Source organism: Shewanella glacialimarina (assembly GCF_020511155.1).
In the GTDB taxonomy this organism is placed as follows: Bacteria; Pseudomonadota; Gammaproteobacteria; order Enterobacterales; family Shewanellaceae; genus Shewanella; species Shewanella glacialimarina.
Window position 1 is genome coordinate 3171929 of record NZ_CP041216.1, and the last position, 57671, is coordinate 3229599.

The following is a 57671-nucleotide window of genomic DNA, read 5'->3' on the forward strand; positions in this document are numbered from 1 at the left end:
ACCCTTATTTCGCTGCTGGGTAACGTAGTTAATCAGTTCTGTCTGATTAGTCATACCAAGGTTAAAGTCGCCATCGGTTGCCAGTAACACCTGATTAATACCTTGATCAATAAAATGCTGAGCTGCTAAGTCGTAGGCGAGTGCCAAGCCTTTTCCTCCGTTAGTGCCGCCACCAGCTTGAAGGTTATTTAACGCCTGTTTTATCTGCTGGGTATTATTGCCTTTTGCGCCACTAACTACTTGGTGTACGCCATTGGCATATACCACAATAGAGACTCTATCTTGCGCGGTTAATGATTGGGTTAACATTAATAAGGCTTGTTGTAATAATGGTAATTTATCCACTGCAGACATTGAGCCTGAAACATCAATTAAAAAGACTAAATTTTTAGCTTTTATTTGATCCGCTGCTAGCTTAAATCCTTGAATGCCTATGCGCAGAAGCTTTGCATCTTGGTTATACGGCGAGGGAGCTAATTCGGTATTAATGCTAAAAGGCGCTTCATTTATAGTTGGTATGGGATAGTCATAATCAAAGTAGTTCAGCAGTTCTTCCACACGAACACTGTTCTTTAGCGGTAATATTGCACGGTTTATTTGCTGTCTCATGGTGGTATAACTTGCAGTATCAACATCAATTGAAAAGGTCGATATGGGCGTTTCTGCGGTGACCATATTGCCATTTTGCACATAGGCGGCAAAATTTCCGATGGCACCGATGCGATTTTCATTCGACACTAGATGATATTTGTCATTCGCGTTTTGATGAGTAAGTACAGATGATTTAACCCAATCTGATTTAGCCTGACGTTCAGCAATATCTGTGCTGGTTTGCGCTAACGAATAAGTAATCCCTTTACTGTCGTTGGGCATTTTTTGTTGCTCGTTTATTCGCTTATCAATCTGCCCTGCTTCAAGTGGCATAGATTCTGATGAAATACCTTCAGGCCCAACAGATTCGGATTCAAGTTTTTGCTGACAGCCCACTAATCCTAAAGCACCGATGAGCAATAAGCCCATTGGCCATTTTGCTGCAGAATAACAGTAATGCTGCGAAAGTAGATGCTGTGACTGGTTATATCTTGAGAGTCGTAATGAAGTAAAAATAGTCATGGTAAAACCCTTATTTGAATACGCTTGTGTTTTATAACGTAATCAAAACTAAAAAGGGTTTTTCTAGATAACCTAAACACATTATGGCTGAAGTAACTTGTCCAATTCTGGCTTGAGTAAAGCTTTCTCATCATCATCAAAATTTTGAAGATGTTCTTCAATAAAAGCCTGTTTAAAAGCCGGCGTCGCCATAATTAAATCTATATTTGCGATCAACTTTTCACCCGCAGCTGTTTTTGAACAAGCCATATAGCCAAAGTTTGGTCGCATCACACCTTTAATCGGAATAGCTTGAAAATCAAAGTTCAGCCCCTGTAAATCCTGAATTAAACTGGCCTCTTTTGAGTACTCAATAACACCAACTACCCGCTCTTTTGTGAGCATTTCTAAAAGTTTAAGCGTCGAGCCCATGCCACTGCGAAAATAAAATGACTCAGGGTGGGCCAATAATATTGGGTTAATCGCTTCACCATATGAGCGTGATGTCACTACACCTATTTGACCTTTTAAACTTGGGGGTAAATTGGCTAAATCGATTTGTTGTGGAAATTGTGCCGCATACTTTTTTAACACAATTAATCTTAGCGGTGGAAATATACTGATCGGTTTTTGGCTAAAATAAGCCACTTGCTCACGTTCGGTTGATTTAAACTTGTTATACATACATGCATTGCCAAGCTTATTTAAATCACTCCAAGAGCGAGTATAACTCGCCTGCTGTTGATCGAAATGAAATAGATTTTGGTTATGTTGCAATAAAATAGCAAACATTCCCATCGGTTGCTCTTGGGCTAAATCGTTTTGATTACTATCAATTTCAGCTAATAAAATTCCCTGCAACGGGCTAGCTTGGATTGATTGTAGTAAGGAGGGAAATATCGGGATCAATAACACCAGCTTTAGGCTTAAGCATAGACGCTTAATCATTTTAGCCGTCAATAGAGACTCTTTTTTAAAGATTGAATAGCTCACATAATACTCCTGCAAAACAGTCGTTAACGTCTATCCATTTTTAAATTAATAATCCTTTACAGCGGTGTTTTTGCTTTAACTTTAATTATTCAGGTTGCCCAAAGATACTGATTAACTCAGAAGTTAACAGTGATTTGTCATCTATAGATGCAAAATCATTATGAATAGAGATTAGCTCATTTTGGAAAGGTTTTCTACTCATCGCCTGATCAATAGCATCAATCAATTTTTTTCCATAATCTGTTTTAGAACAGACAATATAACCTGGTGAGGGTTTATCTATTCCTTTTATAGCAATGCTTTTAAAATCGAAGTTAATCTTATTCTCAGTAATATGAGTATTAACAGAATCAGCATACTCGATAAATCCATCAATTCTATTAAGCGCTAACATGTCCACTAGTTTACCAACTGAATTAGCCCCATCACGAAAAAATAATAACTCTTTTTGAGCCGAAATCTGTATGTCGAGCATTTTGCCATAAGAGCGACTTTTAGCCACCGCATAACGCATATATTGCTGCGGCTCAATAGTCGATAAATCAAAGCCTGCTGAATATTTATCGGCATCAGCTGCCCGTACAATTAGTCTTAATGGTGGGTATAGGGTAATAGGATATTGGCTATAATAAGCAATTTTTTGCCGTTTTTCGGTTTTGACTTTGTTATACATACAGGCATTGTCAATTTTAGTTATCTCTAACCAACCGCGGGGCATACTCATTTGTTGAAAAGAAAAGGCAATATTTTGTGAGCTGTTTTGTTTCAATAGGGCCAACACAGCCATAGGTTTCATTTGCGTCACATCAATAGCGTTTTCAGAAAACTCACCTAACATTACAGCTTTCAGTTCAGCGTCAGCGTCATCAGCAAATGAGTTTGATAAAAGCAGTCCAAATACGACTCCACCAGCAAACAAACTTGATGCCGTTTTTATGAATGAAGATTTAATTGATGAGTGTTTGATAGTCAAGGTTCAGCTCTAAATTAGTGATTATAGTCAGTCAATCTAAAGTTAAACTACTGATAAATTTAACTAGTTTTTAAAATCATTTTATGATGATTATATTTCGGCATACACCATTCCATTATTGCCAAACGGAATCCTTGATCTACAAATAACAATATACCACCTTTTTGGTATCATTTTACTAACAAAGCTGGATAACTCATACTTTTTTGATCTTTATCATTTTTATGAGCAAGCGGTTCAAACCTCACTCTATAGAGTTTTCTATTTTACAAACTAAGTGTTAGCCGCACGAAACACTAAACAGCAGCGAAATTAAAGTCATCATGCTATTATCTGTCCCCTTTTTTATCGCCTTAATATTGATGCTGCAATCACTTCGCCACTAATTGGGTAATGATGAGCTAAATATACCAATAAATAGTACATTAAGGAGTAAACATGCAAGCCCTTGTTGCTGTAGTTATGGGTTCTAAAAGTGATTGGCCAACGATGGAAGCTGCGGCTGAAATTATGGATAAACTCCAGGTGCCTTATCATGTTGAAGTGGTTTCAGCTCACCGTACTCCAGACAAGCTGATGGACTTTGCCAGTACAGCTGTCGACAAAGGTTACAAAGTCATTATTGGCGGCGCAGGTGGTGCAGCTCATTTACCTGGCATGATTGCTTCAAAAACACGTTTACCTGTTCTGGGTGTCCCTGTGCAAAGTAAAGCGTTATCAGGCATGGACAGTTTATTATCTATCGTACAAATGCCAAAAGGTATTGCCGTAGGTACTTTGGCAATTGGTACAGCGGGCGCATTTAATGCAGGCTTATTAGCCAGCCAAATCCTTGCAATAACCGACAGTGAGCTTGCTGCTCGACTTGAGGCGTTTCGTGAAGAACAAACTCGCATGATTTTAGACAATCCTGATCCGAGAGAAGCGTAATGAGCCAACAACATACTGTTTGGGTGTTAGGTAATGGTCAATTGGGTGCAATGCTCAGCCATGCAGGGCAACCTTTAGCGATAGATGTTCGCCCGGTTGACATCATGGCGCCAACAGGCGAGACCTTACCGATTGATGCATCACACGTCATTACTGCTGAACGTGAACAATGGCCTGAATCAAGCACTAGCTTGCAACTCAGTACTCATGCGCATTTCGTTAATGGTCCTGTGTTTGGGCGCTTAGCCGATCGTTTTACTCAAAAAAGTTTGTTAGATGAGCTCAGCGTAGCCACATCACCTTGGCGGTTAGTTGACGATAAAGTGCAGGCCGACGACTTACACCAAGCCTATGGCGACCGTGTGTTATTGAAACGTCGCACCGGCGGTTATGACGGTAAAGGTCAACATTGGTTAAAGCAAGCTGAAGCGACCAGCATTCCGAATGACTGGCGCAATGAAGCCATTGCCGAGCAAGCGATTAATTTTGACGAAGAAGTGTCTTTAGTCGGCGTGCGAACTCAAGATGGTCGCTGTTTATTTTATCCTTTGACATTAAACTTACATCAAGACGGTATTTTAATGGCGTCAATTGCGCCATTAGCTCGTCTTAGCCATTTGCAAGATGAAGCTGAAAGCATGCTTTCAACTATCATGAATGGCCTTGAGTATGTCGGTGTTATGGCCATGGAATGTTTCCGTATCGGCGAACATTTACTGGTAAATGAACTGGCTCCACGGGTTCATAACTCAGGTCATTGGACCCAAACGGGTTGTCATATCAATCAATTTGAATTGCATTTACGTGCTCTATGTAACTTGCCCATTCATACCCCACAAGTAAACTTCCAGTGTGTAATGGTGAACTTAATTGGCATTGAAAAAGACGACCGCTGGTTAAGCCTGCCTAACGCTGAACTTTTTTGGTATAACAAAGAAGTTCGCTCAGGCCGCAAAGTGGGTCATTTGAATCTATCAATACATAATACTGCAGCGTTAAATGAAACCATAAACCAATTAAAATTATGGATGCCAACGCAATATCAAGCACCACTTGATTGGATATTGGCTGAGTTTGCTTAAGGTTTATTAAACGTCAGTGAAATACAAGAAGGAGCCTAGGCTCCTTTTTTTATGTTTGATCGTTTTTGGTCTGGCGTCGCTGCAATTTAATTACACGACATCTAAGTTATATTTCAGTCTATTTCTATTTTTAATCTGATAAAGATATGGATCACATTAATGATACGTTGTAACATAACTCAAAATTACTTCGAGATCATTAACCGTGCTTCAACAACAAAAACTGCCTGTGACGGTACTTTCTGGTTTTCTGGGTGCAGGTAAAACCACCCTGCTTAGCCATATTCTGAATAATCGTGACGGTAAAAAAGTCGCCGTTATCGTCAATGATATGAGTGAAATTAATATTGATGCAGCCACAGTCAATAATGATATATCGCTTAATAGAAGCGATGAAAAGCTGATCGAAATGAGCAATGGCTGTATCTGTTGTACATTACGTGAAGATCTTCTGATCGAGATAAGTCAATTAGCTAAAGAAGGTCGATTTGATTACCTAGTCATTGAATCAACGGGTATATCAGAGCCATTGCCTATTGCTGAGACCTTTACTTTTGCAGATGAAAATGGCGTATCGCTGTCAGATATTGCTACGTTAGACACTATGGTGACCGTTGTGGATGCGGTGAATTTTTTACGCGACTATGAGGAAGCGCAAGATATACAAGAAACAGGGCAATCACTTGGGGATGAAGATGAAAGAAGCGTTGCAGATTTACTTATCGATCAAGTGGAATTTGCTAATGTTATTTTGATCAGTAAAACAGATTTAGTTGAATCACCCGAACTAGAAAAACTTACTGCGATTCTCAAAGCCTTAAACACCACAGCTAAGATTATTCCCATGTCAGAGGGGAAAATTGATACTAGCCTGGTTCTTAACACCGGCTTATTTAACTTTGAACAAGCCCAATTAGCCCCAGGCTGGCTTAAAGAGATGCGTGGAGAACACATTCCTGAAACAGAAGAGTACGGCATAAGTAGTTGCAACTTTCAGGCGCGTCGTCCATTTCATCCCGATAGATTTTATCAGTTTATTCACAATACTGAACCGTTTGGAAAACTACTCAGATCCAAAGGCTACTTTTGGTTAGCGTCACAACCAGAATTTGTCGGTCAATGGAATCAAGCTGGTGGCATGGCACGATATGCTATTTCAGGAATGTTTTGGAAAGCAGTACCAAAAGAAGATTGGCCCACTGATGAGGAGTCTCTCATGGAAATACAAAAACAATGGCTTGAACCTTTTGGTGACATGCGTCAGGAACTAGTCTTTATTGGTCAAAAATTAGATAAAACTGCCATGATACAAGCATTAAATGACTGCCTGCTAACTGATGATGAATTGCTAAAAGGCCAAGACTATTGGGTGACACTCAATGATCCCTTCCCTCTGTGGGGAGATGATCAATGAGCCAATTAGAAGCTGTACACCAAGAAAAAATCCATAGCACCCTCTCTCGGCGCTCAGTAAAAGGAGATGACTTAGCTATTTTTACAGATATTTACCAACCAGATACGAATATGGTGATTTGGCAACGTAGCATGTCTGAAGCCTTATCTTTAGCCGTCAGAACATTTGTTAATACCAGTACCACAAAGCAAACAATATTGGCCGTAACGCCACAAGATACCCAACAAAAACTCTACGATATATTTGGTCAAACCGATGCGGTTACTATGATTAGTCATGACATTTCTCAGCTAGTTGATATGTTTTGTTGTTTATTTGATCAAAAGCGTGTCGGATTAAGGCTAACCATTTTAGACCATGCCATGTGCCCTCGATTTCATGTCGATCGTATCCCTTGCAGATTAGTCACCACGTACCAAGGCATAGCGACTCAGTGGCTTGAGCATAAAGATGTAGTAAGAAGCAAACTAGGTGCGGGTAACCAAGGTCATACTGATGAAAACTCAGGACTATTTGATCATCAAAACAAAATTCAACACTTAAATACCGGTGATGTGGCATTACTAAAAGGTGAGCTTTGGGATGAACATCAAGGGGCAGGATTAGTTCATCGCTCCCCACCATTAGCGGTCGGTGAATCTCGTTTACTGTTAACTATCGACTTCATTAATTAAGGTCTGCGGGTCTTTTAAAGCCAACTTCACAGCAATTTGCTGCAAGGCATTCGCTTAGAAGACTCGCCATCGTTTGCAAGAACATAGCAAGGGAATCATCGCCAAATGAAACACAGCAGTATTAGCATGATTAAGCGTTATTGGCGCAACACCACCATACTGATAATAGTGACTTGCTCACCCGCCAGTTACGCTTATCTTGATGCCCATGTCCATGGATTAGCACAAGTCACGATAGCGATAGAAGACCAGACGATTGAAATTGAAATAAGCGCTCCAGCGGCGGATTTAGTTGGTTTTGAACATGTGGTAAAAACGGAGAGTGACATAAAATCCGTTGCAGATTTAGCAACAAAACTGGCTAAAGATGCCGATTTATTTGTGCTTAAAGCCGGAAATTGTAAACTTGTAAATAGCACTGTCAATACCTCAAGCATGACAAACCAGAACCAAAACCAAAACCAGAACAGTGGCGTGACAGATAAGGTAAATAAGCCATCACATAATGACGGCCATAGTGAGGTTATTGCTCACTATCATTATCACTGTAAAAAAATAGAAAATTTATCTACCATTACTGTTACAGTATTTGAAAAATTCCCTAGTGTTGAAAAAATACAGGCTATGTGGGTTACCAGCACTCAACAAGGTGCTATCACCCTAAACATTAAAAACAACATTATTAGTTTGAGATAAAAATGCTACATAACCTAGACGTCATTATAAAACATGCTGAACAAAACTGTAAACGTCATGGTGCGCGATTAACTATCAAAAGAAAACAAGTATTGGCTTCATTAGTTCAATCTGAAAAAGCGCTGTCGGCTTATGACTTAATCGAATTATACCTGACCAATTTTGGTGAGAAAATTCCAGCCATGTCCGTATATCGCATACTGGATTTCTTAGAGAATGAGAACCTAGTCCATAAGCTCAATTTGGCCAACAAATATGTCGCGTGCTCGCACATTACCTGTAGCCATGATCATGGTGTACCGCAGTTTTTGATTTGTAGTTCATGTAATCAGGTAAAAGAAATCACCATAAATAAATCAACTATAGCCGAACTTAAAAGTAATGTTGAGCAGGCTGGTTTTCACTTAGTTAGCCCTCAATTAGAAATGAACTGTATATGTCATACCTGCTTATCGACAGCGGCTTAGCCCGATAGTGAGATAACCTTCTTAATGAGTAAAGCAAAGTGTTTTACTCATATCTGCTGTATTTACAAACAGTTCACAGGATATAACAATGAAAGTCGTTCAAAAAATAACAGACCAGTTTTCAATTGGTTTGTCGCTATTATGCGCTGTACATTGTTTATTCTTACCACTATTACTGGTATTACTGCCAGGATTAGGGGCACTGCAACTCGACAATGAAGCCTTTCATTTATGGATACTCATCACCGTTATTCCCATTAGCCTAATTGCATTGTCTTTAGGGTGTAAAAAACATAACAGTTTCAGATTGTTGATACTAGGCAGCACAGGGCTTATGTTACTTTTATTTGCTGCGATTTGGGGACATGAGTTAGTGGGAGATTCTGGCGAAAAAGTACTGACATTAATTGGTTCTAGCCTGGTGGCTATTGCGCATTTTGTGAATTTAACCCGCTGTAAACGTAATCAATCACAGTGTAATAATGCCTAATGCCACTACAAGAGCTGGATGCACAAAGCGGTCAGAGTGATAAGGGCGAAGCGCCAACCTTGGCTGCAAGGCTGAAAACCCTAGCCCGCAGCATGAACGTCAATAAACACAAGGCCATGGCCAGTGAGTATCTTGCCGAGCAACAGGTCGAACAAGCAGCCGAGAAACAGATCGAGTGGTCCAACGATAACGAGCTCGCAGCCTAAGCCAGAGATAACAAAGCCCGCGAATACGGGCTTTGTTATCTCTTTAACTGACAGACTAAATATTTTAACTATGGATCTCATTAATTTTTCTTATCTAACAAATATCAATCTAATCGGTATAAAATACAACAGAACGATGCCTATTAAGTAGTCTAATAACACACCATGCGACGGTACATCGAAAAATAAAAGCCATGTCGATATGCTGCCTAAGACCAAAGTAATAAACCTTATTAAAGCAATAAAATTAACATCAGAAACTCTCTTAATTCTGACACCTATTGTAAGGATAAGATCCAGTATAAACAGGCCTGGAACGAGCAAAATTAACATATTGTTAGTCAGCATTGTGCCTCATCCCATATTGAATAACTAATCCATCATTAATTGCTAACGATGACCCAGTAACTGTCTGATAATTTCTTATGAAATCCCCCCTAAAATAAACGTTACTTCGCCCCAATGCATTGTTTATATTACTTGAGTGATGAATTGTTGACGTTCTTGAAGCTTTTGCACTAAATTGCCCTAATTTCCTCCCCAATGCAGACCAACCAGCACTCGCTATATCAACCCCATAATACGTATAATCACCATATTGTTTTCCTAAAAGCCCACGCCATCCTTTCTGAGCATAATTGCTGCCACTCAACCCAGTACCTTGAACTGTGTTAGCGAGACCGTGAGCAAAAAGTATAGCGCCGGGAACAAAAGTGACCGGATTACTCATCAACCCTAATCCAAATGTAGTTTGTCCTACACCACCAATTATTTGAAGGGCATTCATACCATAATTTTGAATGTACTCTAACCCTGAACGTATACCAGTAACATTAGTTTGCTTTTTTTGTAAATTTGAAAATTAGTGTGAAAATTAGTGGGGTCAGGGTAAACATTTTAAGGGAGTTAATAAACGCATGCTATTGAATGGCTTTTTCTTCCCTAAATGGCGTGCTCGATGATTATGTTCGAGGTTACCCTACTTTTCCCTTAAGTTTGATACTTTAATCTACTTTATCGCTTTAATTCAATGTTTTACTTTGTTTTTATTGGTTTGGTTACTGAAGCCCACAACTTCAATCTAACCAATTGCCTGCCGCAGGCCTATGTGCAGATGATCCAGCGAGACGCCGGCTCTTGGTTTTAAAATCAGCATCCATGTGGGCTTAACCAAACCAATAACATCCATGTTAAACAGCCAGTTTGGCATCCATGCCTCTCGCTCAGAAATTTTTCACTTAGTGAAACTTCGCCCTGTTTTGGTTACTCGCTGGCTCATCTGCACCCGAAATTTTCACATCTTCGATTCAACTTCATTTGTAACAATTCCATAAGAAAAGCTGGGATGTCCATTTTGAATTGAGGTCATCGAGACTCTTTATTCCGAGAACCCGTGAGCTTGGCATGGATGCCACGCTAGCTTTCGTTGGGCCATGGACGGCCCATCGGAAGCGTTAGGATATTTTTTATATTAGGTGACAATGGCCGACGCTGGATACAGATGAAGTTTAAAGCTGGATCGATCCCCATCGAAATTATGCGCTTTTCAGCATTTTTCGTCTGGGGCGCTGAGGGTTTCCAAAGGGGCGCAAGCGTTTTGCCCCTTTGGTCTGGTGTGGGCGAAGCGCCACGACATTGACTTTTTTTCAAAATGGCAAACAAATTGAACTTTTATCAACACAGTATTTAAGCGTCTGCTATTCGCTTTATGGCCTATCAATAAAAAAGATAGGCCATAAAATTATCAATAGATTACACGCAGACTCGCCCAAGTACTTGTTCTAGTTTATCTGAGGTTTTACTTTGAATTTGCGCACTTTCGACAACCACTTTTAACCCTTGGGACACTTCTTGGCTAAGGCGCGATATTTCATTGGCGCGCTGATTAATACTTTCAGTAGAGGACTGCTGGCCCTGAATACTGTAAGTCATATTACTGGCTACATTATCTAGCAAGCCATAAGCCTGTTCGATATCTTTAAATGCGCGGGTAACACGTTGACACTGTTCGACACTTCCATGGCTAATACGCTGACTTTCACTGATGCCATTCACGGCATTTTTAGCTTTGGTTTGTAACTGCTCAACAATGATTTGTATTTCTACTGTTGACTCTTGAGTACGGTGTGCAAGTGCTCTTACTTCATCGGCAACTACCGCAAAGCCTCGCCCTTGCTCACCAGCACGGGCGGCTTCAATGGCAGCATTTAATGCCAGTAAGTTAGTTTGCTCGGCAATACTTTTGATCACCTCAAGTACATTACCAATCTTTAAACTGTCTTGATTCAATAAACTGACATCATTGACCATACTCTCAATTCCGCTAGCTAAAGCGGTCATTGCCGTTTGATTTTCAATGGCATCTTTATTACCGATTTGCAGTAATTGGTGTACTTCTGCTGACGTTGACTTTAACTCGTTTGCATTAGAGGATAATTCAGTAGCGGTATGGGTAATTTCTTGCAGTGATAAGGTTATTTGTTCGTTTTCATGTACGCTTTTATCAACCGAACCTTCCGCTTGGTGCATTTGTTCGGTTAATACTTTAGCACCTTGTTTGAACGCTTTGGCATCAACTCGAATAACATCTAATATGACTTTCAAGCCTTCAACAAACTGGCTTAAGTCATTGGTGATCAATGCAAGTTCGTCAGCTTCATTATCTTTAAGCGGCCCTGCTGGCGCTTTTTCTGTATTAACCACCAGCTGTAAATATTGATGTAATTTAGCCAAACGTGCTTGTAAGTAATACTCCATTGACCATAATCCGATAGCCAGCTGACACACCAGCAATCCAATCAGTAAGCTTAATATCGTAGTCTTAGTTATTTCAGCGTCCAAAAAGCTAATAATGATTAAAAAAGGCACTATTGTTAATAAAATAGGCGCTAATAACTTACGGTGTATCGATTTTTGGAATGTCGTATTCATATTATTTTCCGATTATCTTGTTATTATTCTGCAATCTGGAGGGGCTGTGTTATCAATAATATTGGTGTTATTCATCATAAGGTAAATGCATTGTTAACAAGCTAGTTACATTGTATCGGCAAACAAGGGTGAAGTTAAACTAATAAACCTCAGCTCGGGATAATAAATCCATATCAAACAGATCTTTGCCCCGCTAAATGCGTTGAATTCATTTGCAATAGCTCGCTATTGACGCATAAATTCGGCTTGTTAACAGCGCAAAGCTCAAGATTTAGGGTAAATCGTTGATTTTTTTGCTATTTAAATACCGTTTTTTCATCTCTTACCCCGAGCTGAGGTTAATAAAATGTCATAAAAAAATACCACCTAATTGGTGATATTTTTTTGATTGTTTTAACAACAAAAATCGGGTCAAGTTAGCCAAAGAAAAGTCGCCACAACCATGATGAATCAAGATCATCCTTACATGTTTGATATTGCTGAGCATAGCGCCTGGCGCGGTCATCAACTTTTTGAGCAACGGGTGTTAACCATTTTTTGGCTTTATATGAGCCACGTTTATAACCGCCCCAGCCTTCGTGATAATTGAGATACTGATTTTTCGCATCCCATTTAGACACGCCATTAATCTTATTGGTTTTATAAATAAACCAGCCCATGAAATCCATCGCATCATCAAAGTCGCTGCGGCTAGACCATGAATTACCGGTTTCTCGCACATAATCATCCCAGGTCATGGTTTTAGCCTGCGCATAACCGAAGGCATCGCTGGCACGCCCGGTAGGAATAAAGCCCAAAAAGTACTCCATGGGTGGAGCGGCGTTATGCTTGAATGAACTTTCTTGGTACATCATGGCTAAAGGAACATGCACAGGCACGCCCCACTTTTCACGGGTATCTACCGCAGCTTCATACCATGAACGATGTTGTTTAAAAATGGAGCAAAGGTTTTCAGGTTCAGCAGGAGGAGAGGTCGCACAACCGGATAATACAATTACACTGCACAAACTGACCATGTATAAAAACGGTTTCATAGCACCTCAATTAGCTCACTTGATAAAAATTAAGTGTCACATCTATGGCCTGCTAATGCAATTTATGGTTTTGGATTTAGCTCACACTCAAAGAATTCTTGCTTAAATACCACGGGTTGCCAGAAGTCTTTATTACTACCAACGTAAATTTTGTCGGTATTCATTTGAGCGGCTATATGGTAACGCTGATCCGTTTCAACATTCACAGTTAAAGTTTTTGGACCTCGCGCTGATAATGACACTTTTAGCTCAGGTGAGTTAATTAATTCCACTACCGTAAATTGATGCTCACCCGTTTGCAGCAAGTAATTAGGGCGAGAAATAACAGGCACCCCATCTAAGTGGGTCACAATAGTGCGATAAAGGTACTGGGTTGCATCTGGTTTTATATAAGCAGACACAGTGCCACATTCAAGGCCATTGTCAGACGATGCACAACCAGACAGCAACATAATCGTTGCTGTTAGGCTGAAGAACACCCCTGATTGTGGGTTCAATCGTTTTACTGCACCCATCAGACTTTATCGCCCTTCATTATGCTTTACAGCCACTATACAACTCTGGCGAAGCAACTTCTTTAAAATATTCTTGCAGGAAAATATCAAAATTAGGCATAGATTCAGATTCTATCTGCTGCTGTTTGTCTAATGATGATTCTGCCTCATCTTTATATTGCTGCTCAATTTCATGACTTAATGGATAAGTGCATAAAAAATCATGGTAATTATTAGCGAGTTGTTTAACCCAGTCGCCATGATCCACATTTTTAGTGATAATTTCATTAAGGACACGGCCAGAAAGTGTTTGGCTAGGATCTTCAATCGCACCAGCCCAATGGCTTAATGCGTTTTGATAACTGTAGCCATGCTCACCGTCTAATAAAGTGGCGAGTCGAGACAAGTCAGCAAACAAATCGGTTAGCCACACTTTAATATCAATATCCTGGCCATTTTGCTTAAGCATTAGCCCAGGCTTACGTCCTTCTAACACCACAGCTTTTAGGTTTGCCGCAATTTCTTTCTCGCCTTGATCATCGGTCAGTGCTGACGGTGACAATAAGCAATACAGTAAGAATAAATCTAAAAAGCGTACTTGAGTGGCATCAATACCAACCGGGCTAAATGGATTAACATCCAGTGCTCGTACTTCAATATATTCAACCCCTGCACGCATCAGAGCCTGTGAAGGTTTTTCGCCCGATTTTGTCACGCGTTTAGCACGAATAGGCGAGTAAAATTCATTCTCAATTTGCAAAATATTATGGTTTAGCTGACGGTATTCTCCGTCCACATTAACGCCAATTTGTTCAAACTTTTTCGATGGCATTTTAATCGCAGCTTGCACACCCGCTAGATACTCGGGCAGCGAGTTATAGCTGATATTCAGCGTATCTTGTTCTTTATTGGTATAGCCTAAATCACTCATGCGTAATGATGTGGCATAAGGTAAGTAAAGTGTGCCTTTTCCGGTTTTTTTAAAATCAAAATCAACGGTTTGATCTTTCACAAACGATGAACATAATGCGGGAGTAGAGCCAAATAAATATGGCAACACCCATACCAAACGGCGATAATTTCGGATCAAACCAAAATAAGATTCAGAAATAAACTCACAACGGCTTAATGAGTCTGAACGCATCTGCGGATTATTAGATAGTTTATTATCAAATAAGCGTTGCCATAGCTCTGCTGAGACAGAAAAGTTAAAATGCACCCCAGAAATAATTTGCATTAACGCACCGTAGCGATGAGTTAAGCCTTTTCTATAGAGGGTTTTCATCAGGCCGTTGTTTGACACACCATACTGTGCCACGGGAATATTTTTTACATCGCCAACATAACAAGGCATGCTAACGGGCCATAATTTTTGGCCGTTTAAGTTCCGCACTGTGTAAGCATGGGTTTGCGTTAACTCTTCAAGCAACTCATCAATGTCATTGTGCACTGGGGTAATAAACTCAAGCAAAGCTTCACTGTAGTCAGTGGTGATCCTTGAATGTGTTAATGCAGAACCTAAAGCTTGTGGATGTAAATCTTGTGCTAACTGGCCGTTACCTTCGATACGTAAAGCTTCACGCTCAATACCACGGAGCATACCGAGTAAGGCTTCGCGCCCTTCGCTGTCGCCAAGTTGGTCGACAATTTCATTGAAAGATTTCAATATTCTATTCTCTATTGATTAATTCGCGTGATTAAATACGATTGGTATCAGTAGACCCGATGATACCCGAGATTATTACCAAATTGGCAAAAAAACTGTAAACAAAAACGGCAACAGAAATTCTGCCGCCGTTTTAACTAGAACAAATACTGATATTGGGGTAAATCAGATCAATTCAAGTCAGCTATATAGGCAATTAATTTAACACTTCAATTGGATAGCCCAATGGCGCAAGCTGTGGCTCAATGACTTTTTTATCACCAACCACTAATATCACCATAGTATTGATATCAAGTAGCGATTTGGCAAGTGAGTTTAATTCAGTGGTGGTCACTGAATTAATGATCTGAGTTTGCTCAGCGGTAAATTGATGGTCTAGCTGATAACGCTGAATTTTACGAATAAAACCGGCCTTTTGATAAGGTGTTTCAAAGTCCAACGCTTGTCCTTGAGTAATCGAATTGCGTAAAAATGCTAATTCTGTTTCATTCATACCAGACTGCTGATAGGTTTGGATCTCATTAATAAACTCGCTAATCGCCGCCCCTGTGACATCACTTCTAACACTGGCGGAGGCGATAAACTCGCCGCTGTCTTCTTGGCCACTAAAGCCTGTTCTGGCGCCATAAGTGTAACCTTTGTCTTCGCGTAAGTTTAAATTTATGCGGCTATTGAATGCACCACCCAATGGGTAATTCATTAAGTTAGCTTTAAAATAATCACCGGTAACATCATAGGTTAATGCGCGTTTACCAATATTAATCACCGACTGCGCCGCATCTGGCTTATCGATAATATAAATGGTTGCAGGTTTAGCGTGGATCCGTTTATCAATAGGTGAAAGCACACTGGCGTTACCCGCCCAATGGCTAAATCCATTAAGCATAGGTATCACATCAGCTTTGGCTAAATCAGACACCAACACCATTTGCGCATTACCAGCAGTAAATTGCTGTTGATAAAAATCTTTTACATCATCAAGGGTTAATGCCGATACCGATGCCACTGTGCCTAAATCGCTACTGCCCATGGCGGTATTATTGCCATATAACAAGGCAGAAAAACCATTGCTGGCCAGAAAACTCGGATTGGTCATTGCTTGTTGCAAACTTTGTAATTGCTGCTGTTTAACGCGTTCGAAGTCTGCACTGACAAAACCAGGCTGGAATAAACGCTCTTCAACAATGCTTAAGGTTGCGGCAAGGTTTTTCGACAAACTCGATATTTGCACATAGGTTTGTGACTCACCTGCGCTAACACTGACATTAGAACCTAACATTTCTAATGCTTGAGCTAACTCTTCTGTTGAGCGCTTATTGCTTGATTCATCCATCATAGCTGCGGTTAGCTTGGCTAGTCCGGCTTTTTCAACAGGCACAGTACGGTGGCCGCCTTCAAGGTAAATCACTAGCTCGACTGTCGGTGTCTCTTCACTTTCAGTGCCCATCACCTCAATACCATTGCTTAAGGTGGCAGACCAAAGTGTCGGCACAGTCAACTGTGGTGCGTCACCCGGAGCTGGTATTAAAGCGCGATCAAAGTGTGATACAACAGGCTTAATATCAACCAGTCCTGTCACCGCATCTTCTGCAATGGCTAAGGTTTTGGGTTCAAAATTATCTGCTTTGGCAATTAACTGTGATTGACCTTCAGGCACCACACTCATCACCACTCTAGGTTTATCTTTGATGTATTGATTAAATACCCGCATAACATCTGCTTTGGTCACGCTATTGTAACGGGCTAAATCTTTAGCTACTCGGTTAGGGTCACCATAAAAGGTTTCGTTTGAGGCCAAAGTTGCCACCTTGCCAGCGACACTTTGCAACCCAAAAATAGTACTGGCTTCAAACTGTACTTTAACCTTTTGTAGATCCTCTTCAGTGACACCGCGTTGCTCAAACTCAGCAATAGATTCATTAATTTTAGCTTCTAATGCGTCTAGTTTGCCGCCATTGGCAGGATTAGCTAGGGCATACAAAGTAAATTGGCACATCAATTCTTGGCATGGATGACTAACCGATGATTGCACCGCAAGCCCATCTTTAACTAAGTTTTTGTATAACAATGACGTTTGACCGCCACCAATGATATCAGCCAGTAAATCTAATGCCGCTTCATCAGGGTGACCGGCATACACTGTTGGCATACCCACGTATAACAAAGGCAGATGTACTTTATCTTCCATTGAAATATAACGGGTCTTATCTAAAGTGACCGCTGTTTTAGTAGTAGCATCCACTTTAGGTCCTGAAGGGATTTCACCAAAATATTGGTTAATCCAGGCTAAGGTTTGCGCTTCATCAAAATCACCACCAATGGTTAATGTGGCGTTATTAGGCCCATACCAACGTTGGAAAAAGTGCTTCACATCATCGACAGTGGCACGTTCAAGATCGTCCGGCCAACCAATAACTGGCCATGAATAAGGGTGCCCTTCAGGATAAAGCGCTTGTGCAAAACGCTCGCCTAAACGGCCATAAGGGCGATTATCAATCCGCTGTGCCCGCTCATTTTTAACGGTTTCACGTTGTACTTCAAATTTTTCACTGGTTAAAGCAGGTAACAAGAAACCCATACGGTCTGACTCTAACCAGAGCATTTTTTCTAACTGATTTTTGGGTACAGTTTCAAAATAATTAGTTCTATCGGAATTGGTTGTACCATTTAGTGTACCGCCCGCTTCGGTAACCACTTTAAAGTGTTGCTCATCGGCGACATTTTGTGAGCCCTGGAACATCATATGTTCAAATAAATGGGCAAAACCACTGCGTCCGGCTAATTCCCGTGCCGAGCCCACATGATAGGTCACGTCAACGTGTACAAGGGGATCTGATGTGTCTTGATGCAGAATCACCGTTAGCCCATTGGCCAGCTGATATTTTTTGTAAGAAATGCCAATCTCACTGTCAGCAGCGACAATCGTTTCAATTAAACTGACTCCTGCTGGTAAGCTGGTTTGCTGTGTAATGGAACTAACACTACTATTCGTCTTTTCTGCTGCACATCCGGTGATTGCCGCACTAATCGCGACCGCAAGTATCCACTTTTTCAAAAAACACTCCTTGAGTTTATATCGCTAAATGATCAAATTGCTGCCATAAAGACAAACACAATTAAACTATAGCGTACTGTTTTACCGATAAAAATCATTATGGTTGAGCTTACCATAGGTAACTTTAACCACCCGGCAATTAAGCACAAGATGTCACCAATAAGCGGTAGCCAAGATAACAGTAATGCCCATACCCCAAAACGTTCAAACCAACCTAGTGAACGTTGATAATACTTGTTATCAAAATCAGCTGGTGATTTTGCAAATCGTCCAGCTCGGCCTAAATAATAACTCGTGACGGCACCTAAGGTATTGCCCAAACTGGCGACTATTAATAACCCTAGCCAAGATTGGTTGTCTTGTTGCAACAAACCAATAAGTAAAACTTCTGATCCTCCCGGTAACAAGGTGGCAGCTAAAAAAGCCCCAGAAAACATCAACCATAATTCTGTCAAAATGTACCCTTATGATTTTAAATACTATTTCTCATACTTTTACACAAAAAAGTGTTTCATTATAAAAGTTGTTGCACTGTAAAATTTATAATTATATTAACATTGATATATATAATTATAAGTTATATCAAATTAACGTTGTTTGTCTTTATTTGCCTCTCTAGAATGCCATTAAATTTGCTTCATCTACCTAGAATGCGTAACTTACACGATTGATCCACGCCGCAATAGACGGATGCATTATTCATAATCAACACATTCATTTTTTGTAGCTATAACTTACAATGATAATAAACTGAGAATCCCGATGATTTTAGACACCTTTAACCGTATTCCATTTTGGCAGAAAGTCCTCGCAGGCTTCATATTAGGGACGCTTGCGGGTGTCGCTTTAGGCGATGCTGCAATTATCCTTAAGCCATTGGGTGACCTATTTATTAGCGCGATCAAAATGTTGGTCGCCCCGCTAGTCTTTTGCGCCATTGTGGTCAGTATTACCTCGTTAGGCAATCAAACAAACTTAAAGCGCTTAAGCTTGAAAACCTTAGGCCTATTTATGCTGACGGGCACGATAGCTTCATTTATTGGTTTAGCGGTTGGCAGCTTAATCGACATGGGTGGTTCACTTGAATTAGCCACTACCGAAGTGCGTGAACGTGACATTCCTGGGTTTGCCCAAGTATTACTCAATATGATCCCGGTTAATCCATTTGCCTCTTTAGCTGAAGGTAAAGTTTTACAGATTATTGTATTTGCAGCCTTAGTCGGTATTGCAATTAATGCCGTCGGTGAAAAAGCTGAACCATTGAAGAAGGTCATGGAAGCCAGTGCTGAAGTGATGTTTCAACTGACGCGCATGGTATTAAAACTGACCCCGATTGGTGTATTTGGCTTAATGGCTTGGGTTGTTGGCGAGTACGGTTTAAGTACCTTACTACCATTAGGTAAATTTATTATTGCCATTTATATTGCTGCGTTCATTCACATTATTTTTGTTTATGGTGGATTGATTAGATTTGCCGCTGGCTTAAGCCCGGTAAAGTTTTTCCGCAAAGCCATGCCTGCTCAGCTGGTTGCCTTTAGTACCGCATCGAGCTTTGGTACCCTACCTGCTAGTACACGTTGTACTGAAGCAATGGGCGTATCAAAACGTTACAGTGCCTTTGTACTGCCGTTAGGCGCGACCATGAACATGGACGGTTGTGGTGGTATTTACCCTGCTATTGCCGCTATCTTTATTGCTCAAATCTACGGTATCCCCTTAGATATGACTGATTACATGCTGATTGCCGTTACCGCCACGGTTGCCTCTGTAGGTACCGCTGGCGTACCCGGCAGTGCAATGGTGATGTTAACTGTTACCTTAGGTGTTATCGGCTTGCCCCTTGAAGGCATTGCATTTATTGCCGCCATTGATCGCATTATTGATATGATCCGCACCGCGACCAATGTCACCGGTGACATGATGACCGCGGTTGTTATAGGCAAAAGCGAAGGTCAATTAGATATTGAGCAGTTCAACTCTGAAGAGACACTCACTGAACAGAAAATCGCTTAACCAGCGTTGAAAGGACTTATGTTTGATTGAGTACCTTTAAGTCTGTTGATGCTAAAGCAATAAATGCCAATATCACGTTAATGATATTGGCATTTTTTATCGCCTATCCCGCAGTCTAATTCGGTTCATAATAGGGTTATTCTGCATGCGGTCTTTTTACATAACCTCACCTACAATAACGTCAAAATCTTATACTCAGGTAACAAAAAAACCAAAAATATCCTGCTAACATATTTATTTTTACAATAAGAGTCTTTGTTGCAAGGTGTTCGCTGAGTAAGAAAATGCGTATTTCATACTTACGCAGCATTCTTGTATAAAGCACAAAACAGTTTATCTAGAGCATATAAATGCAATATTAATATCATTAAACTGTCACGCAAGTTAACTAAATTGTCCGCTTTATATTACAGAATTCTATTCAGGACGTTAGTTTATGAAGCGATTTACTCAAGGTAAGGCAACACTTTTAGTGTCTGCAATTATGACCACAATGTTATTAACAGCATGCAATGGTGATGACGGGCAAACAGGTGCCGCGGGGACTAATGGCGCAAACGGAACTGATGGCAGTATAGGATTATCAGCATTAGTCGCGGTAACCCCCATTACGGCAGGTCATGCGCAGTGCCCCTTTGGTGGACAGCAAATTGAAACCGGATTAGACGCCAACAGTAATGGCGTACTGGAGTCTAGTGAAGTTGATAGCCTACAAACTCAAGTGATTTGTAATAACAACCTAAATACCCTGAGTGTTGATTTAGTCGGCCGTTATCAATCAGGTGTCTATGGACTTAGCGCCGCTGAAATCGTTGACTATCACTCGACTAGCCAAAGCGCATTTGTGGTCAATGCCCAAAGTGGCAAGGTTGATGTGTTAGATTTATCACAATTGACTCAAACACCCGTTGAAGCTGAAGCAGGTTATAGTTTAAATAATATCACCAAAAAAACTGAATTGAATATCAGCGGCGATACAGGGTTAACTCTATTAGGTGCAGTTAACAGTGTCAGTGTGTCGGGTAATTTATTAGCCACGGCCGTTGAACGTGCTGATTCATTAGGTAATGCGACTCAAGGCAATGGTATTGTTGCCTTTTATCAATTATCAGGCAGTGAATTACCTGTCTACTTGTCATTTGTTGAAGTGGGTGCGTTACCTGACAATGTCGCTTTCACGCCTGATGGTAGTGTGTTGTTAGTTGCTAATGAAGGTGAGCCGAACAGCGCTTATGATGTCGATCCTGAAGGGTCTATTGGGCTTATTGCCATCACCAATGGTGTACCGGCAACATCGGCTACCATGATTGATTTTAAAGATTTTAACCTAGGTGGTTTACGTCATGCTGAACTTAGCCCATTAATTAAAATCAATGGTCCAGGAGCTAGCGTAGCGCAAGACTTTGAACCTGAGTACATTTCAGTCTCTCCAGACAATCAATATGCTTATGTTAGTTTACAAGAAAACAATGCCATTGCGGTGATTGATATCAAGGCGGCAAAGGTAAAAAATATTATCGCATTAGGCCTTAAGAATTTTGGCTTAGATACCAACAAAATAGACGCTAGTGATAAAGACGATGCGATAAACTTACAAACTTACACTGGTGTTTATGGCATGTATCAGCCAGATACGATTGCCAGTTATCGCTGGAACAATGCTGACTTTATCGTGACAGCCAACGAAGGCGATGCTCGAGATTATGCAGGGTTTTCTGAAGAAGCTCGCGCTGCGGACCTAAGTTTAGACCCTAACCAGCCACAGTTTGCCACCGCACAAGATAAAACCCAACTGGGACGTTTAAAAGTAACCACCAGTATGGGCGATGACAATAATGACGGGTTAATGGATAAAATTGTTGCCTATGGTGGTCGTTCATTTTCAATTTGGACAGCTGATGGTCAACAAGTATTTGACAGTGCTGGTGACTTTGAGCGTATTACTGCGGCGTTATTAGGGATGAACTTTAATAATAACAACGATGAAAACAAAGGTGACAGCCGCAGTGACGATAAAGGACCAGAGCCAGAAGCTCTCGCTATAGGTCAGATTGGTTCAAATACTTATGCATTTATTGGTTTAGAACGCACTTCTGGATTTATGATTTACGACATCAGCAATCCTTTTGCTGTGTCATTCGTAGATTACGTTCATAATCGTAACTTTGATGCTGATTTTGCCATTGATACCGACACTGGTGGAGTTGAAGGTGATGCATCAATGGCCGGTGATTTAGGTCCTGAAGGGATGAAATTTATTGCTAGCCAAAACAGCCCAACAGGGGTGCCACTACTACTTATTGGTAATGAAGTCAGCGGCACAACTGCTGTATATCAATTACGATTACAGTAAGGTCATTGCCTCACTCAAGTAGATCCTAAATATATAAGGTTTACTTATCGCTACATAATACAAAACGCCAAACATAATTTGCTTGGCGTTTTGTATTTATCCCTATTTTATAGAGATCGGCTATTAAATTTAAATTTCAACAAAAATAGTTACTCGATTATTCGTCATCTAGTGACATAGCTTCTTTTATTTCATCACTGCCAAAACCTTTACGGGATAAATACGCATACGCTTTCGACTTTTCTTTGTAATCCGATAAGTTATAACGTTTTTTAGCTAGCTGATCTTTACAGCTTTGATAGAAATCAACCTCTTCAGTTAAGGTTAACTGGTAAAGGGTTTCTTCAAAATCAGTCACGTCAATCAATCGCTGTTTAAGCTCCTGCAAGATAAGTGTTTTACCTTTGCCTTTATTAAATAGCTTAATAATTTCTGTTGTTAAATCAACTTTGTCAGCTTTTATCGCCAGCTTGCTGCGCAATGTGTCACTTTCAGGATGGTGGGATAATGCATGATCAATTTCTGCGCGTGAAAATCCTTTTGTAGTCATCTGGGTATAGACTTTTTCTTTACTGGTGCCATTAAAGTTATCAAATCTATTAAGTAGTCTAGACGTGGCCATTTCAAAGGTATCGACCTGTTGCTCGTGCATTACTTGCTCTATTGCTGTTTCAATGTCTGTTGCTGATAGACCGCGCAGTTGTAGTTTGCGCCTTATTGCGCCTGCACCTAGCTCACTGCTAAAGGCCGACTGGCAATAACGTACAGCGAAGTCGAAGTCATTTTTTAAATAACCACTTTCTACTAGTCTAGCCAGTACGATATCAATCCATTGTTGATTATCAGTTTTACGCGCTAGCTTGGTGCGAATTTCGTTAATAGTGAAGTCTTGCTGACCAAGATGCCAGTAAGCACTGTTAAAGACATTATCGATAGTTTTGGCTTGACGTAATGGGGCACGCTGCATAGAAATTGGTCTTTAAGTAACAAGTAATCTCAAACAGTGTAGCAGTTATGGCTAATGATGATTAAGCAAAAAATAAGGCCAGTACATGATGCACTGGCCTTATTTTAATAATATCGACACAGATTTCTAAGTGCTACTTCAATGTGTAGATATATAACTTTAAAACGATATTAGCCTAATACCGCTAATAAGACCCCAGCAGCAACGGCACTGCCTAACACACCAGCCACATTCGGGCCCATAGCATGCATTAACAAGAAGTTTTGATGATTAGCTTCCAAGCCAACCTTGTTAACCACTCGGGCCGCCATAGGCACGGCTGACACGCCTGCTGCGCCAATTAATGGATTAACCTTACCGCCTGATAACTTACATATTAACTTAGCCATCAACACGCCTGTAGCGGTACCAATAGAGAATGCCACTGCACCTAGCAGTAAAATGCCTAAGGTTTCAATTCGTAGAAATTGATCAGCTGACAGTTTAGATCCCACAGCTAACCCTAAGAAGATAGTGACAATATTGATAAGTTCGTTTTGTGATGTTTTAGATAGACGGTCAACTACACCCGATTCACGCATCAAATTACCCAAACAGAACATACCCACAAGTGGCGTGGCGGCAGGTAAAAACAAAATGGTTAACCCAACTACCATTAACGGGAAAATAATTTTTTCACGTTTACTGACTTCGCGAAGCTGCTCCATTTTAATGCTACGTTCAGCAGGAGTAGTTAACAACCTCATAATGGGCGGTTGAATTAAAGGTACTAACGCCATATACGAATATGCTGCTACCGCAATTGCGCCTAACAAATCTGGCGCGAGCTTAGAGGCCAGAAAGATAGCTGTGGGGCCATCTGCGCCACCAATAATGGCAATAGCAGCCGCATCTTGCATAGTAAACTCAAAACCTGGCACCCAATTTAATGCTATCGCACCCAACAATGTGGCAAAGATACCAAACTGTGCTGCGGCCCCTAATAGTAACGTTTTAGGGTTAGCAATTAAGGCTCCAAAATCGGTCATAGCGCCAACGCCCATAAAGATCAATAACGGAAAAACTCCCGTTTCAATCCCTATATGATAAGCGTACCAAAGCAAGCCGCCTTCATCGGTAAAGCCTGCATTGGGAATGTTGGCTAAAATGGCACCAAAGCCGATAGGCAATAATAACAAAGGCTCAAAGCCACGTGCGATGGCAAGATAAAGTAATAAACACCCTACGCCCATCATTAATACTTGCCCACCGGTGAAATGAGCAATACCTGTTTCGCCCCAAAAGGCCATTAATCCTTCCATAATGTCCTCTTACGCCAAATCTAATAATGCTGAGCCAACCGTGACACTGTCGCCTTGCTTAACCGCAAGATTAGTGACCACACCGTCTTCGTTCGCACGCACTTCAGTTTCCATTTTCATAGCTTCAAGAATGATAACCACTTCACCGGCTTTAATCGCTTGACCGTTAGCCACAAGCACTTTAAATATATTACCCGACAATGGCGCTGTCATACTGTATTTAACTGCACCAGTAGGCGCTGAGACGACTTGAGTAGGGGTAGCAGCATTAGAAGTAGCCACAGGCACTATTTGACTGATCTCACCACCCTGGCTTACCTGAACAACAAAACTTTGACCTTCTACATTAACGGTATAGGTTTCAGGGCCTTTTTCGTTATCCGCTTTAACCACTAAATCATCTGCTGAGGGCACAGGTTCAAAGGCATCAGGGTTACCCCGATTTTGTAGAAACTTAAGACCAATTTGATTAAATAAAGCATAGGTCATTACATCGTCGTCAGACTCAGCGGCCAAAGTAAAACCTTCTTCTTGGGCTTTAATGGCTAGCTCTGTTCGGAGCTTATCAAGTTCAGGGGCGATTAAATCAGCTGGACGACAAGTAATAGCTTTTGCTCCATTTAACACACGAGCTTGTAGCTCAGCATTAACCGGAGCGGGTGTCGCGCCATATTCGCCTTTAAACACACCTTCGGTTTCTTTAGTCATCGATTTGTATCGTTCACCCATCAACACATTGATAACCGATTGAGAGCCAACAATTTGTGACGTTGGTGTCACTAAAGGTAAGAAACCTAAGTCTGCGCGTACCCGTGGGATCTCAGCTAACACGGCATCCATCTTGTCTGCAGCACCTTGCTCTTTTAGCTGATTTTCCATGTTGGTTAACATGCCACCTGGCACTTGGGCGCGTAAAATACGTGAATCAATTCCCTTAAGTGCGCCCTCAAAACGGACGTACTTTTTACGTACTTCACGGAAATAAGCGGCTATCTCTTCTAAGAGCACCATATCGTAGCCAGTGGCCCTATCGGTATCTTCTACCATGGCCACTAACGTTTCGGTTGCGCTGTGGCCGTAGGTTTGGCTCATTGAAGAGATTGCAGTATCAAGCACATCAACACCCGCCTCGATGGCCTTTTGGTATGTCGCTGTGCTAAGACCTGTTGTCGCATGACAATGCATCGATACCATTAAGTCAGTTTGCGACTTTAAGCGGCTAATTAAATCATAAGCTTGCATCGGCTTAAGTAAGCCAGCCATATCTTTAATACATAATGAATCCGCGCCCATGTCTTCTAAGCGCTTAGCCATATCAACCCAAGTATCAAGGGTATGTACTGGGCTAGTGGTGAATGAAATCGTCCCCTGCGCGTGACCACCAACATTTTTAACCGCTTTAACGGCGGTTTCTAAGTTACGCACATCGTTCATGGCATCAAAAATACGGAACACATCAACACCATTGGTGTGTGCACGCTCTACAAAACGAGTGACGACGTCATCAGCATAATGGCGATAACCTAATAAATTTTGTCCTCGTAACAACATTTGCTGTGGCGTGTTTGGCATGGCTTTTTTGAGTTCACGAATGCGATCCCACGGGTCTTCGCCTAAATAGCGAATACATGAATCGAAAGTAGCGCCACCCCATGATTCTAATGACCAATAACCCACTTTATCCAGCAAGGAAGCAATGGGTAACATGTCATCAATACGTAAGCGTGTTGCAAGTAGAGATTGGTGGGCGTCACGCAGGACGACATCGGTGAGTAATAACGGCTTGCTCATAAAAGCTCCCAAAATAAATCTTACGCGCGATATTGATGAATCGCAGAAGTAATAGCGGCGACTAACTTAGGATTTAATCCTGTCGTTGATCCTGTGTTGATCTTTGGCTCTGGTGTTGGCTCAATAGGAACTGGACTGTATTTAGCCACTATTCCAATGCCGACAATTAAAATACTCAAGAAAATGAACACTAAGCCCATTCCCATCACCATAATGCCAAGCGCATCAACTAATTGTTGGCTGATCGATGCCATAGTCCCTCACTGTAATAAATACGACAAATATGTTCCATTGGGTAACATGCCAAGCTTTGACATGCGTATTAAGGCATGATGACTCGCGGCCTCGTTATTTCGCATTCATTTATTCAAAACCATTTTCAGAATAAATATTCAATTAATACTTGACCAGCTAATCAAGCCAACTTTAACAGAAACTGAATTCATATCCATTTTAACGGCTTTTGATGTTACAAAATATACACAAATTATAACAAAACCACTATCCAACTGTAAAATGGTCTTACCATAAATAATTACCAAAAATAGAAACAAATAAGAATTACATAACAAAAGCAGCCATTAACTAAGGATTACATAATAAACCTCACTTCCCATCTGACATACAAGAGTGTTACATCATTGTTGGCCAAACTGAACAGACAACCACCAACGATTTACCGCCACTTATTGTTCCAATCTTGAGCATTGAATAAAAATTTACTAAACATAAAAATAAAATCACAACTCTGTGATGGGATTGGTTATTTATAGTCATTAAAGATGATAAGTAGATTGAAAGATCACCAAAATGTCTATCGAAGATGAATATGGATGATTAAACGCAGGTAAATGAAATGATTAGAAATCGAAGGCAAAAAAAAAACCTGCTAATTAATAGCAGGTTTTTAAATGTGGTGCGCGTGGGAGGAGTCGAACCTCCGACCGCCTGGTTCGTAGCCAGGTACTCTATCCAGCTGAGCTACACGCGCAAAATCTTACTTAGCACTTAATGCCATCATTACATCAGATTAAAGTGCAGTGCACTATAACATCAATGAATGAATGGCGGAGAAGGAGGGATTCGAACCCTCGATGGGAGTTAAAGCCCATACTCCCTTAGCAGGGGAGCGCCTTCGGCCACTCGGCCACCTCTCCGTCAAATATGGTGCGCGTGGGAGGAGTCGAACCTCCGACCGCCTGGTTCGTAGCCAGGTACTCTATCCAGCTGAGCTACACGCGCAAATTTGTTTTATACAGTCTTTCTATTTTGAATGGTGCGGATGGAAGGAGTCGAACCTTCGACCGCCTGGTTCGTAGCCAGGTACTCTATCCAGCTGAGCTACATCCGCATTCAAAATCACAACAATAGAAATGGTGCGGATGGAAGGAGTCGAACCTTCGACCGCCTGGTTCGTAGCCAGGTACTCTATCCAGCTGAGCTACATCCGCATCGATTTAACTATTGTAAGAAATGGCGGAGAAGGAGGGATTCGAACCCTCGATGGGAGTTAAAGCCCATACTCCCTTAGCAGGGGAGCGCCTTCGGCCACTCGGCCACCTCTCCGTTTTCTTGGCGCACATATTACTGTTTGCCGAAAATAAGTCAAACCCTTTTTCCAAACCACTAACCATTTGAACTGTTTTTAAGCACATTGAGGGGTTTAACAGCAAATAAGACTCCAAATGCTCTACTTATTAAGTGAATAAATAATATTAGCTAAATAAAATACTTTCTCACCTATTACAATATTTGCAGTCAAGCTAAACAAAACTTTACCGCGTTTAAAAACAAAAAAGTCAGCAAATGCTGACTTAGTCGTTTCAATATCTAACAAAAACTGCTTAGAAATTACCACTATCAGATGAGTCTGACTTTTCAGATTGGATCCGTTGGTAAATTTCTTCACGGTGAACAGATACTTCTTTGGGCGCATTGACACCAATACGTACTTGGTTACCCTTGACACCTAATACTGTGACAGTGACTTCATCACCAATCATCAATGTTTCGCCTACACGACGAGTCAAAATTAGCATATTGGTTACTCCTTTAGTTCACACTGCATAACACGCTTTGTCCGTAATATGCGTTATTATAGGGTTTGCTCAGTAAAAGTCATAGTAACTTCAAATACAAAGTTTGACTATTAAGCATATATAATTCAAAAATTAACAAATGAGCTAATACCAACATAAAAGTGCATCGACATTAGATCATACAAAATGACAATTACGATAAATAGTTAACAAACCCGTTATGCACGACATATTAAACCATTTTCGAACCAACTTAAGTGTTAAGTTAACCGCGCTGTGATAGTGACCAGCAGCAAAACTGTGTTAACTATGCCAAAAGTGTCAATGACACTCAAGCCTTAAAGTGTAATAACCCTGCTTTAAGACTTGATTTAAGTATTATTTTTCGTTCACGGCTATTGTTTAGCCTAAGCGTTCAGTCAACCAAGGTAACACTAAAGCTAATGCGGCATCTAAGTTCTCAGGCTGAGTACCGCCCGCTTGTGCCATATCTGGGCGTCCACCGCCTTTACCGCCGACTTGCTGAGCAATCATAGCCACCAACTCACCGGCTTTAACTTGCTTGGTTAAATCATTACTGACACCGGCAATCAAATTAACTTTACCTTCAGTGGCAACACCTAATACGATAATGGCAGACTTTAACTTTTGCTTAAGCTCATCTTGCAAACCACGTAGTGATCCAGCATCAACACCTTCAAGCTTTTTCACTAGGACTTTAATACCATTTATCTCAATAGCATCACCTGCTAAATCAGCACTTGCTGCAGCGGCAAGCTTATCTTTCATTTGCGATAAGTCTTTCTCAAGCTGTTTCACTTTATCTAGCTGCGCTTTTAATTTAGTGATAACAGAAGCACTGTCTGATTTAAGTAACGCAGCGGCTTCTTCTAACTGGGCTTGTTGATCTGCCACATAGGCCATTGCCGCAGCGCCAGTAACAGCTTCAATACGACGCACACCTGCAGCAATACCGCTCTCGGAGGTTAATTTAAATAAGCCAATGTCACCCGTGCGACTAACGTGCGTACCGCCACATAACTCAATAGAGAAGTCATCCATGGTAACAACACGTACCTGTGCATCATACTTCTCGCCAAATAACGCCATTGCGCCTTTTTCTTTGGCTTCATCGATACCCATTTCTTGGGTATTTAATTGATGATTCAGACGAATTTGAGTATTAACTAACTCCTCAATCTCTTTAATTTCAGCCGGCTTGACACCTTCAAAATGTGAGAAGTCAAAACGTAGACGCTCAGGATTGACTAAGGAGCCTTTTTGGGTCACATGACTGCCTAATACTTGACGAAGTGCAGCATGAAGTAAGTGAGTCACTGAATGGTTAAGTTCAGTGCTCTTGCGCAAGTTGTTATCGACTAAAGCCGTTAAATTAGCACCAACTTTAATTGTGCCCTGAGTCAGTTTTCCCTGGTGACCCGTTGCCTGGCCAAATTTCTGTGTATCATGCACCTCAAAGCTAACGCCTTGTGCGTTTAGCAGACCTTGGTCACCAACTTGTCCGCCAGATTCTGCGTAGAAAGGTGTGTTATCGAGTACCAGCACAGCTTCCTGACCAACTGTCACTTCGCCCACTTCGTTGCCATCAACGTACAAAGCAACTACGGTCGCATCACCGGTTAAGCCTTGATAACCACAAAATGCGGTTTGCTTATCAATAATCAATTGCTTGTTGTAATCAGTACCAAAGTTACCAGCAGCTTGCGCACGGCTACGTTGCTCAGCCATTGCCGCTTCAAAACCAACTTCATCAACAGTAATATCACGTTCGCGGCATACGTCTGCGGTCAAATCCACAGGGAAGCCGTAGGTATCGTAAAGTTTAAATGCGGTGTCTCCATCAAGCATTTTGCCTGATAAGCTATTAAGCGCGTTATCAAGCAGCCCTAAACCACGCTCTAACGTGCGGGCAAATTGCTCTTCTTCAGCTTTTAGGGCTTTTTCAACAATTGCTTGCATTGCAGCTAAGCCTTTAGCTGCATCACCCATAACGTTAATTAAGGTAGGTACAAGCTTATAGAAAAACGCATCCGTAGCACCAAGCTTATTACCATGACGTACTGCGCGGCGAATAATACGACGCAGTACATAACCACGGCCTTCATTAGAAGGTAAAACACCGTCCGCAATCAGGAAAGAGCAAGAACGAATATGATCAGCTATTACGCGTAATGATTTATTTTCTAAATCAGTAACGTTAATTATTTCAGCTGTTTTAGCAATAAGTTGCTTAAAGATATCAATTTCATAATTTGAATGTACGCCCTGCATGATAGCTGCAATACGTTCAATTCCCATGCCGGTATCAACAGACGGCTTAGGCAAAGGTAACATCTCACCATCTGCTTGACGGTTATATTGCATGAATACGATGTTCCAAATCTCGATAAAACGATCACCATCTTCTTCAGGTGAGCCAGGACGTCCGCCCCAAATATGATCGCCATGGTCATAGAAAATTTCAGAACATGGACCACAAGGACCGGTGTCACCCATTTGCCAGAAGTTATCTGACGCATAAGCCCCACCTTTATTATCGCCGATTCGGATAATATTCTCAGCAGCTACGCCAATTTTGTTATTCCACAGCTCAAACGCTTCATCATCGGTTTCATAAATGGTCACGCATAAACGATCTTTTGGTAATTTCAATGTTTCAGTTAAAAAGGTCCAAGCAAAACGGATCGCTTCTTCTTTGAAGTAATCACCAAAACTAAAATTACCTAGCATTTCAAAAAAAGTGTGGTGACGGGCGGTATAACCCACGTTATCTAAATCATTATGCTTACCACCTGCTCGAACACAGCGCTGTGATGTCGTCGCACGAGTGTAGCTGCGTTTATCCATCCCCAAGAACACATCTTTAAATTGGTTCATGCCGGCATTGGTAAATAGCAGTGTTGGGTCGTTAGTTGGAACCAGCGAACTACTGTCTAAAACTTGATGTCCGTTATCTTCAAAGTACTTTAAAAAAGCACTTCTTAACTCTGCAGTGGTCTGAAACATGGATGCGTCCTGATATAGAGAATACAAAAGTGTCTAGCTTGCTATACAAGCCAGTAAATGAGGGCATTATATACTGAATTTACGCAAAAATGCGAGATGAGTAAGGCGATTATCATCTGAACAATATTCGATTAGCTTATCGCAAAATATGAGTGCTGTGGCATAAGATTAACAATCTTCTCAATTAGCTATAAATCTGAATATAGGTGCGTAAACACTCGCTTTAAGGTAATTTGTAGTTAAACAGTCCTTCATATATTGCAGCTAGTATTACATCTAGGCTTTAACTTAGGGTTTGTTATGCAAACCAGAATGTTTTTAAAAGGAAAAGTAATGAAGTTTAGCTTTAATGGCGAAGATGCTAGCCAAATTTTTGTCGGCGCATTTGCGCTTGCGGTACCGATTTCGTTTTCAGAGGAAGCGTGGCGATTAGGTGAAACACTCCCTTTTTTCAATTTATTAATGCTTTTTTTATTATCGGTTATTTTTTTAGGGCTATATACCTATCAAAGTGTATTTCAAAATAATATTAGCTCAAGAAAATTAGTGTTTATTTTCCGTATTGTCATCGCTTACCTAATGACAGCATTAGTGGTTGCATTAGTGCTATTTTGTTTAGACAAATTACCCTTTTGGGTAGATCCATTAACATCGCTAAAACGGATAATAGTTATTACTATGCCTGCATCGATGGGCGCGATTGTAGTGGACAGTTTTGATAAAGAATAATCTTGTATAGGATGAACTGGAGACAATGTTATTTGGTTTGTTATTGTTCTGCGGTTAACATTTTAAGCTACTAAAATTTAATATATTCAATTAATTGAGTTGATAACAGGTGGAACTAGTCGGTATAGCAAGGATAACAACAGAGTGTTTTTAACTGAAGCATAAAAAAGTCGCGATACGTAAAATACGCACCACGACTTAAATAAATTAATTAGCAGCTAAAACAAAGCTAGCTTAAAAAACTTCACCAGTTTCTAAATCAATATTTTCATCTGTAGATGATGCTGGTGCGGTACCTGTTCCAGAACCAAGCAACATCTCACGTAATGTCTTATCAATCTCTTGTGCAATAGCTGGATTTTCGGTTAAGAATTTACCGGCATTAGCACGGCCTTGACCAATTTTTTCGCCTTTATAGCTGTACCAAGCACCAGCTTTGTCAACTAGCTTATGTGCAACACCTAAGTCCACTAGTTCACCAGTACGGTTAATACCTTGACCGTAAAGAATTTGGAATTCAGCTTGCTTAAATGGTGCGGCAATTTTGTTTTTAACAACTTTAACACGGGTTTCGTTACCGACGACTTCATCGCCATCTTTAATCGCGCCAGTGCGGCGAATATCTAAACGAACTGAAGCATAAAACTTAAGTGCATTACCACCGGTTGTCGTTTCAGGGCTACCAAACATTACTCCAATTTTCATACGAATTTGGTTAATAAAAATAAGTAAAGTATTTGACTGCTTAAGGTTACCAGCCAGCTTACGCATAGCTTGGCTCATCATACGAGCCGCTAAGCCCATATGCGAATCACCAATTTCACCTTCAATTTCAGCTTTTGGTGTTAACGCAGCAACAGAATCGACAACAATAACATCTACCGCACCTGAGCGAGTTAAAGCATCACATATTTCTAATGCTTGTTCACCTGTATCTGGCTGTGAACATAATAAGTTATCAATATCTACGCCTAGTTTTTTTGCATAAATAGGATCAAGTGCATGCTCAGCATCAATAAAGGCACATGTTTTACCTTCACGTTGTGCTGCGGCAATAACTTCTAGGGTCAGTGTTGTTTTACCTGATGATTCTGGGCCGTAAATTTCAACAATACGCCCCATTGGTAGTCCACCTGCGCCCAACGCGATGTCCAATGAAAGTGAGCCGGTAGAAATAGTTTCTACATCCATGGTGCGGTCTTCGCCCAACTTCATGATAGAGCCTTTACCGAATTGCTTTTCAATTTGGCTTAACACTGCGGCAAGTGCTTTCTCTTTATTTGGATCAACCTTCATTTTCAAACCCCTTCCAGGCAATAACTTTGTTCACAATTAATGGTAAAATTGCTGTGTATAATTTAGTTTGTAAGTGTCGTTAATATCGTCACTCATCTCAATATGTTGTTCAGTATACTGTATAGTCATACAGTATCAAGCCCTGAGGTTACTTTTTTTTATTTATTAATAAAATCATAAATTTAGTAATTTCACGTCAATATAATGAATTTGTATTTCTCCAACAGGGGCAAATTTTGTTAAGATTAGCCGCTATAAAAATCCCATGCTAATTCCCCGAATGCTTAATGAATTACCACAGATGAACAAAAAGAGTATTACACAGCCCATGACTGAAATTGTTAGCTTAGATTTAGAAAAACATACTCCGATGATGCGTCAATATTTGACAATGAAAGCCGCTCATCCTGACATGCTGTTGTTCTATAGAATGGGGGATTTCTATGAACTATTTTATGATGATGCTAAAAAAGCCTCTGAAATGCTTGGTATTTCATTAACTGCACGGGGTAAAAGCGGTGGTGACCCGATCCCAATGGCTGGCCTGCCTTACCATGCGGTAGAAGGTTATTTGGCTAAACTAGTTCAAATAGGTCAATCGGTCGCTATTTGTGAGCAAATTGGCGATCCCGCGACTTCAAAAGGCCCAGTTGACCGTCAAGTTGTCCGTATCGTCACCCCGGGAACATTGACAGATGAAGCCTTATTACAAGAGCGCCAGGATAATTTATTAGCCGCGCTGTATCAGGGTAAGGTCGGTTATGGCTTTGCCACATTAGATATCTCTTCTGGTCGTTTTGTTATTTCAGAATTAGACTCAAGAGAAGCCTTAGAAGCAGAGATCCAGCGCACTCGCCCCGCAGAATTACTCTACAGTGAAGACTTCACTGACATGATACTAATCAACCATTTAAAAGGTATTCGCCGTAGACCTGAATGGGAGTTTGATTACGACACCTGTGTCAATTTATTATTAAATCAATTTGGTACTAAAGACTTACATGGCTTTGGCATCAATGATGCTCGGTTAGCATTACAGGCTGCGGGCTGTTTAATGCAATATGTAAAAGATACTCAAAAAACAGCGCTGCCGCATATCAACTCTATTGTGCGTTTTAATCAAGCTGACTCGATTATTTTAGATGCTGCCACCAGGCGAAACCTTGAGTTGACCCAAAATCTTTCAGGAGGACGTGAAAACACGCTTTCATGGGTATTAGATAATACGGCAACCCCCATGGGGAGTCGTATGCTACAACGTTGGATCCACCAACCACTGCGTGATCGTAAACAGATAACCCAACGCCATAATGCGGTGCAAGAATTAATCGAACAGGATTTGTACCCTGTTTTACATGAACAACTGAAATCGCTTGGCGATATAGAACGAATAATGGCACGTTTGGCATTAAGAAGTGCCCGCCCACGTGACTTTGCTCGACTTAAACAAGCATTAGGCTTATTGCCAGAAATTAAACACACGCTGCAAATCTGCCAACAACCACAAATAACTAATTTGGCCACCCTATTAGGTGAGTTTCCAAATGAATATGATTTACTGACACGGGCAATTATTGATAACCCACCGGTATTAATCCGGGATGGCGGCGTGATCAAAGATGGTTATAACAGCGAGTTAGACGAATGGCGTAGATTAAGTGAAGGAGCCACTGATTACCTGGCTGAAATGGAAGCACGCGAGAAACAACAGACTGGCATCAATACCTTAAAAGTGGGTTATAACCGCGTCCATGGCTACTACATTGAAGTGAGTCGACTGCAATCAGATCGTGTCCCTATTCATTATCAACGCAGGCAAACATTAAAAGGAACTGAACGTTACATCACCCCTGAGCTTAAAGAACACGAAGAAAAAGTACTTTCAAGCCAAGGTAAAGCGCTCGCATTAGAAAAACGTCTTTGGGAAGAGCTGTTTGACTTACTGCTACCTAAACTTCATGAGCTACAACAATTTGCCAATGCTGCTGCAGAACTTGATGTGATTAGTAACTTTGCAGAACGTGCAGAAACCTTATCTTACCATTGCCCAATAATGACACATGATATTGGTATTACTATCGAAGCTGGACGTCACCCTGTGGTCGAAAAGGTCAGTCAAAAACCCTTTATTGCAAATCCGGTGAGTTTATCTCCTACGAGAAAAATGCTAATTGTGACCGGACCTAACATGGGCGGTAAATCAACCTATATGCGTCAAGTCGCGTTAATCACCTTGATGGCTCATATAGGCTGTTTTGTGCCTGCACAAAGTGCAAAAGTTGGTCATGTGGATCGTATTTTCACCCGTATTGGCGCTTCTGATGACCTTGCATCAGGGCGTTCAACCTTTATGGTTGAAATGACCGAAACGGCTAATATTCTTCATAATGCCAGCAAGCAAAGTTTAGTGTTAATGGATGAAATTGGTCGGGGGACATCGACTTATGATGGTTTATCTTTAGCGTGGTCAGCAGCAGAATATCTTGCCCAAAAAGTAGGGGCACTTACCTTATTTGCGACTCATTATTTTGAGTTAACACAATTGCCAGAATTAATCGATGGTGTCGTAAATGTCCATTTAGATGCCATTGAGCATCAAGACACTATTGCTTTTATGCATGCTGTGCAAGATGGTGCAGCGAGTAAAAGTTATGGTCTGCAGGTTGCAGCTTTAGCTGGTATTCCTCAACAGGTGATCAGTGCAGCTAAACATAAGCTACATCAATTAGAAAGTCGCGATGATAAAACGGATATAAACCTTAATACATCGACACAAATGAGCTTAACTATGCCACTAATTGATTACTCCCCTCTGGCTGAAAAATTGGCATTTATAAATCCAGACGAGTTAACCCCTAAACAAGCGCTAGAATATTTATATCAATTGAAACAATTAGCTAAGTCTATATAAAACTAAAACGCCATATGAAATATCATATGGCGTTTTGATGTGTCTTAACTCTCTGCAAATAATTAATCTTGAAAAAGAGCTTCAACTGACAGGCCCTGTTGACCTAATATATCTTTCAGACGTTTTAACGCTTCGACTTGAATTTGGCGCACTCTTTCTCGTGTTAAGCCAATTTCGGCACCGACATTTTCAAGCGTTGATGGCTCGTAGCCCAATAAACCAAATCGGCGGGCAAGCACTTCACGTTGTTTAGTATTTAATTCGTTTAACCACCCAACTATTGAATTGGATAAATCTTCATCTTGAACGCGGTGATCAGGTCCTACAGAGTCATCATCGGCAATCACATCTAGTAGGGCACTATCATTATCACCACCAATGGGCATATCAACTGAGGTGATACGCTCATTGAGCTTAAGCATTCTGCTTACATCACCGGTAGAGACATCTAATTTTTCAGCAATTTCTTCAGCGGTTGGCTCATGATCTAATTTTTGCGCAAGTTGTCTAGCGGTTCTCAAATAGACATTTAGTTCTTTTACAACATGGATAGGCAAGCGAATAGTGCGCGTTTGATTCATGATGGCGCGCTCGATGGTCTGACGGATCCACCAAGTCGCATAAGTTGAAAAACGGAAACCACGTTCAGGATCAAATTTTTCGACCGCTCGGATCAGTCCTAGGTTACCTTCTTCAATCAGGTCAAGTAAGGCTAAACCGCGATTATTATATCTTCGGGCGATTTTAACGACGAGACGAAGGTTACTTTCGATCATTCGGTTACGAGATTTTGCGCAACCTTTGAGGGCTTTACGTGAAAAGAATACTTCTTCCTCTGCTGTAAGCAGTGCCGAGAAACCAATTTCACCTAAATATAATTGAGTGGCATCTAAATTTTTGTGTAAGTCATCCTGGACTTTTTCTTCAATGTCTAATTGTTGGACTAACGTATCTGTAGTTGCAACGTCTTGTGGTTCTTTAGCTTGATCAACAGATTGTTCTGCTATGGCAGTACTTTTTTTCTGGCTCATAATTGCTCTCCCAAACCTTAATTGTGATGTTTAAAATCTACACTTGATCATCCTCCGTTATTTATGTGACTAAACAATTATTGCTTAGGTAGATATCGTAATGGGTTTACTGACTTACCATGATGGCGAATTTCAAAATGCAGCATCACTTGGTTTGCCCCGGTACTTCCCATTTTTGCAACTGTTTGGCCTGCGCTAACATATTGCTTTTCTTTAACCAGAATCCTGTCGGCGTGTGCATAGGCACTTAAGTATTCTTCGTTATGCTTGATAATCACTAAGTTTCCGTATCCACGTAACGCATCTCCTGCGTAAACGACTCTCCCATCTGCCGCAGCCTGTATAATATCGCCACGGTTTCCCGCAATCTTTATTCCTTGATTGCCTTGCTCGCTAGAAGAAAAATAACCTACTATTTTTCCTTTTACGGGCCAATACCACCTCTGCACTTTATCGGGTAAATCAGCTATCAGTGGACTGTCTGTTTGGTTAATTTTATGTTGGGTAGTTGTTACAGAATACGCAGGCTTAGCTTTGTGATCAAGATCTTTTTTCACTGTTGTTACATTTACAGTTTGACTAGGTTCTATGCGGGTTTGCTGTTGATTAACTTTAGAATCTTTACTCAAATTAGCACCTGAGTAAGGTAATGTTACAGCCTGAGATGTTACAACTGAAGTATTATAGTTATTACTTTTTGGCGTACTATTTACTGACAAATTCGTTAATTCAATCTTCTGGCCGGGGTAAATAGTATAAGGCATCTTAAGATTATTCAGTCTTGCGACTTCGGTAAAGTTACGTCCTGCGCCCCAGGATATAGAATAAAGAGTGTCACCTTTTTTGACGATATAAGCAGAATTCGTCAATGAGCCACGATCAAATTTGGGGTTATAAGTATTAGATGAAATATTTTCAACTGGTGCAGGCTGATTAGCCTGAAAGCTACAACCAGATAAAATTATCGAAAATATGAAAAGTCGAAGCAAAAGCGAACACATCAAATACAATCCTTTAAGCTGAATAGCACAAAGATAAACTTATGCTAGATCGCCATTAACTAATGGCACAAATTTGACCGCTTCAATCACTTGAGATTTAAATTCATCCCCAAAGCGGGTTATTTTCAGCAATTGTTGGATATCGTCACCAACAGGAATAATTAATACCCCTCCTTCTGCAAGTTGCTCTAATAACGCTTGCGGCACACTCGCGGCGGCGGCGGTGACCATAATGCCGTTAAATGGACCACGATTACTCCACCCTTTCCAACCATCGCCATACTTAAAAGACACATTATGAAGATCTAACTTTTTTAATCTTTGCCTTGCTTGAATTTGTAAAGACTTAATACGTTCTATAGTACAAAGCTCTGGCACTAACTGCGCTAACACCGCGGCTTGATAACCTGAGCCTGTACCAATCTCTAACACTCGCTGTGGCCTGGTCTGCATTAATAGCTCGGTCATTCTTGCGACGATATAAGGCTGCGATATTGTTTGACCTTGCCCGATAGGCAGAGCGGTATTCTCATAAGCTTTATGCGCAAGTGCGTTATCAAGAAACAACTCTCGTGGTGTATTGGCTACAGCATCGAGTATCTCTGGTGATTTAATCCCCGACTCAGCCAGTTTTTTAGCTAAATTTATTGCTCGCGCAGATGAAACTCCTGTCATATTTTCGTTACCCAGTCAGCTAACTTTGTTAATTGATTATAAGCGGTTAAATCAACAGTCAATGGCGTGATCGAAACGTATCCATCGGCAATTGCACCAAAATCGGTTCCCTCACCAGAATCTTGCTCAGCACCTACTGGGCCAAGCCAATATATATCTTTGCCTGCAGGGTCTTGAGTTTTAACCATACCTTCTGCTTTATGGCGGGCGCCAAGGCGAGTGACTTTAATGCCCTTAATTTGCTCAAGCGGTAAATCAGGTACATTTACATTTAAGATTTGATTGGATTCAATAGGATGTGCAAGTAAGTTTTTAACTATTCTTGCAGCATAATCTGCAGCACTTTGATAATGCTGCAATTTTTTACCTACTAATGAAATAGCAATTGCTGGTAGTCCTAAAAAACGCCCTTCCATCGCTGCAGCAACGGTGCCTGAATATAAGGTGTCATCGCCCATATTAGCCCCCGCATTAATCCCCGATACCACAATATCAGGATCAACTTTGCATAATTGCCTTATTGCTAAATGGACGCAATCTGTTGGTGTACCATTAACTGAAACATATCCATTGTTTAAGGTATTTATCCTTAATGGATTAGTTAAAGTTAACGAGTTGCTTGCACCGGAACAATTTCTGTCGGGTGCCACAGTTAACACCTTTGCGAACGCCTTAAGCGCATCACTTAATGCAATTATTCCAGGTGCATTAACACCATCGTCGTTACTGACAAGAATATTGATCATTTGAGTTGATTCATCCATTTAGTCATTAAGCTTATGAGATGGCTTGAGCTTGCTGTTCTGCAACCATGGTTTTCCACTGTTCATCTTTGATATCTTGGTAGTCGACTAACTCACGTAATACCGAAGTCGCATAGCTTCCGGCAGGTAACATAAACTCAATAGTGCAAACATCACCATCAACCCGCAATTTCATTGCCTGCGGCCTTAATAATAACAAGCGCCGCTCTTGGCTCAGGCCAGCGTTTTCAAGTCCGTGTAAATCATCCGCGAAAGCTTCTATAGCTAAAGCTTCCATAGCGGCGGCTTCAGTTAAAGCAAGCGGCTGCCCTCGCCCCCATAATGGAACTGAAAAACCAATATCCTCTTCCTCTAAACGTTTCAGTAGTAATTCATCCCACTGCTCGGCGACAAAATAACTCTTGCTGCCCGCTAACATGACGCAATCTCCAGCTAAAGGCTTGAGCAGATGATGCTCAAGACGGTAAGAGGCAACCTGATTAAATATGTATGATCGCACCGCTGATAAGTACATGCTTTTTTTCGTTCTATCATGCACTTTACGCGCACCCGACAGCATTTTCCTACCTTGATCTAAATTTTTACCATTATGGCCAAAGCGTTGCTCACCAAAATAATTAGGCACTCCAAGGGCTGCAATTTGATTAAACCTTTGTTGCAAGGCATCGATGTTAGTCACATTACGCAGCGTAAGTGTAAAACGATTACCCAGTAGCGCACCAATACGCAACTTTTTACCGTGACGCGCACTGGATAAAATAGTCAATTGGTCACTGTTAAGCTGTTGCCAATCGGGTGTTTCTTTTCCAGGAATACGAATACCAAACCACTGTTCAGTTTGGGCATTTTTGTCTTTTTGACCCGCATAAGTCACTTCTTTGGGATGAACTTTCGCAAATTTCGCCAGCACTTCAGCCACATGTCCAGTATTGAGGCCATCTTTTCGAATATGCAGCATATGGTGCTCACCCTCACCAGTAGGTGAAAAAGGGAGGATTTCCTCCACGATAAAGTCACTATTATGAGTACGTAAATCAGCGGTGCTGGTTGGTTTTCCATATAAATAATACAGATCAGTTATCACTTTTATTATTCCTATTTCTGTATCATTAATACAACAGATTCAACAGCTATGCCTTCTTTACGTCCGGTAAAACCTAGCTTTTCAGTGGTCGTTGCTTTGACGTTAATATCGTCGATGGGTGTTTGTAAATCGAGTGCTAAACACTGTCGAATAGCCTCGATATGAGGTGCCATTTTCGGAGCCTGTGCAATCACAGTGACGTCCAAGTTACCGATTTTGTAACCCTTTTTCAACGCTAACTCATAACAATGACGAAGCAATACACGGCTATCGGCACCAGCATACTCGGCATCGGTATCGGGAAAATGTTTGCCTATATCCCCTAATGCCATCGCCCCTAAAATAGCATCACTAACAGCATGTAAAACCACATCACCATCTGAGTGAGCGATAAGACCAGTCTCATAAGGAACAATCACACCACCAAGAATAAGTGGCTTATCTGCGCCAAATTTATGCACATCAAAGCCATGACCAATACGCATTTTCATTTTGTTATCCTGTCTATTCTGATATTGATTGCTGCTTTAAAAAAAGTTGTGCTAGCTGTAAATCATCAGGATGAGTAATTTTAATATTATCAATTCTACCCGATACTAAACCCGGCTGAATACCTGCCCACTCCATGGCACTAGCTTCATCTGTAATTGTCGCTTTAGCATGTAATGCATGTTTAAGATTTTGTTTTAGGGTTAACACGGGAAACAACTGCGGCGTTAGTGCATGCCATAATTGAACCCTGTCCACAGTGTGCTGAATAGTACCATCAGCATTTCCACGCTTCATAGTGTCTCTTACTGGAGCGGCTAAAATTGCCCCTTGTGGGAACTCATCTATGGCATTAATTAGCTTATCAATATCTTTGTGAGTGATACACGGCCTTGCAGCATCATGGACTAATGCCCATGCATCCAAATCAGCTTCTTCAAGGGCCGCCAATACGGAATCAGCTCGCTCTCCACCGCCAGTAACCTGTACTAATTTAGGATGTATTGCCTGCGGTAAACTGGAAAAAAAAGTGTCTTGAGGATGTAAAGCCACAACCACTTTATTAATTGCAGGATGAGATAATAAGCGCGTTAAAGTGTGCGCCAAAATGGTTTGAGCGCCTAAGGTTAGATATTGCTTAGGGATATCTGCGCCCATGCGACTGCCAACACCAGCGGCAGGAACAATAGCAACGATATGATTAATAGGAGTTGTCATGAAATTATTGACCCAAACTATTTCGATCACGCAATTCAGCAGCGACAACGCGGTAAAAAGTTTCACCTTCTTTTACAAGGCCTAATTCGTTACGGGCGCGTTCTTCAATCGCTTCAGTGCCACTTTTAAGATCGATAATTTCCGCTTTAAGAATTTGATTTCGAGCAATCAACTTGGCGTTGCTGTCTTGTTGTGCCTGAATTTGTGTTTGCAGCAGAAAATATTCAGATAAGTTATTCTCGCCCATCCATAATCTTAATTGGAGTAGCGCTAACAAAACCGTTAGTGCGAATAAGAGTTTCTTCATGGTAGCTAAGCAAATTATCCGAAATGATGAATAAGCTTATGATACAACAAAAAAGACCACCGAGTGGTGGCCTTTTTTATCAACAAAGCAAAATATTAACCTTGGCCTTTAACTTCTTTAAGACCGTTATAAGGTGCTTTTGAACCTAGCGCTTCTTCGATACGCAGTAATTGGTTATATTTTGCCACACGATCGCTACGGCTTAGTGAACCTGTTTTGATTTGTCCTGCCGCAGTACCCACAGCAAGATCAGCAATAGTTGAATCTTCTGTTTCGCCACTACGATGCGAGATAACCACGGTAAAGCCGGCATCTTTTGCCATTTTAATCGCAGCCAGAGTCTCTGTTAATGAACCGATTTGGTTGAATTTAATTAAAATTGAGTTAGCAATACCATTGTCGATACCACGCTTGAGGATTTTTGTATTGGTTACAAATAAATCATCACCGACTAATTGGATTTTATCGCCCATTAATTTAGTTTGGTGAGCAAAACCTTCCCAGTCAGACTCATCTAAGCCATCTTCGATAGACACGATTGGATAACGCTCAGTAAGACCTTGTAAGAAGAAGTTGAATTCTTCAGAAGTAAATTTCTTACCTTCGCCTTTAAGATCGTAAATATTGGCTTCTTTGTCGTAAAACTCAGATGCCGCACAATCCATCGCTAAAGTGATATCTTTACCTAACTCATAACCTGCGTTGGCAACCGCTTCTTTGATTGCAACAAGGGCTGCTTCATTTGACTCAAGGTTTGGTGCAAAACCACCTTCATCACCTACCGCAGTTGAGTGACCAGCCGCTTTTAATACTTTAGCTAGGCTGTGGAATACTTCTGCGCCCATACGTAAACCTTCACGGAAGGTCGCAGCGCCAACGGGCTGGATCATAAACTCTTGGATATCAACACTATTATCAGCATGTTCGCCACCATTGATGATGTTCATCATAGGCAGTGGCATAGAATAAACACCTGGAGTACCGTTTAAATCAGCAATGTGAGCATATAAAGGAACACCTTTAGCTGCAGCGGCTGCTTTTGCGATTGCTAAAGAAACAGCTAAAATAGCGTTTGCGCCAAATTTTGCTTTATTTTCAGTACCATCTAAGTCAATCATAATTTGGTCAAGCTGTGCTTGAGCTAATGCATCTTTGCCTTTAAGTGCTTGTGCAATTGGACCATTAACAGCAGCAACTGCTTTTAATACACCTTTGCCTAAGTAACGAGATTTGTCACCGTCACGCAGTTCTAATGCTTCACGGCTACCCGTAGAGGCACCAGATGGCGCAGCGGCCATACCAATAAAACCGCCTTCTAAATGCACTTCGGCTTCAACAGTTGGGTTACCGCGTGAATCCATGATTTCGCGACCGATGACGTTAATAATGTTAGCCATAATTCCCTCGTAAATAATGTCAGTAATACTGAAAGTTTTAAATAAAATAAAAAATTAACACCAATAAAAACCCAGTTAAGCTTCAATTAACAACTTATTATTGGTATTAACTTTCAATTTGGTAATTTAAATCCGTGAACACTAGGATAAATCTAATTCGGTTCAGCGGCAACTATCAATTTAGTCACAAGTCGATCTAGCGCATATTGTGTGTAAATAAATAGTATAAAAAAAGCCGCTGATTTAATGTCAGCGGCTTATAGATATTAGTTTAAATCTTTTTTCTGATAAGCAAACGAAGCTGCAATAAAGCCTTCAAATAATGGGTGTCCATCACGAGGGGTTGAAGTGAATTCAGGATGGAATTGACCTGCTACAAACCAAGGGTGATCTGGTAACTCAATCATTTCAACTAACTTACGGTCAGAAGACAGTCCACTAAAGATTAAACCTGCTTTCTCTAAACGCTCAACGTAATTGTTATTCACCTCATAACGATGACGATGACGTTCTACGCAAGAGACACCTTTATAAGCTTCAGCAGCTTTCGAGCCTTGAAGTAAATGACAAAGTTGCGCACCTAAACGCATGGTGCCGCCTAAATCAGATTCCTCATGACGTTGCTCTACATCACCGTCTTCATTGATCCATTCGGTAATTAAACCAACTACAGGGTAAGGTGTATTTTTGTTGAACTCAGTCGAATGTGCATCAGCAAGATTAGCCACATTACGGGCAAATTCAATTAACGCAACTTGCATGCCTAAACAAATACCAAAATAAGGTAGATTATTTTCACGTGCATACTGTGCTGCTAAAATTTTACCTTCAATACCGCGTTCACCAAATCCTCCAGGAACAAGAATACCATCTAAACCTTGCAGTACTTCTGTGCCTTTAGCTTCAACGGTTTGTGAATCAATATACTTAATATTGACGCAAACACGCGTTTTAAGACCCGCATGCTTAAGTGCTTCATTAACAGACTTATAAGCATCAGGCAATTCAGTGTACTTACCAACCATACCAATGGTCACTTCACCATTTGGATTAGCTTCTTGGTAAATGACGTTTTCCCACTCAGATAAATCAGCATCAGCACATTCAATATTGAAACGTTTTATCACAATATCATCTAAGCCTTGTGAACGTAACAGCGCTGGAATTTTATAAATACTATCAACGTCTTTTAATGAAATAACCGCACGTTCTTCCACATTACAGAATAACGAAATCTTCGCTTTTTCATTGGCAGGAACTGCACGATCGCCACGACAAATAAGTACGTCAGGGGCAATACCAATTGAGCGTAATTCTTTAACAGAATGCTGAGTTGGCTTCGTTTTAATTTCACCAGCAGCGCCTAAGAATGGCACTAAGGTTAAATGGATAAATAAGGTACGCTCACGTCCAAGTTCTGCACCTAATTGACGGATAGACTCAAGAAACGGTAATGATTCGATATCACCTACTGTGCCGCCTATTTCAACAATCGCAACATCATGACCTTCGCCACCAGCAATCACTTTTTCTTTAATCGCATTAGTAATATGAGGAATAACCTGAATGGTTGCCCCTAAATAATCACCGCGGCGCTCTTTGCGAAGCACTTCTTCATAAATACTGCCAGTGGTGAAGTTATTACGACGATTCATTTTTGTACGAATGAAGCGCTCATAATGACCTAAGTCTAAGTCAGTTTCAGCACCATCTTCAGTCACGAACACTTCGCCGTGCTGAGTAGGGCTCATTGTACCCGGATCAACGTTGATGTATGGGTCCAGTTTCATAATGGTTACACTGAGGCCGCGGGCCTCTAAAATTGCCGCTAATGATGCTGCTGCAATGCCTTTACCTAGTGATGAAACAACGCCACCAGTAACGAAGATATACCTTGTAGTCATGCTGAACCTGAGAAAATATGTTGAAAAAATACGTGCTTGTAAGAAAGCACTAGGACGGGGAGACATTGTACCAAAGCCACGACGATTCGACAAATCAAAACAGCGATCATTTAGACGATAAACACTCAGGCTGTTGATTAGCCTGAGTGAAAAATAAAGAATTAACGCTTTTCTTGCTGCTTTACTTCATTCCAGTACAAATCTAGCTGCTCAAGGCTGTGGTCATCAAACTTTTTTCCGCTTTTCTGTACGCAATCTTCAACGCCACGAAAACGGCGTTCAAACTTGCTATTGGCTTGTCTTAATGCCTGTTCAGGATCAACATTTAAATGACGCGCTAAATTCACTACCGCAAATAATAAGTCGCCCACTTCATCTAACACTCTAGGCTGATAGCGCTCAGGATCGATATCAAGTAACTTAGCTTCAACCAACACCTCATCTATTTCTTCGTATACCTTTGCCACTACAGGGGGAAGTTCAGGCCAGTCAAAACCCACTTTAGCGACTCTTTGCTGAATTTTTGCTGCTCGTTTTAAAGCAGGAAAAGCATGGGGAATATCATCTAACAAGGACATTTGCTGCTTATCGGCACGCTCGAGCGCTTTAATCGCTTCCCAGCTGTGTTTAACTTGAGTCGCGGTTTGTGCTGGTGATGTGTCAGTATGATTAAAAATATGCGGATGCCTACGAACAAGCTTGGTACAAATTCGATCGATTACCGTAGCAAAGTCAAACCTACCTTGCTCAGTTGCTAGTTGGCAATAAAACACCACCTGAAACAATAAATCGCCCAATTCATCGGGTAATTCATCCCATGCGGTTCGCTCAATGACATCTGCAACTTCATAAGCTTCTTCCAAGGTAAAAGGCACTATGCTCTGAAAGTCTTGCGCCAAGTCCCAAGGGCAACCCGTTTTAGGATCGCGCAGTTTTGTCATTATATTGAGTAACGGCTGAATATCCGCTTGCAGGGTTACATCCATTGTGGTTTAACTCACCTATAAAAATTAGCATCTGCTTTTATTGCGATAATAAATGAACCATTATCGGCATAATGTGTTGCCATAATCAGTAATCTTCTTATTGCCCTTAGACGTTTAATGTTTTCATGGGCAATAAGGCCACCTGTTTATAAGCGTCTGGATTCTATCACACCATCCACTTGAGACAGTTTAGACTGCACCCGCGACAAGTCATCAACATTATAAAGCTCTAACTCAAGCTCAACCGTTGCCGTTTGAGTTTTCACATCGGAAGTTGAGCTCATCGCCATTACGTTAGATTTTTCAGCGGCAAGCACTGCCGTTAAATCACGTAACAATCCACTGCGATCATGGGCGACCACTTTAACGCGGATACGATAACCGCCTGAGTAGTTCTCGCCCCATACCACGTCAACACTACGCTCAGGGTGAACGCGCATTAGCTCTTTTACTTGTTCGCAATCACTGCGGTGAACAGAAATACCGCGGCCCATGGTGATATAACCAAAAATTTCATCGCCAGGCACAGGCTGGCAACAACGGGCTATGTGGCTAAGTAAATTGCCGACCCCATTCACCTCAACTTGTCCTTTACCCACTTTTTTAGGGCGATGAATTGCTTTCTTTAAAATGTCCTCAACAATCTCTTCTTCAGAATTAGGCTCTTTACGCAGCCTAGTGTCAATATAGTTAACAACCTGGTTTAGGCGTAAATCACCACCACCAATAGCCGCTAGCATGTCATCCATGCCATTGAGATTAAATCGTTCAACGGCGATGTTTGCATCTTTTAGCTTATACCCTGCACGATGCAACTCGGTTTCAAGCATTTCCTTACCTGCGGCAATATTTTTGTCGCGGTCTTGCTGTTTAAACCAGTGCTGAATTTTCGAACGTGAACGTGAAGATTTGATATAACCTAAATTAAGGTTAAGCCAATCACGTTTGGGGTTAGCTATTTTAGAAGTAATAATTTCAATGCGTTCACCGGTTTCAACCTGGTAAGTAAACGGTACAATTCTGCCATCTACTTTAGCACCAATGCATCGGTGGCCTACTTGAGAGTGAATATAATAGGCGAAGTCCAACACTGTTGAACCCAATGGAAGATCTACCACTTCACCACTTGGAGTAAACACATAAACACGGTCTTCAAAGACTTGGCTTCGAACCTCATCAACTAAATTGCCGCTTTCTGCCACATCTTCCTGCCATTGCAGAATTTTACGCAGCCAATTAATTTTTTCTTCATAGCCAGTTTGTTTGGTATTGCCTGCACCTTCTTTATATTTCCAATGCGCCGCTACACCTAGCTCAGAGTCTTGGTGCATCGCTTCTGTACGAATTTGAATTTCAACCGTTTTACCCTCTGGCCCAACGACTACAGTGTGGATTGATTGGTAGCCATTAGGTTTTGGGTTGGCCACATAGTCATCAAATTCACGCGGAATGTGATGCCATAAATCATGCACTACGCCTAAGGCGCCATAGCAATCTTGCAATCGATCGGTGACAATACGAACCGCACGCACATCAAATAGCTCATCAAACTTAAGGTCTTTACCCTTCATTTTGCGCCAAATGCTGTAGATATGTTTGGGTCTGCCATAAACCTTGGCTCGAATGTGGTCATCATCTAGACGTTTTTGCAGTTGGGTGACAAAAATATCGATATAGACCTCACGGTCCATTCGTTTTCCGTCAAGTTGCTTAGCGATATCTTTATAGACCGTTGGGTGCAGATAGCGGAACGAAATATCTTCAAGCTCCCATTTTAGCTGGCCAATACCTAGACGATTAGCCAATGGAGCGTAAATATCGGCAATTTCTCGGGCAAGTAATACGCGGGTTTCTTCATCAGCATTTTTTACCGCTCGCAGTAAACAGACGCGCTCGGCCAGTTTTATCACCACAGCGCGAACATCTTCGACCATAGCTAACAACATTTTACGAATGTTATCTATTTGAGGTTCAGCACTACGACCATTGGAGACTTTTAATGCGCCAATGGCATTCATGGTCACAACACTGGCAACTAATTTAGCTAAAGGTTCGCCATAGGACTCAACAATTTGTTCTTCATTGATGCTGTTAGCGTCTAAAAGGACAAACAATAATGCCGCCTGAAGCGTTTCTAAGTCCATATTGAGTGGCGCTAAGATCTCAATCATTTCGCGTGCGCGGGCAAGTAATTGTGAGTGTGCCAATTTATCTTTAATAGGCAACGCTTCCATCTTTTTGATCATATCTAGGAGTGTTTGCGCATCGTTAACATCTTCGATGTAGCGAGCAACCCAGTCTTCAAGATTGAAATCGTCTGTATTAAAATGCGCTTCGCGAACTGAAACCATGTTTTATCCTTACCCATTGGTGCTTATCTTCGCAACAATGTTATGTACTTTTTTGCCAAACGGACTATAAAATGAATAAAGCGTAATCTGCAATGAGAAAAACATTACACACCTCACAAAATTCAACTCACCTTGGTAATAGTCCCAAATTTTATACAGTCTATATTGAGCGTATCGCAACGATTTATCAATTCAATAAAATGTAAATGACTATGTTTACTCATTATTTAGCGTTACTCAGCTTTTGCATCAATATAGATAGCAGTCTTGCGGCCTAGTAGTACTGACGTTACTCAACATTTAGCTCAAATAGCGCCATAGCTTCAATATGGTGAGTTTGCGGGAACATGTCGACCATCCCTAATTGTCGCAGCTGATACCCTTGTTCAATCAGCACTTTGCTGTCACGGGCTAAACTTGCTGGATTACATGAAACATACACCACCTTTTTAGGGCGCATTTTTTTAAGCCATTGCAAGCTTTCAAACGCCCCGGTTCGAGCAGGGTCGAGTAATAGCTTGTCAATTTTACCCAACCATTTTTCATGGGTCAGATCTGCACTTAAATCAGCATGATGAAAAGAGAGGTTATCTAGATGGTTCAATGTCGCATTATCTTTCGCTTGCTGCACCATTTCAGGCACACCCTCCACCCCAATCACTTTCGATGCGCTTAACGCCAAAGGAAGAGAAAAGTTACCCACACCGCAAAATAAATCTAATACCCGCTCATCTTTTTGTGGATCTAACCAAGTAATCGCTTGCTGCACCATAGCATGATTTATTTCACCATTAACTTGCACAAAATTGCCTGGGGTAAACTCACAACGCAATGGTTGTTCTGAATCTCCACTAGTAGTTAAAGAATAGTAAGGCAAAGTCACTTTGGCGACAGCCTCATCGACTTTGGGATGCAATTGAGTTAATTGACTGTCATTATCTTGAGTCAATAAACAGATTTGATGCTTTGCAGCAAACTCAGTTAACCAGCGAATATCGGATGCAGGTAACACCTTAGTCACGCGCAATACCGCAAATAGCCCATTTTCAGCTAAGCTTAATTCTAAGTGACCTAGACTAGCTTTGGATTTTAATTGGTTTAAATTCACCGCAAACGGGGTAATCAGATCGGATAAGGGTTTAGCCAACACGTTACATTGGGTGACAGAAACAATGTTACTGGATGCTGATTGACGAAAACCTAGTTGCAAATGATTGGTTTTTTTATCAAAAACTGCAGCTAAACGCGCTCTGCGTCGATAGTGCCACGCATCGCCTGTTATTGCAGGTGCTATAATGTTCTGCTCTAAGGTGTTATTACCCAATTTAGTCATCAGCTCAGTTAAGGCCTGCTGTTTAAACTCACGCTGAGCATCCACATCTAAATGTTGTAAATCACAGCCACCACATTGTACATAATGGGGACAAAGAGGTTCGCGCCTTGCGGCGCTCGCTTGATCAATTTTTATCAGCTTAGCTTTAGCATAACTTTTCTTTTGCTCTGTCAGTTGCACTGTGACTTGTTCATTAGGAAGTGCTCCCGCAACAAACACGACTTTGCCCTGATATTGTGCCATTCCGGCACCCAAATGATCCAATTGGGTAATATCAAGGCTAAGCTTTGCTGATAATTGCTTAGATTTGTTTGGTTTAGCTTTAAAAAATTGTGCCATTTCGGCCTCTAAAAGTGAATAAAACACTAGTCAAGAGTGCGCGCTTTCTGGCAGTCTAGACTGAATATCAATAAATTATTGTAGGAACCTCAACCAAGACCATGAAAAGTACCGAAAATATGACTAAATATAGCCTTCGTTCGTGGGTACTGGTACTGGCATTGGCTCCTACCATTGTGGTGGGTATTCTACTTGGAAGTTACTTCACCATAAACCGCTTTTATGAACTTGAAGACACACTAATGGCAAAAGGCAGCAATATTATCGAGCCATTAGCCATAGCCAGTGAGTTTGGTATTGTTACCGAAGACAGAGAATCAACAAAAAAACTGCTTTCAGCAACGCAAATGAAAAATGCATCCTTAATACTCTCTATCGCGATTTTTGATAGCCAAAATCAACTTTTTGTTACCTCTCATTATCATAAAGACTTTGAGGTCATGCGCACCCAGCAGCCATTGTCTGAGTTAGATACCACTGAATTTAATACCCTAGAAGATATTTTAGTCATTCGCAGTCCTATTGTTTCCAATACTCATTTTAACCCACTGGCTTATATTAATAATCAATCAAATAAAGATCCGCTTGCTTCGCTTAACCAACAAAATACGGTTTACGGCCAAAGTATGGCAAAACCTACATATAACAGTAAGCAAGAACAAGTTATTGGCTATATCGCGATATTAATCAATAAAGAAAATGCTCTACTAGAGCAGCATAGGGCCGCCATTGCCGCGTTTATTATTGTATTAATCGGGGTTCAGTTTAACCTATTCTTCACCTTTCGCTTAGTTAAACACGTCAATCATCCCATTACCGAAATGGTCAGGGTTGTGGCAAAAATTCGAGAGGGGAAACTCGATACACGCTTAGATGGTAATTTGATTGGTGAATTAGATTTACTTAAACGAGGCATCAATGCCATGGCGGGCTCCTTGTCTGAATATCATGACGAGATGCAACAAAATATTGATCAAGCAACCTCAGATTTGCGGGAAACCTTAGAGCAAATTGAAATTCAGAACGTTGAATTAGATTTAGCTAAAAAACGTGCATTAGAAGCCAGTCGAATTAAATCTGAGTTTTTAGCCAATATGTCGCACGAGCTGCGCACCCCGCTCAATGGCGTAATAGGATTCTCAAGGCAGTTAATTAAAACTCCGCTTCATTCAAGCCAACTCGATTACATCAAAACAATTGAGCGCAGCGCCAGTAATTTATTAGGGATCATTAATGACATCCTTGATTTCTCTAAACTTGAAGCGGGTAAAATGGTGTTTGAAAAAATGCCTTTTGCGTTACGTGAAACCTTAGCTGACACCTTAAGTCTTATCGCAGGTAGCGCAAGGGAAAAGGGCTTAGAACTTATTATTGATATTGATTCTACTGTGCCAGAAAGTGTTAGCGGCGATGCAATGCGAGTGAATCAAATTATTACCAACCTAGTCGGCAATGCAATCAAATTTACTGATCAAGGTAGTGTAATACTAAAAATTACCCTTGTTGGTAATAATGAAGATACTGTGACGCTGCGATGTGAAATCATCGATACAGGTATTGGCATTGATGAAGGCCAGCAGGAATACTTATTCCAAGCTTTTGGCCAGGCAGACTCATCGATATCTCGCCGTTTTGGCGGAACAGGATTAGGTTTAGTGATAACCAAACGCCTCATTAACCAAATGGGCGGTCAAATTGGGTTCACTTCAAGCCCAGATAAAGGCTCAAATTTCTGGTTTATTTTACCTCTTAGCACCAGTCAGTTTGACATAGGTGAAGTATTACCAATGGATGTACTGCAGGGTAAATCTATCCTGTTATTTGAACCAAGAGAGCTGACACGTGACACCTTGAATAGGCGCCTAGAATCGTGGCATTTAAAACTGACCAGCGTGGGACAATTAGATCATCTCAATAAAACCCTTGAACAAAAAAACATACATTTTGATTATATCTTAACAAGCTGTCATGGTTTTGATAGTCCAGAGCACATTAGCTCACAATTACAGGTCATGAAAAATCATACTCAATGTCTGATTTTACTGCATGACTGCATAGACCAAGACATCATTAGTCACCATTTAAAACCCAACAGCGACTTACTCCTGAACGTTCCTATCAATGATATGGAATTAGCAAGGCATTTAATTTACCCGCCGACCCCTAAAGCATTACAACAGTTATTGCCTATCGCACCTGGCACTAATATCGAACGTTTGAATGTGTCGGTGTTAGCTGTAGATGATAATATTGCCAACTTGAAGCTTATTGATACTTTATTACAAGAATTAGTTGTTAACGTCACCACAGCTAAAAATGGTCAAGAAGCCATTAAACTGGCGAGAAGTAAAAGCTTTGAATTAATCTTTATGGATATTCAGATGCCGGGAATGGATGGTATTACCGCAACCAAACGCATACGTCATGAATCAATGAACCGCCACACGCCAATAATTGCAGTCACAGCCCATGCGATTGCAGAAGAAAGAGAAAATATTTTAGCTGCGGGTATGGATGCCTTTTTGCCCAAACCCATCGATGAATCATCATTAAGAAAAGTGATTAATCGTTGGATAGCAAAACCTAAATTTACCCATTTTGAGCTTCATACCCTCAATTGGGAGTTGTGCTTAAGCCAAGCAAGCCAAAAACCGGGCTTAGCACTTGAAATGCTACAAATGCTGGTAGACTCAATTCCCAGCACAATCGCAACAATTGAGTTGGCACTGCAACAGCAGGATCAAGCACAGATGCTACAGGCAGTCCATAAACTGCATGGGGCAAGCTGTTATTGTGGCGTACCGACAACCCAGAAGCTTTGCCAGGAAATAGAATCTGCTTTAAAGCACAAAACCTCGACGAGTGAGCTAGAACCGGAAATACTTGAGTTACTTGATGAGCTAACTAAGGTAGAATCGGCGGCAACTCAAGTATTAGAACAGTTATCGATGGACATCACGCATGACTCATAAACCTGGATTTTTTCAACGTTTAAAAGCGTTATCTTTACCTCAAAAACAATTATTTGCGATCGCTTTATGCCAACGTATGCTACCTAATTACCAACTATTTTCTGAGGTATGCGAGTTCGGCCAACCAGCCGTCTTATCAACAGCTCTAGACTTACTATGGCAAAGTCAGTACGACAAGAAAAACAAATACAATGTAGATGTTCACTTACAAAAATTAGAAGAAAACACCCCTGACCCAAGCAATTTTGAAGCTTATGGTGTTTATCCTGCTATGGATGCTGTGGTAGCAATCTCAACCTTAATGAGTGCTATTGCGGATAAAATTGAAGATGACATTATCAATATCAGCAAACTTTCTTCCAGCACTGTGGCGAACTATATTGAAGCCCTTAGTGATGATGACTTAATGGATGAAGCATTAGATGATTATGTTTTTGCCCATCCTGTGATGCTAGAAGAAAAAGAGCTACAAAATATGCTATTAGATATTATTGAAGCGAACCCAGATATTCATCCAGACTTAGTTAAAGGCTTACGTAAAGATATTATCGAAGCTGGTGCATCTAATATTGGCATTAGCCTCTAGTACTAACCTAATATCACTAAAAAATATTCGAAAGCCTGATATTATTCAGGCTTTTATCGCACTATTATGAGTAAATTTAAGCTCGTCAGTAACATTAAACCTAAAATTGAATAAATAAACACGCGTTTAACTTTAGCCTAATTGCATCATCGTATTAAAACAAAGTAAAGTGGACTTATTATCATTTTGCTAAGGAATTGCGAGGGATGTCCAGTATTCTTACCCCGCTGATCGCTGTGTTTATTATTATGTTACTCGGCGGTATTGTTCAGAAATTAAGATTTCTACCAGCAGATACCAATCTTATCCTCAATCAATTTGTTTACTACATTGCCTTTCCAGCAATTTTATTGATTGTGCTCGCTGAAACGCGCATTGAAGATATTATTCAATGGGGATTTATTGGTGGATTTAGCTTGGCTATGATCATCACCTATGCACTCGTAATAGCCGTATCCTTATGGCGCAAACCTAAACAGCAAGCTATTGCAGCTATGCGAGCATTAAATGCCACCTTTGGCAATACAGCATTCATTGGTATTCCATTACTAAGCCTATTATTCCCAGGTAACAAAATCGCATTAGTCGCGGCAGCTATAGCCAGCTTACTGTCGGTGTTCATGTTTGCCTTTGCATTAGTCTCTATCGAACTTGCCAGCCGTGACAAACAGTCAGCGGATCATGCTATCGTCATTATGGCGAATGCATTATATAAAAATCCGATAGTGCTAGGCAGCATGATAGGTATCAGCTTATCGGCATTGCATATCACCTTACCTGAAAGCCTATCATTGGTGCTGCACCAAATAGGTAGTACCTCTAGCCCTTGTGCACTATTTGCCATAGGAATGGTACTTGCTAAAGCGTTTCAGCATCAATCTTTGGCAAAGATGTTCAGCCTTAGCCTAATTACAGAAATAAGTTTCATCAACTTACTCAAATTAATTATTCAGCCCTTTATTGCCTTCGGATTACTCAAACTCTTTAGCGTAGAGCATGAACTACTGACAATGGGAGTGCTGTTAGCAGCCTTGCCAACGGCAGCAAGTGTCTATTTATTGGCTGATCGATACCAAATAAATGCTAATAGCAGCGCACAAGGTATTCTATATGGCACATTAATTACCTTTGTTAGCTTACCTATAATAGAAACACTATTAAAATCTTATGGTTAATTAACACACTCACATAGTCTAACAAACAAGCAAAGATAATTTTCTGGCTACTACTTTACTGTATAAAAAATCAGTATATACTGTTTATCAATACAGTGGTTTGATAGTTTCATTGACAGGAATTCATTATGCTTTGCCAACTCAGCATCAACAATTTTGCTATTGTACGTTTTTTAGAATTAGATTTTAAAGCCGGTATGACCACCATAACGGGTGAGACAGGTGCGGGTAAATCTATTGCTATTGATGCGCTTGGTTTATGTCTAGGTAACCGCAGTGATGCCAATACGGTGAGGCCTGGAGCCAATAAAACCGAAGTCAGTGCCCGCTTCACATTACATGATGTGCCACAAGCTAAGCGCTGGTTAGAAGATAATGACCTAGATAATGAAGATGACTGCATTTTACGCCGCACCATTAACAGTGATGGGCGCTCGCGCGCATATATTAATGGTAACCCAGTGCCTGTCGCCCAACTTAAAGGTATTGGCCAATTACTGATTGGTATTCATGGTCAGCATGCTCACCACGCAATGCTAAAAAGTGAGCATCAACTTACGCTGCTAGACAGCTATGCCAACCATAAGCTGTTAATTGACACTGTACATGCCAGTTATCAACGTAATAAGCAGATCGAAAATGAGCTTAAAATGCTTGAACATGCGCAACATGAGCGTATATCCCGTAAACAGTTACTCCAATATCAAGTCGAAGAGTTAGATGAGTTTAATTTAGCTGACGGTGAGTTTGTTGAAATAGAACAAGAACATAAGCGCCTTGCTAATGGCACAGAACTGATTGAAACCTGTCAGGCCAGTTTAGATCTACTAACTGAAGGTGAAGAATTCAACATAGAATCACTGCTAAATAAAGTGATTCATTTAGCAGATAATTTACAAAGCGTGGATGAAAAGTTATCCCCTGTAGCCAGTATGCTTAATGAAGCATTAATTCAGATACAAGAAAGCACAGTTGAAATAGAAGACTACCTTAGCCGTTTAGAATTAGATCCTGAACACTTTACCTATTTAGATAGGCGTTTAACCACTGCAATGCAACTTTCACGTAAGCATCATGTCAGTGCAGAAGACTTATCAGCCCATCATGCACAGCTTAAAGCTGAACTGGTTGGGTTGTCTGATGATGAAACTAAATTAGATGAGATTAAACAGGCTTTAGCTTTCAGCCGTGAGGCCTATTTAACCCATGCCCAAAAACTCAGCCAAAGCCGGGCTCGCTATGCTAAAGAGTTAGATAAATTAGTCACTCGTTCAATCCATGAATTAAACATGCCAAAAGGCCAATTTAATATTTCGGTAAACTTTAATCCTGAGATGAGTAATAGTTTGGGTTGTGACCAAGTGGAGTTTTTAGTTAGCACCAACCCAGGACAGCCATTACAACCCATTGCTAAAGTAGCTTCTGGTGGTGAGCTATCGCGCATAGGCTTAGGCATACAAGTTATTACCGCTAAAAAAGTTTCTACGCCCACATTGATATTTGACGAAGTCGATGTGGGTATTTCAGGACCAACGGCGGCAGTTGTTGGCAGAATGCTAAGAAGCCTAGGGGATTCAACTCAAGTTTTTTGTGTTACCCATTTACCGCAAGTGGCTGGTAATGGCCATCAACATATGTTCGTCAACAAGTTCAACAAAGGTGGACAAACTGAAACGACAATGCAGATTTTAGATAAAGAGCAGCGAATAAACGAATTAGCCCGTTTATTAGGTGGCGATATTATCACTGAAAACACCCTAGCGAATGCCAGAGAGCTATTGCAATAAAGAGGGAAATACCACTAATATGGTCTTCCCTTAAATTCACTGTAATGATCAACGCAATAGGCACTGAATTAAAAGTATAATAAAATCAAGGGCAATAATGCTTAAGTCGATACTTAAAATAGCCATTTATAGTGTAGCTTCAATGACAT

Annotated in this window: 47 protein-coding genes and 6 tRNA genes (2 of these 53 running past the window's edge); 17 read left to right on the forward strand and 36 right to left on the reverse strand. The window is 40.9% G+C overall.

The annotated features are described in order from the left end of the window. From FJ709_RS13875 to FJ709_RS13885, 3 genes are all read right to left on the reverse strand, one after another. Positions 1–1113, reverse strand: the 5' portion of a protein-coding gene (locus FJ709_RS13875) for a vWA domain-containing protein (RefSeq protein WP_226410621.1). 858 nt of this gene lie to the left of the window's left edge; only the first 1113 of its 1971 coding nucleotides appear in the window; the start codon lies at positions 1111–1113; its stop codon lies off the left edge, out of view. A gap of 81 nt (positions 1114–1194) precedes the next feature. Continuing rightward, positions 1195–2085 carry a hypothetical protein gene (locus FJ709_RS13880; RefSeq protein ID WP_226410622.1) on the reverse strand — a complete coding sequence of 297 codons (891 nt, stop codon included), beginning with the start codon at positions 2083–2085 and terminating at the stop codon, positions 1195–1197. Positions 2086–2170: 85 nt separating this feature from the next. Beyond that, entirely contained in the window at positions 2171–3058 is an 888-nt protein-coding gene (locus FJ709_RS13885; RefSeq protein ID WP_226410623.1) for a hypothetical protein, read from the reverse strand. Positions 3059–3496: 438 nt separating this feature from the next. Between FJ709_RS13885 and purE the strand changes: the two genes are divergently transcribed. From purE to FJ709_RS13925, 8 genes are all read left to right on the forward strand, one after another. After that, positions 3497–3988: a 5-(carboxyamino)imidazole ribonucleotide mutase gene (gene purE / locus FJ709_RS13890; RefSeq protein WP_226410624.1), complete on the forward strand. Its 492-nt coding sequence runs from the start codon at positions 3497–3499 to the stop codon at positions 3986–3988. Then, entirely contained in the window at positions 3988–5070 is a 1083-nt protein-coding gene (purK, locus tag FJ709_RS13895) for a 5-(carboxyamino)imidazole ribonucleotide synthase (RefSeq protein ID WP_226410625.1), read from the forward strand. The genes purE and purK overlap by 1 nt, the downstream gene beginning before the upstream one ends. Before the next feature lie 205 nt (positions 5071–5275). After that, positions 5276–6484, forward strand: coding sequence for a zinc metallochaperone GTPase ZigA (gene zigA, locus FJ709_RS13900; protein ID WP_226410626.1), 1209 nt, complete (start codon positions 5276–5278; stop codon positions 6482–6484). Beyond that, entirely contained in the window at positions 6481–7158 is a 678-nt protein-coding gene (locus tag FJ709_RS13905; RefSeq protein WP_226410627.1) for a DUF1826 domain-containing protein, read from the forward strand. Before zigA ends, FJ709_RS13905 begins: the two co-directional genes overlap by 4 nt. 105 nt (positions 7159–7263) lie before the next feature. Continuing rightward, positions 7264–7854 carry a DUF2796 domain-containing protein gene (locus tag FJ709_RS13910; protein ID WP_226410628.1) on the forward strand — a complete coding sequence of 197 codons (591 nt, stop codon included), beginning with the start codon at positions 7264–7266 and terminating at the stop codon, positions 7852–7854. Positions 7855–7856: 2 nt separating this feature from the next. Next, positions 7857–8321, forward strand: coding sequence for a Fur family transcriptional regulator (locus tag FJ709_RS13915; protein ID WP_226410629.1), 465 nt, complete (start codon positions 7857–7859; stop codon positions 8319–8321). Between the two features lie 88 nt (positions 8322–8409). Continuing rightward, positions 8410–8811: a MerC domain-containing protein gene (locus tag FJ709_RS13920; protein ID WP_226410630.1), complete on the forward strand. Its 402-nt coding sequence runs from the start codon at positions 8410–8412 to the stop codon at positions 8809–8811. Beyond that, on the forward strand, positions 8811–9017 hold the full coding sequence (locus tag FJ709_RS13925; RefSeq protein ID WP_226410631.1) for a hypothetical protein: 207 nt from the start codon (positions 8811–8813) through the stop codon (positions 9015–9017). The genes FJ709_RS13920 and FJ709_RS13925 overlap by 1 nt, the downstream gene beginning before the upstream one ends. A gap of 337 nt (positions 9018–9354) precedes the next feature. On the opposite strand, the gene FJ709_RS13930 is transcribed toward FJ709_RS13925, so the two are convergent. The 7 genes from FJ709_RS13930 to FJ709_RS13960 all read right to left on the reverse strand — a co-directional run bounded on the left by FJ709_RS13930 (position 9355) and on the right by FJ709_RS13960 (position 18652). Beyond that, positions 9355–9804 carry a hypothetical protein gene (locus FJ709_RS13930; protein WP_226410632.1) on the reverse strand — a complete coding sequence of 150 codons (450 nt, stop codon included), beginning with the start codon at positions 9802–9804 and terminating at the stop codon, positions 9355–9357. Positions 9805–10769: 965 nt separating this feature from the next. After that, a complete protein-coding gene (locus FJ709_RS13935; protein ID WP_226410633.1) occupies positions 10770–11948 on the reverse strand; it encodes a methyl-accepting chemotaxis protein in 1179 nt (392 codons plus the stop codon). A gap of 416 nt (positions 11949–12364) precedes the next feature. After that, complete coding sequence (locus tag FJ709_RS13940; protein WP_226410634.1) at positions 12365–12982, reverse strand: transglycosylase SLT domain-containing protein; 618 nt, start codon at positions 12980–12982, stop codon at positions 12365–12367. Positions 12983–13044: 62 nt separating this feature from the next. Next, complete coding sequence (locus tag FJ709_RS13945) at positions 13045–13497, reverse strand: hypothetical protein (protein ID WP_226410635.1); 453 nt, start codon at positions 13495–13497, stop codon at positions 13045–13047. Positions 13498–13516: 19 nt separating this feature from the next. Then, positions 13517–15142: a glutamate--cysteine ligase gene (gene gshA / locus FJ709_RS13950; RefSeq protein WP_226410636.1), complete on the reverse strand. Its 1626-nt coding sequence runs from the start codon at positions 15140–15142 to the stop codon at positions 13517–13519. A gap of 196 nt (positions 15143–15338) precedes the next feature. Beyond that, positions 15339–18197, reverse strand: a complete 2859-nt coding sequence (locus tag FJ709_RS13955; protein WP_226410637.1) for a M16 family metallopeptidase — start codon at positions 18195–18197, stop codon at positions 15339–15341. 32 nt (positions 18198–18229) lie between these two features. Beyond that, positions 18230–18652 carry a YqaA family protein gene (locus tag FJ709_RS13960; protein WP_226410638.1) on the reverse strand — a complete coding sequence of 141 codons (423 nt, stop codon included), beginning with the start codon at positions 18650–18652 and terminating at the stop codon, positions 18230–18232. Between the two features lie 307 nt (positions 18653–18959). Here FJ709_RS13960 and FJ709_RS13965 point away from each other — a divergent pair, with 307 nt between their 5' ends. Next, positions 18960–20210, forward strand: coding sequence for a dicarboxylate/amino acid:cation symporter (locus FJ709_RS13965; protein WP_226410639.1), 1251 nt, complete (start codon positions 18960–18962; stop codon positions 20208–20210). A gap of 436 nt (positions 20211–20646) precedes the next feature. Beyond that, complete coding sequence (locus FJ709_RS13970) at positions 20647–22563, forward strand: choice-of-anchor I family protein (RefSeq protein WP_226410640.1); 1917 nt, start codon at positions 20647–20649, stop codon at positions 22561–22563. 157 nt (positions 22564–22720) lie between these two features. Here FJ709_RS13970 and FJ709_RS13975 read toward each other — a convergent pair whose 3' ends face one another. The 12 genes from FJ709_RS13975 to alaS form a co-directional block, all read right to left on the reverse strand. Then, on the reverse strand, positions 22721–23530 hold the full coding sequence (locus FJ709_RS13975) for a RecX family transcriptional regulator (protein WP_226410641.1): 810 nt from the start codon (positions 23528–23530) through the stop codon (positions 22721–22723). A gap of 170 nt (positions 23531–23700) precedes the next feature. Then, positions 23701–24831, reverse strand: a complete 1131-nt coding sequence (locus FJ709_RS13980) for a sodium ion-translocating decarboxylase subunit beta (RefSeq protein ID WP_226410642.1) — start codon at positions 24829–24831, stop codon at positions 23701–23703. Between the two features lie 9 nt (positions 24832–24840). Then, complete coding sequence (gene oadA / locus FJ709_RS13985) at positions 24841–26622, reverse strand: sodium-extruding oxaloacetate decarboxylase subunit alpha (protein ID WP_226410643.1); 1782 nt, start codon at positions 26620–26622, stop codon at positions 24841–24843. Positions 26623–26642: 20 nt separating this feature from the next. Further along, entirely contained in the window at positions 26643–26876 is a 234-nt protein-coding gene (locus FJ709_RS13990; protein WP_226410644.1) for an OadG family transporter subunit, read from the reverse strand. A 660-nt stretch (positions 26877–27536) separates the two neighbouring features. Then, positions 27537–27613: transfer RNA gene (locus FJ709_RS13995), tRNA-Arg, on the reverse strand. Positions 27614–27687: 74 nt separating this feature from the next. Further along, positions 27688–27779: transfer RNA gene (locus tag FJ709_RS14000), tRNA-Ser, on the reverse strand. An 8-nt stretch (positions 27780–27787) separates the two neighbouring features. Next, a tRNA-Arg gene (locus FJ709_RS14005) sits at positions 27788–27864 on the reverse strand. 32 nt (positions 27865–27896) lie between these two features. After that, positions 27897–27973 (reverse strand) — tRNA-Arg (locus FJ709_RS14010). 23 nt (positions 27974–27996) lie between these two features. Further along, positions 27997–28073, reverse strand: a tRNA-Arg gene (locus FJ709_RS14015). Positions 28074–28096: 23 nt separating this feature from the next. After that, positions 28097–28188, reverse strand: a tRNA-Ser gene (locus FJ709_RS14020). Between the two features lie 278 nt (positions 28189–28466). Next, entirely contained in the window at positions 28467–28661 is a 195-nt protein-coding gene (gene csrA / locus FJ709_RS14025) for a carbon storage regulator CsrA (RefSeq protein WP_226410645.1), read from the reverse strand. A gap of 402 nt (positions 28662–29063) precedes the next feature. After that, entirely contained in the window at positions 29064–31688 is a 2625-nt protein-coding gene (alaS, locus tag FJ709_RS14030) for an alanine--tRNA ligase (protein WP_226410646.1), read from the reverse strand. A gap of 333 nt (positions 31689–32021) precedes the next feature. Here alaS and FJ709_RS14035 point away from each other — a divergent pair, with 333 nt between their 5' ends. Beyond that, positions 32022–32417, forward strand: coding sequence for a DUF2391 family protein (locus FJ709_RS14035; RefSeq protein ID WP_226410647.1), 396 nt, complete (start codon positions 32022–32024; stop codon positions 32415–32417). Positions 32418–32651: 234 nt separating this feature from the next. Here FJ709_RS14035 and recA read toward each other — a convergent pair whose 3' ends face one another. Then, positions 32652–33713: a recombinase RecA gene (recA, locus tag FJ709_RS14040; RefSeq protein WP_226410648.1), complete on the reverse strand. Its 1062-nt coding sequence runs from the start codon at positions 33711–33713 to the stop codon at positions 32652–32654. 328 nt (positions 33714–34041) lie between these two features. Here recA and mutS point away from each other — a divergent pair, with 328 nt between their 5' ends. Beyond that, entirely contained in the window at positions 34042–36624 is a 2583-nt protein-coding gene (mutS, locus tag FJ709_RS14045; RefSeq protein ID WP_226410649.1) for a DNA mismatch repair protein MutS, read from the forward strand. A gap of 62 nt (positions 36625–36686) precedes the next feature. Here the strand turns inward: mutS and rpoS are convergent, their stop codons facing one another. From rpoS to rlmD, 13 genes are all read right to left on the reverse strand, one after another. Beyond that, a complete protein-coding gene (gene rpoS / locus FJ709_RS14050) occupies positions 36687–37655 on the reverse strand; it encodes an RNA polymerase sigma factor RpoS (RefSeq protein WP_226410650.1) in 969 nt (322 codons plus the stop codon). Positions 37656–37732: 77 nt separating this feature from the next. Next, positions 37733–38656, reverse strand: a complete 924-nt coding sequence (locus tag FJ709_RS14055) for a peptidoglycan DD-metalloendopeptidase family protein (RefSeq protein ID WP_226410651.1) — start codon at positions 38654–38656, stop codon at positions 37733–37735. 39 nt (positions 38657–38695) lie between these two features. Beyond that, the gene (locus FJ709_RS14060; RefSeq protein ID WP_226410652.1) at positions 38696–39331 is read right to left on the reverse strand and encodes a protein-L-isoaspartate(D-aspartate) O-methyltransferase; all 636 of its coding nucleotides are present in this window, start codon (positions 39329–39331) and stop codon (positions 38696–38698) included. Further along, a complete protein-coding gene (gene surE, locus FJ709_RS14065; protein ID WP_226415999.1) occupies positions 39328–40077 on the reverse strand; it encodes a 5'/3'-nucleotidase SurE in 750 nt (249 codons plus the stop codon). Before surE ends, FJ709_RS14060 begins: the two co-directional genes overlap by 4 nt. Positions 40078–40108: 31 nt before the next feature. After that, positions 40109–41176 carry a tRNA pseudouridine(13) synthase TruD gene (gene truD, locus FJ709_RS14070; RefSeq protein ID WP_226416000.1) on the reverse strand — a complete coding sequence of 356 codons (1068 nt, stop codon included), beginning with the start codon at positions 41174–41176 and terminating at the stop codon, positions 40109–40111. A gap of 14 nt (positions 41177–41190) precedes the next feature. Then, a complete protein-coding gene (gene ispF / locus FJ709_RS14075) occupies positions 41191–41670 on the reverse strand; it encodes a 2-C-methyl-D-erythritol 2,4-cyclodiphosphate synthase (RefSeq protein WP_226410653.1) in 480 nt (159 codons plus the stop codon). 13 nt (positions 41671–41683) lie between these two features. Then, entirely contained in the window at positions 41684–42385 is a 702-nt protein-coding gene (gene ispD / locus FJ709_RS14080) for a 2-C-methyl-D-erythritol 4-phosphate cytidylyltransferase (protein WP_226410654.1), read from the reverse strand. Between the two features lie 4 nt (positions 42386–42389). Beyond that, positions 42390–42692 (reverse strand): cell division protein FtsB, encoded by a 303-nt coding sequence (gene ftsB / locus FJ709_RS14085; protein ID WP_226410655.1) that lies wholly within the window; start codon positions 42690–42692, stop codon positions 42390–42392. Between the two features lie 95 nt (positions 42693–42787). Continuing rightward, positions 42788–44089, reverse strand: a complete 1302-nt coding sequence (eno, locus tag FJ709_RS14090; protein ID WP_226410656.1) for a phosphopyruvate hydratase — start codon at positions 44087–44089, stop codon at positions 42788–42790. A gap of 266 nt (positions 44090–44355) precedes the next feature. Further along, entirely contained in the window at positions 44356–45993 is a 1638-nt protein-coding gene (locus tag FJ709_RS14095; RefSeq protein ID WP_226410657.1) for a CTP synthase, read from the reverse strand. Positions 45994–46154: 161 nt separating this feature from the next. After that, positions 46155–46979 carry a nucleoside triphosphate pyrophosphohydrolase gene (gene mazG, locus FJ709_RS14100; RefSeq protein ID WP_226410658.1) on the reverse strand — a complete coding sequence of 275 codons (825 nt, stop codon included), beginning with the start codon at positions 46977–46979 and terminating at the stop codon, positions 46155–46157. Between the two features lie 146 nt (positions 46980–47125). Further along, on the reverse strand, positions 47126–49330 hold the full coding sequence (relA, locus tag FJ709_RS14105; protein ID WP_226410659.1) for a GTP diphosphokinase: 2205 nt from the start codon (positions 49328–49330) through the stop codon (positions 47126–47128). 289 nt (positions 49331–49619) lie between these two features. Continuing rightward, positions 49620–51002, reverse strand: coding sequence for a 23S rRNA (uracil(1939)-C(5))-methyltransferase RlmD (gene rlmD / locus FJ709_RS14110; protein ID WP_226410660.1), 1383 nt, complete (start codon positions 51000–51002; stop codon positions 49620–49622). A 101-nt stretch (positions 51003–51103) separates the two neighbouring features. Here rlmD and barA point away from each other — a divergent pair, with 101 nt between their 5' ends. The 5 genes from barA to FJ709_RS14135 all read left to right on the forward strand — a co-directional run. Further along, the gene (barA, locus tag FJ709_RS14115; RefSeq protein ID WP_226410661.1) at positions 51104–53974 is read left to right on the forward strand and encodes a two-component sensor histidine kinase BarA; all 2871 of its coding nucleotides are present in this window, start codon (positions 51104–51106) and stop codon (positions 53972–53974) included. Next, positions 53964–54560, forward strand: a complete 597-nt coding sequence (locus tag FJ709_RS14120) for a YjaG family protein (RefSeq protein ID WP_226410662.1) — start codon at positions 53964–53966, stop codon at positions 54558–54560. The genes barA and FJ709_RS14120 overlap by 11 nt, the downstream gene beginning before the upstream one ends. 206 nt (positions 54561–54766) lie before the next feature. Continuing rightward, positions 54767–55735, forward strand: a complete 969-nt coding sequence (locus FJ709_RS14125; protein ID WP_226410663.1) for an AEC family transporter — start codon at positions 54767–54769, stop codon at positions 55733–55735. 128 nt (positions 55736–55863) lie between these two features. After that, the gene (recN, locus tag FJ709_RS14130; RefSeq protein ID WP_226410664.1) at positions 55864–57522 is read left to right on the forward strand and encodes a DNA repair protein RecN; all 1659 of its coding nucleotides are present in this window, start codon (positions 55864–55866) and stop codon (positions 57520–57522) included. A gap of 97 nt (positions 57523–57619) precedes the next feature. After that, positions 57620–57671: the 5' end (the start) of a hypothetical protein gene (locus FJ709_RS14135; RefSeq protein ID WP_226410665.1), read on the forward strand. The gene runs 1118 nt beyond the window's last position; 52 of the gene's 1170 nt are visible here — the first part of the coding sequence; the start codon lies at positions 57620–57622; its stop codon lies off the right edge, out of view.

Excerpts from the sequence above, each read along its gene's own strand:
- FJ709_RS13930 (WP_226410632.1), bottom strand. The coding sequence starts at position 9,804 with ATGAATGCCCTTCAAATAATTGGTGGTGTAGGACAAACTACATTTGGA.
- barA (WP_226410661.1), top strand. The coding sequence starts at position 51,104 with ATGAAAAGTACCGAAAATATGACTAAATATAGCCTTCGTTCGTGGGTA.
- mutS (WP_226410649.1), top strand. The coding sequence starts at position 34,042 with ATGACTGAAATTGTTAGCTTAGATTTAGAAAAACATACTCCGATGATG.
- alaS (WP_226410646.1), bottom strand. The coding sequence starts at position 31,688 with ATGTTTCAGACCACTGCAGAGTTAAGAAGTGCTTTTTTAAAGTACTTT.
- FJ709_RS13910 (WP_226410628.1), top strand. The coding sequence starts at position 7,264 with ATGAAACACAGCAGTATTAGCATGATTAAGCGTTATTGGCGCAACACC.
- rlmD (WP_226410660.1), bottom strand. The coding sequence starts at position 51,002 with ATGGCACAATTTTTTAAAGCTAAACCAAACAAATCTAAGCAATTATCA.
- FJ709_RS14125 (WP_226410663.1), top strand. The coding sequence starts at position 54,767 with ATGTCCAGTATTCTTACCCCGCTGATCGCTGTGTTTATTATTATGTTA.
- FJ709_RS13905 (WP_226410627.1), top strand. The coding sequence starts at position 6,481 with ATGAGCCAATTAGAAGCTGTACACCAAGAAAAAATCCATAGCACCCTC.
- ispD (WP_226410654.1), bottom strand. The coding sequence starts at position 42,385 with ATGACAACTCCTATTAATCATATCGTTGCTATTGTTCCTGCCGCTGGT.
- FJ709_RS14095 (WP_226410657.1), bottom strand. The coding sequence starts at position 45,993 with ATGACTACAAGGTATATCTTCGTTACTGGTGGCGTTGTTTCATCACTA.
- FJ709_RS13915 (WP_226410629.1), top strand. The coding sequence starts at position 7,857 with ATGCTACATAACCTAGACGTCATTATAAAACATGCTGAACAAAACTGT.
- recN (WP_226410664.1), top strand. The coding sequence starts at position 55,864 with ATGCTTTGCCAACTCAGCATCAACAATTTTGCTATTGTACGTTTTTTA.
- csrA (WP_226410645.1), bottom strand. The coding sequence starts at position 28,661 with ATGCTAATTTTGACTCGTCGTGTAGGCGAAACATTGATGATTGGTGAT.
- FJ709_RS13945 (WP_226410635.1), bottom strand. The coding sequence starts at position 13,497 with ATGGGTGCAGTAAAACGATTGAACCCACAATCAGGGGTGTTCTTCAGC.
- FJ709_RS14035 (WP_226410647.1), top strand. The coding sequence starts at position 32,022 with ATGAAGTTTAGCTTTAATGGCGAAGATGCTAGCCAAATTTTTGTCGGC.
- ftsB (WP_226410655.1), bottom strand. The coding sequence starts at position 42,692 with ATGAAGAAACTCTTATTCGCACTAACGGTTTTGTTAGCGCTACTCCAA.
- relA (WP_226410659.1), bottom strand. The coding sequence starts at position 49,330 with ATGGTTTCAGTTCGCGAAGCGCATTTTAATACAGACGATTTCAATCTT.
- FJ709_RS13965 (WP_226410639.1), top strand. The coding sequence starts at position 18,960 with ATGATTTTAGACACCTTTAACCGTATTCCATTTTGGCAGAAAGTCCTC.
- FJ709_RS13980 (WP_226410642.1), bottom strand. The coding sequence starts at position 24,831 with ATGGAAGGATTAATGGCCTTTTGGGGCGAAACAGGTATTGCTCATTTC.
- FJ709_RS13990 (WP_226410644.1), bottom strand. The coding sequence starts at position 26,876 with ATGGCATCGATCAGCCAACAATTAGTTGATGCGCTTGGCATTATGGTG.
- eno (WP_226410656.1), bottom strand. The coding sequence starts at position 44,089 with ATGGCTAACATTATTAACGTCATCGGTCGCGAAATCATGGATTCACGC.
- FJ709_RS13920 (WP_226410630.1), top strand. The coding sequence starts at position 8,410 with ATGAAAGTCGTTCAAAAAATAACAGACCAGTTTTCAATTGGTTTGTCG.
- FJ709_RS13970 (WP_226410640.1), top strand. The coding sequence starts at position 20,647 with ATGAAGCGATTTACTCAAGGTAAGGCAACACTTTTAGTGTCTGCAATT.
- FJ709_RS14055 (WP_226410651.1), bottom strand. The coding sequence starts at position 38,656 with ATGTGTTCGCTTTTGCTTCGACTTTTCATATTTTCGATAATTTTATCT.
- FJ709_RS13925 (WP_226410631.1), top strand. The coding sequence starts at position 8,811 with ATGCCACTACAAGAGCTGGATGCACAAAGCGGTCAGAGTGATAAGGGC.
- purE (WP_226410624.1), top strand. The coding sequence starts at position 3,497 with ATGCAAGCCCTTGTTGCTGTAGTTATGGGTTCTAAAAGTGATTGGCCA.
- mazG (WP_226410658.1), bottom strand. The coding sequence starts at position 46,979 with ATGGATGTAACCCTGCAAGCGGATATTCAGCCGTTACTCAATATAATG.
- rpoS (WP_226410650.1), bottom strand. The coding sequence starts at position 37,655 with ATGAGCCAGAAAAAAAGTACTGCCATAGCAGAACAATCTGTTGATCAA.
- FJ709_RS14060 (WP_226410652.1), bottom strand. The coding sequence starts at position 39,331 with ATGACAGGAGTTTCATCTGCGCGAGCAATAAATTTAGCTAAAAAACTG.
- purK (WP_226410625.1), top strand. The coding sequence starts at position 3,988 with ATGAGCCAACAACATACTGTTTGGGTGTTAGGTAATGGTCAATTGGGT.
- ispF (WP_226410653.1), bottom strand. The coding sequence starts at position 41,670 with ATGAAAATGCGTATTGGTCATGGCTTTGATGTGCATAAATTTGGCGCA.
- FJ709_RS14120 (WP_226410662.1), top strand. The coding sequence starts at position 53,964 with ATGACTCATAAACCTGGATTTTTTCAACGTTTAAAAGCGTTATCTTTA.
- oadA (WP_226410643.1), bottom strand. The coding sequence starts at position 26,622 with ATGAGCAAGCCGTTATTACTCACCGATGTCGTCCTGCGTGACGCCCAC.
- recA (WP_226410648.1), bottom strand. The coding sequence starts at position 33,713 with ATGAAGGTTGATCCAAATAAAGAGAAAGCACTTGCCGCAGTGTTAAGC.
- FJ709_RS13975 (WP_226410641.1), bottom strand. The coding sequence starts at position 23,530 with ATGCAGCGTGCCCCATTACGTCAAGCCAAAACTATCGATAATGTCTTT.
- FJ709_RS13935 (WP_226410633.1), bottom strand. The coding sequence starts at position 11,948 with ATGAATACGACATTCCAAAAATCGATACACCGTAAGTTATTAGCGCCT.
- surE (WP_226415999.1), bottom strand. The coding sequence starts at position 40,077 with ATGATCAATATTCTTGTCAGTAACGACGATGGTGTTAATGCACCTGGA.
- FJ709_RS13940 (WP_226410634.1), bottom strand. The coding sequence starts at position 12,982 with ATGAAACCGTTTTTATACATGGTCAGTTTGTGCAGTGTAATTGTATTA.